General features: G+C 34.6%; 53 protein-coding genes (1 of these 53 running past the window's edge). 44 read left to right on the forward strand and 9 right to left on the reverse strand.

Features of this window, described 5'->3' with window-relative positions:
* The first annotated feature begins 253 nt into the window (after positions 1–253).
* From BCR24_RS04805 to BCR24_RS04885, 17 genes are all read left to right on the forward strand, one after another.
* A complete protein-coding gene (locus BCR24_RS04805; RefSeq protein ID WP_069639436.1) occupies positions 254–1,120 on the forward strand; it encodes a DegV family protein in 867 nt (288 codons plus the stop codon).
* A 133-nt stretch (positions 1,121–1,253) separates the two neighbouring features.
* Positions 1,254–1,697, forward strand: a complete 444-nt coding sequence (locus tag BCR24_RS04810; RefSeq protein WP_069639437.1) for a DUF3290 domain-containing protein — start codon at positions 1,254–1,256, stop codon at positions 1,695–1,697.
* 23 nt (positions 1,698–1,720) lie between these two features.
* Complete coding sequence (locus BCR24_RS04815; protein ID WP_069639438.1) at positions 1,721–2,365, forward strand: DUF421 domain-containing protein; 645 nt, start codon at positions 1,721–1,723, stop codon at positions 2,363–2,365.
* A 164-nt stretch (positions 2,366–2,529) separates the two neighbouring features.
* Complete coding sequence (locus BCR24_RS04820; protein WP_069639439.1) at positions 2,530–3,939, forward strand: ABC transporter permease; 1,410 nt, start codon at positions 2,530–2,532, stop codon at positions 3,937–3,939.
* 11 nt (positions 3,940–3,950) lie between these two features.
* Entirely contained in the window at positions 3,951–4,592 is a 642-nt protein-coding gene (locus BCR24_RS04825; RefSeq protein WP_069639440.1) for an ABC transporter ATP-binding protein, read from the forward strand.
* Positions 4,593–4,625: 33 nt separating this feature from the next.
* Positions 4,626–5,294, forward strand: a complete 669-nt coding sequence (locus BCR24_RS04830) for a response regulator transcription factor (RefSeq protein WP_069639441.1) — start codon at positions 4,626–4,628, stop codon at positions 5,292–5,294.
* Positions 5,281–6,627: a sensor histidine kinase gene (locus BCR24_RS04835; RefSeq protein WP_069639442.1), complete on the forward strand. Its 1,347-nt coding sequence runs from the start codon at positions 5,281–5,283 to the stop codon at positions 6,625–6,627. Before BCR24_RS04830 ends, BCR24_RS04835 begins: the two co-directional genes overlap by 14 nt.
* Before the next feature lie 498 nt (positions 6,628–7,125).
* Positions 7,126–8,244, forward strand: a complete 1,119-nt coding sequence (locus tag BCR24_RS04840) for a tyrosine-type recombinase/integrase (protein ID WP_069639443.1) — start codon at positions 7,126–7,128, stop codon at positions 8,242–8,244.
* Between the two features lie 293 nt (positions 8,245–8,537).
* On the forward strand, positions 8,538–9,248 hold the full coding sequence (locus BCR24_RS04845) for a winged helix-turn-helix domain-containing protein (RefSeq protein WP_083244319.1): 711 nt from the start codon (positions 8,538–8,540) through the stop codon (positions 9,246–9,248).
* Between the two features lie 330 nt (positions 9,249–9,578).
* On the forward strand, positions 9,579–12,749 hold the full coding sequence (locus BCR24_RS04850; protein WP_069639444.1) for a pectate lyase-like adhesive domain-containing protein: 3,171 nt from the start codon (positions 9,579–9,581) through the stop codon (positions 12,747–12,749).
* 19 nt (positions 12,750–12,768) lie between these two features.
* Entirely contained in the window at positions 12,769–13,116 is a 348-nt protein-coding gene (locus tag BCR24_RS04855) for an EF2685/EF0750 family sortase-dependent surface protein (RefSeq protein ID WP_069639445.1), read from the forward strand.
* Between the two features lie 6 nt (positions 13,117–13,122).
* Positions 13,123–13,920 carry a WxL domain-containing protein gene (locus tag BCR24_RS04860; protein ID WP_069639446.1) on the forward strand — a complete coding sequence of 266 codons (798 nt, stop codon included), beginning with the start codon at positions 13,123–13,125 and terminating at the stop codon, positions 13,918–13,920.
* A 30-nt stretch (positions 13,921–13,950) separates the two neighbouring features.
* Entirely contained in the window at positions 13,951–14,718 is a 768-nt protein-coding gene (locus tag BCR24_RS04865; RefSeq protein WP_069639447.1) for a WxL domain-containing protein, read from the forward strand.
* A gap of 89 nt (positions 14,719–14,807) precedes the next feature.
* Positions 14,808–15,893 (forward strand): WxLIP family cell surface protein, encoded by a 1,086-nt coding sequence (locus BCR24_RS04870; protein ID WP_069639448.1) that lies wholly within the window; start codon positions 14,808–14,810, stop codon positions 15,891–15,893.
* A gap of 22 nt (positions 15,894–15,915) precedes the next feature.
* Complete coding sequence (locus BCR24_RS04875; protein WP_069639449.1) at positions 15,916–16,581, forward strand: hypothetical protein; 666 nt, start codon at positions 15,916–15,918, stop codon at positions 16,579–16,581.
* A gap of 13 nt (positions 16,582–16,594) precedes the next feature.
* A complete protein-coding gene (gene lepB, locus BCR24_RS04880; RefSeq protein WP_069639450.1) occupies positions 16,595–17,281 on the forward strand; it encodes a signal peptidase I in 687 nt (228 codons plus the stop codon).
* A gap of 288 nt (positions 17,282–17,569) precedes the next feature.
* On the forward strand, positions 17,570–20,188 hold the full coding sequence (locus BCR24_RS04885; protein ID WP_069639451.1) for a YfhO family protein: 2,619 nt from the start codon (positions 17,570–17,572) through the stop codon (positions 20,186–20,188).
* 168 nt (positions 20,189–20,356) lie between these two features.
* Here BCR24_RS04885 and BCR24_RS04890 read toward each other — a convergent pair whose 3' ends face one another.
* Positions 20,357–21,988, reverse strand: coding sequence for an ABC-F family ATP-binding cassette domain-containing protein (locus BCR24_RS04890; RefSeq protein ID WP_069639452.1), 1,632 nt, complete (start codon positions 21,986–21,988; stop codon positions 20,357–20,359).
* A 416-nt stretch (positions 21,989–22,404) separates the two neighbouring features.
* On the opposite strand from BCR24_RS04890, the gene BCR24_RS04895 reads away from it, so the two are divergent.
* The 6 genes from BCR24_RS04895 (at position 22,405) to BCR24_RS04920 (ending at position 29,617) form a co-directional block, all read left to right on the forward strand.
* Positions 22,405–25,302 (forward strand): sigma-54-dependent transcriptional regulator, encoded by a 2,898-nt coding sequence (locus tag BCR24_RS04895; protein WP_069639453.1) that lies wholly within the window; start codon positions 22,405–22,407, stop codon positions 25,300–25,302.
* Positions 25,303–25,542: 240 nt separating this feature from the next.
* Positions 25,543–26,037 (forward strand): PTS sugar transporter subunit IIB, encoded by a 495-nt coding sequence (locus BCR24_RS04900; protein ID WP_069639454.1) that lies wholly within the window; start codon positions 25,543–25,545, stop codon positions 26,035–26,037.
* Between the two features lie 284 nt (positions 26,038–26,321).
* Positions 26,322–27,320 (forward strand): mannose/fructose/sorbose PTS transporter subunit IIA, encoded by a 999-nt coding sequence (locus BCR24_RS04905; protein WP_069639455.1) that lies wholly within the window; start codon positions 26,322–26,324, stop codon positions 27,318–27,320.
* A gap of 33 nt (positions 27,321–27,353) precedes the next feature.
* Positions 27,354–28,160, forward strand: a complete 807-nt coding sequence (locus tag BCR24_RS04910; RefSeq protein WP_010762081.1) for a PTS mannose/fructose/sorbose transporter subunit IIC — start codon at positions 27,354–27,356, stop codon at positions 28,158–28,160.
* 22 nt (positions 28,161–28,182) lie between these two features.
* Positions 28,183–29,094 (forward strand): PTS system mannose/fructose/sorbose family transporter subunit IID, encoded by a 912-nt coding sequence (locus BCR24_RS04915; RefSeq protein WP_069639456.1) that lies wholly within the window; start codon positions 28,183–28,185, stop codon positions 29,092–29,094.
* Positions 29,095–29,233: 139 nt separating this feature from the next.
* Complete coding sequence (locus tag BCR24_RS04920) at positions 29,234–29,617, forward strand: DUF956 family protein (protein WP_069639457.1); 384 nt, start codon at positions 29,234–29,236, stop codon at positions 29,615–29,617.
* 31 nt (positions 29,618–29,648) lie between these two features.
* On the opposite strand, the gene BCR24_RS04925 is transcribed toward BCR24_RS04920, so the two are convergent.
* The gene (locus BCR24_RS04925) at positions 29,649–30,452 is read right to left on the reverse strand and encodes a hypothetical protein (protein ID WP_069639458.1); all 804 of its coding nucleotides are present in this window, start codon (positions 30,450–30,452) and stop codon (positions 29,649–29,651) included.
* Between the two features lie 2 nt (positions 30,453–30,454).
* Positions 30,455–30,784: a PadR family transcriptional regulator gene (locus BCR24_RS04930; protein WP_083244320.1), complete on the reverse strand. Its 330-nt coding sequence runs from the start codon at positions 30,782–30,784 to the stop codon at positions 30,455–30,457.
* Between the two features lie 438 nt (positions 30,785–31,222).
* On the opposite strand from BCR24_RS04930, the gene BCR24_RS04935 reads away from it, so the two are divergent.
* The 4 genes from BCR24_RS04935 (at position 31,223) to BCR24_RS04950 (ending at position 34,296) form a co-directional block, all read left to right on the forward strand.
* Complete coding sequence (locus BCR24_RS04935) at positions 31,223–31,750, forward strand: HdeD family acid-resistance protein (protein WP_069639459.1); 528 nt, start codon at positions 31,223–31,225, stop codon at positions 31,748–31,750.
* A gap of 18 nt (positions 31,751–31,768) precedes the next feature.
* Positions 31,769–32,170, forward strand: a complete 402-nt coding sequence (locus BCR24_RS04940; RefSeq protein WP_069639460.1) for a hypothetical protein — start codon at positions 31,769–31,771, stop codon at positions 32,168–32,170.
* 118 nt (positions 32,171–32,288) lie between these two features.
* Positions 32,289–33,077: an HNH endonuclease gene (locus BCR24_RS04945; protein WP_069639461.1), complete on the forward strand. Its 789-nt coding sequence runs from the start codon at positions 32,289–32,291 to the stop codon at positions 33,075–33,077.
* Between the two features lie 127 nt (positions 33,078–33,204).
* Entirely contained in the window at positions 33,205–34,296 is a 1,092-nt protein-coding gene (locus BCR24_RS04950; RefSeq protein ID WP_069639462.1) for a DUF5105 domain-containing protein, read from the forward strand.
* An 86-nt stretch (positions 34,297–34,382) separates the two neighbouring features.
* Here the strand turns inward: BCR24_RS04950 and BCR24_RS04955 are convergent, their stop codons facing one another.
* Entirely contained in the window at positions 34,383–34,580 is a 198-nt protein-coding gene (locus tag BCR24_RS04955) for a hypothetical protein (protein WP_083244322.1), read from the reverse strand.
* Positions 34,581–34,745: 165 nt separating this feature from the next.
* Between BCR24_RS04955 and BCR24_RS04960 the strand changes: the two genes are divergently transcribed.
* The 5 genes from BCR24_RS04960 (at position 34,746) to dhaS (ending at position 40,512) form a co-directional block, all read left to right on the forward strand.
* Positions 34,746–35,324, forward strand: coding sequence for a TMEM175 family protein (locus BCR24_RS04960; RefSeq protein WP_069639464.1), 579 nt, complete (start codon positions 34,746–34,748; stop codon positions 35,322–35,324).
* A 464-nt stretch (positions 35,325–35,788) separates the two neighbouring features.
* Positions 35,789–37,936 (forward strand): coiled-coil domain-containing protein, encoded by a 2,148-nt coding sequence (locus BCR24_RS04965; protein WP_069639465.1) that lies wholly within the window; start codon positions 35,789–35,791, stop codon positions 37,934–37,936.
* Between the two features lie 254 nt (positions 37,937–38,190).
* A complete protein-coding gene (locus BCR24_RS04970) occupies positions 38,191–39,057 on the forward strand; it encodes an ABC transporter ATP-binding protein (protein ID WP_069639466.1) in 867 nt (288 codons plus the stop codon).
* An 11-nt stretch (positions 39,058–39,068) separates the two neighbouring features.
* Positions 39,069–39,830: an ABC transporter permease gene (locus BCR24_RS04975; protein ID WP_069639467.1), complete on the forward strand. Its 762-nt coding sequence runs from the start codon at positions 39,069–39,071 to the stop codon at positions 39,828–39,830.
* Positions 39,831–39,963: 133 nt separating this feature from the next.
* Positions 39,964–40,512 (forward strand): dihydroxyacetone kinase transcriptional activator DhaS, encoded by a 549-nt coding sequence (gene dhaS / locus BCR24_RS04980; protein ID WP_069639468.1) that lies wholly within the window; start codon positions 39,964–39,966, stop codon positions 40,510–40,512.
* A gap of 43 nt (positions 40,513–40,555) precedes the next feature.
* On the opposite strand, the gene BCR24_RS04985 is transcribed toward dhaS, so the two are convergent.
* Positions 40,556–41,548 (reverse strand): dihydroxyacetone kinase subunit DhaK, encoded by a 993-nt coding sequence (locus tag BCR24_RS04985; RefSeq protein WP_069639469.1) that lies wholly within the window; start codon positions 41,546–41,548, stop codon positions 40,556–40,558.
* A 314-nt stretch (positions 41,549–41,862) separates the two neighbouring features.
* On the opposite strand from BCR24_RS04985, the gene dhaK reads away from it, so the two are divergent.
* The 5 genes from dhaK (at position 41,863) to mprF (ending at position 47,768) form a co-directional block, all read left to right on the forward strand.
* Entirely contained in the window at positions 41,863–42,846 is a 984-nt protein-coding gene (gene dhaK / locus BCR24_RS04990; RefSeq protein WP_069639470.1) for a dihydroxyacetone kinase subunit DhaK, read from the forward strand.
* A 75-nt stretch (positions 42,847–42,921) separates the two neighbouring features.
* Positions 42,922–43,509, forward strand: coding sequence for a dihydroxyacetone kinase subunit DhaL (dhaL, locus tag BCR24_RS04995; protein ID WP_069639471.1), 588 nt, complete (start codon positions 42,922–42,924; stop codon positions 43,507–43,509).
* Positions 43,502–43,870: a dihydroxyacetone kinase phosphoryl donor subunit DhaM gene (dhaM, locus tag BCR24_RS05000; protein WP_069639472.1), complete on the forward strand. Its 369-nt coding sequence runs from the start codon at positions 43,502–43,504 to the stop codon at positions 43,868–43,870. Before dhaL ends, dhaM begins: the two co-directional genes overlap by 8 nt.
* Positions 43,871–43,894: 24 nt before the next feature.
* Positions 43,895–45,022, forward strand: a complete 1,128-nt coding sequence (locus BCR24_RS05005) for a glycerol dehydrogenase (protein WP_069639473.1) — start codon at positions 43,895–43,897, stop codon at positions 45,020–45,022.
* Between the two features lie 157 nt (positions 45,023–45,179).
* Positions 45,180–47,768 (forward strand): bifunctional lysylphosphatidylglycerol flippase/synthetase MprF, encoded by a 2,589-nt coding sequence (gene mprF / locus BCR24_RS05010; protein WP_069639474.1) that lies wholly within the window; start codon positions 45,180–45,182, stop codon positions 47,766–47,768.
* A gap of 154 nt (positions 47,769–47,922) precedes the next feature.
* Here the strand turns inward: mprF and BCR24_RS05015 are convergent, their stop codons facing one another.
* Entirely contained in the window at positions 47,923–48,780 is an 858-nt protein-coding gene (locus BCR24_RS05015) for an Rgg family transcriptional regulator (RefSeq protein WP_069639475.1), read from the reverse strand.
* 253 nt (positions 48,781–49,033) lie between these two features.
* Here BCR24_RS05015 and BCR24_RS05020 point away from each other — a divergent pair, with 253 nt between their 5' ends.
* From BCR24_RS05020 to rihC, 7 genes are all read left to right on the forward strand, one after another.
* Positions 49,034–49,267: a hypothetical protein gene (locus tag BCR24_RS05020; protein WP_069639476.1), complete on the forward strand. Its 234-nt coding sequence runs from the start codon at positions 49,034–49,036 to the stop codon at positions 49,265–49,267.
* A gap of 24 nt (positions 49,268–49,291) precedes the next feature.
* On the forward strand, positions 49,292–49,471 hold the full coding sequence (locus tag BCR24_RS05025; RefSeq protein ID WP_069639477.1) for a hypothetical protein: 180 nt from the start codon (positions 49,292–49,294) through the stop codon (positions 49,469–49,471).
* 67 nt (positions 49,472–49,538) lie between these two features.
* Positions 49,539–50,894, forward strand: coding sequence for a radical SAM/SPASM domain-containing protein (locus BCR24_RS05030; RefSeq protein WP_069639478.1), 1,356 nt, complete (start codon positions 49,539–49,541; stop codon positions 50,892–50,894).
* Between the two features lie 26 nt (positions 50,895–50,920).
* The gene (locus BCR24_RS05035) at positions 50,921–52,690 is read left to right on the forward strand and encodes an ABC transporter ATP-binding protein (protein WP_069639479.1); all 1,770 of its coding nucleotides are present in this window, start codon (positions 50,921–50,923) and stop codon (positions 52,688–52,690) included.
* A 21-nt stretch (positions 52,691–52,711) separates the two neighbouring features.
* The gene (locus tag BCR24_RS05040; RefSeq protein WP_069639480.1) at positions 52,712–53,086 is read left to right on the forward strand and encodes a DUF3796 domain-containing protein; all 375 of its coding nucleotides are present in this window, start codon (positions 52,712–52,714) and stop codon (positions 53,084–53,086) included.
* 185 nt (positions 53,087–53,271) lie between these two features.
* On the forward strand, positions 53,272–53,604 hold the full coding sequence (locus BCR24_RS05045) for a hypothetical protein (protein ID WP_069639481.1): 333 nt from the start codon (positions 53,272–53,274) through the stop codon (positions 53,602–53,604).
* 133 nt (positions 53,605–53,737) lie between these two features.
* A complete protein-coding gene (rihC, locus tag BCR24_RS05050; RefSeq protein ID WP_069639482.1) occupies positions 53,738–54,661 on the forward strand; it encodes a ribonucleoside hydrolase RihC in 924 nt (307 codons plus the stop codon).
* Positions 54,662–54,740: 79 nt separating this feature from the next.
* Here rihC and BCR24_RS05055 read toward each other — a convergent pair whose 3' ends face one another.
* The 3 genes from BCR24_RS05055 to BCR24_RS05065 form a co-directional block, all read right to left on the reverse strand.
* Positions 54,741–55,868 carry a hypothetical protein gene (locus tag BCR24_RS05055; protein ID WP_069639483.1) on the reverse strand — a complete coding sequence of 376 codons (1,128 nt, stop codon included), beginning with the start codon at positions 55,866–55,868 and terminating at the stop codon, positions 54,741–54,743.
* Positions 55,869–56,378, reverse strand: coding sequence for an RNA polymerase sigma factor (locus BCR24_RS05060; protein ID WP_069639484.1), 510 nt, complete (start codon positions 56,376–56,378; stop codon positions 55,869–55,871). It lies immediately after the preceding gene.
* A gap of 149 nt (positions 56,379–56,527) precedes the next feature.
* On the reverse strand, positions 56,528–57,671 hold the 3' portion of the coding sequence (locus BCR24_RS05065; RefSeq protein WP_069639485.1) for a YfhO family protein. The gene runs 1,493 nt beyond the window's last position; only the last 1,144 of its 2,637 coding nucleotides appear in the window; its start codon lies off the right edge, out of view; the stop codon is at positions 56,528–56,530.

A 57,671-nucleotide genomic window follows, 5' to 3' on the forward strand; every position in this document is an offset into this window, starting at 1 on the left:
GACGACTTAATTCTAAAGGATATCAGGGTGTCTTTTCTATTATTTTGCATTAAAAAGATGCCGGTGATTTCTCACCAACATCAGAAAGTATAGAGCCATTTTAAAACGAGAGAGAGACAAGGTAAGAATTGTCTCTCTCTTTTTTCATTTTCCTCCAAATAGAAGCCTTTTTTGATTGCTTACGCATTTAATAACACATGAGTATCCATTGATTATGTGTTAAAATAGAGAAGGAATTAGGGAGGATTTAAAAATGACATTCAAATTAATGACAGATTCATGCTGTGATTTACCATATACATATTTAGGCGCCAATGATGTTGAGTTTATCAGTATGACGATTCAGTTGAATGGTAAGGAATTAGTGGATGATTTGGGAGAAACATTCGACTATGACTGGTTTTTACAAGAAATAAAAACTGGTGGCATGCCAACAACTTCTCAAGTAAATGTAGGTCGTTATATCGAATTTTTTAGACCGTTTGTAGAAAAGCAGGTTCCCATATTGTATTTGGCTTTTTCTTCTGGATTAAGCGGATCATACCAAAGTGCCATACAAGCTGTTGATATCTTGAAAGAAGAATACCCGGATGCTGTAATTTATGTTGTTGATACGAAAGCTGCTAGCCTTGGAGAAGGCTTGTTAGTCAGCGAAGTAATCGAGTTAAAAGCAAATGGTCATTCTTTAGACGAAATCCTACTATGGTTATCTGACAATACAATGACCGTTCATTCTTGGGTCACAGTGGACGATTTAAAGCATTTAGAACGTGGAGGAAGGATTTCTAAAGCAGCAGCGGCAATCGGTGGTCTGATGAACGTTAAGCCGATCATTGTGGTAGATGACCAAGGGAAGCTACAAAATATCGGAAAAGTCCGTGGACGTAGCAAAGCATTGAAGAAACTAGCAGATGAAACAGTCAAAGGGATGGTTGAACCGTTGCAACAAAACGTATTTATTGCTTATGCTGGTGATTTAGAAAGTGCAGAGAAAGTCAAAGCTTTGATTGAGGAGAAAATCCAGGTTAAAGAGATTCGTTTGCATCCACTAGGCCCTACGATCACTAGTCATACTGGGAATGGTTGTATTGCAGTTTTTTCAAGAGGTAAAAAGAGATAAAAATAAAACACCCAGTACATTCTTTGTGACGGGGTGTTTTTTTTATAAGTAAGGATGCTTTTATTTTGAACCAATAAAGCATATTATATTACTATATATTTTAAAGACTAAATTTCTATGGGAGGTATTTTTATTGAATTTCTATGGTATAGACTACTTGGAATCACAATCAAATCTCAATGATTATATCAAATATTTTTTTATTTTTAGTGCATTGATTGTAATGATTATTGCGTTTAGTTTGTATATGCGTCATCGTATTCAAACGAAATATCGAGATTTGAGTATAATCACTTTTTTGCTACTATTGTTTTTACTAGGTGTTCAGTATTCTGACTATACACAAAATCAAAGCAAAAATTCACAATCGTCTCAAATGGTCAATTTTGTGAAGCAGATATCAAAAGAAAAAGGGGTAGACAAAAAAGAGATTCTTGTAAGCTCAACTCAGTTAGTGGATGGAACACTTGTAAAAATCGAAGATAAATACTACAAGACAATATTAAGTACGGATCAAAATTCTTATGTCCTGGAAGAAGCGCACTTGATGAATTCAGATATTATAATTACGAAATAAGTTAAAGTAGAAAGGAAGATATTATGCAACTCTATAGTCCAATTATTATCAAACTTGGCTTGGGAATTATTTGTTTAATCATTCAGATTAATTTAATGGGAAAAGGCAACCTAGCACCTTCCTCAGCAATGGATCAGGTTCAAAATTATGTCCTAGGTGGAATTATAGGCGGGGTAATTTATAACGACTCAATAAGTGTACTACAGTTCGTTTTAGTATTGATTATTTGGACGTTGCTTGTATTGACTGTTAAGTTTGCAAAAGAACATAATCGATATGTAAAATATATTGTAGATGGTAGACCAATCACTTTGATCAAAGATGGAAAAGTTGATGTGAATGAGTGTCTCAGGTGTGGGATTTCAGCAAATGAATTGATGTTTAAGTTAAGAGCGAATGCTATTTACGAAGTTGAGAATGTCAAAAGAGCTGTCTTAGAGCAAAATGGCCAGTTAACAATGATAGAATTCGGAGATGAAAGCATTCGGTATCCAATTATTGTAGATGGTCAAGCAAACTATGATGTGCTGGAATTAATTAATAAAGATATTGAATGGTTGGCTGAACAGGTTCAAAATGAGGAATATAAAGGAATTAATGAAATATACTTAGGTGAGTACCTTTCAGGTAAGTTGAAATTATATGGATACGAACAAAATAAAGCATAGTTGAATGCACTAAAATGAAATGAGAAGTCGATTATCGATTCTTTTATTTCATTTTATTTTTTTAAAATAAAGTTGTGAAAATTTACATTAAATTTACATACAAAATATATACACTTCATTCTGATAAAGTAAACTAAAAATCAATTCAGCAAGGAGGTAAGTTTTTGAGTATTTTTAAAAGAATTTTTCAAAGTATTATCAATTTAAAAAAGAGAACTATTATTCTAGGTATATTATTTATTATTGTTTCAGTCTTTTTAGTTTCTGGATCTTCTATTCAACACTCATTAAAAAAAATATTGAATGAAACAAAAAATCAAGTGAATCCAATTATATCAGTTGAGCTTGATTTGGACGCATTAATGAAAGAAATGTATGGTGGGGAATCAAGTAGTGATAAGCAAAATATCGATGAGCAATTCGTAAAAAAAATTAGTGAGTCGTCATATGTTAAAGACTTTTCAGTCTATAGTAATACTGCAGTAAGCACACAATTTTCAAGTACCGAATCAACGACTGTCCCAGATCAAGTGCCAGAAGGGTACGTAACACCAACTAATGAACTATCGATTTTAGATAGTACTAACCCAGATTTAGCAAAAACTAGGATAAAAGTAGTTGAGGGTAAATTACCCGATGAGTCTGATTTAGAAAATCCTATAATGATATCGGAAAAGTATGCCAAAGAACATAAACTTAAAGTTGGCGACTCATTGAATTTAGATTTGAGTTCCGGCTTCCAAGAAGACAAAACAAAAAAAGAAATGGACACAAAAATTTCAGGAATTTATACATTAACGGAAGAAAATGATTCGGTTTATCTAAGTAAAGAAAAAGAAACGTTTTATTCTACAAGAAAAGTATTGGATGATGTTAAAAAGATTCAATTTAAAGATGAGGGAATCAGTTCGCCGATCATGAATTACGAAAAGGTGAAAGTTGAACTAAAAAATCCTATGGATACGGATAAATTTATTTCAGAAATTAAATCGGGTGATGGTGATTTTTCATCGATTAAATTTAATAGCACCTACGAGCAATATAAAACAATAAGTAACATGATAGATAAAATCATGAATATTTTCTCTATTTTACAACTGGTGATCTTTATAGTAGCTGCAGTAATTGTTTCATTGATCATGTTACTGTCGTTACGTGAAAGAAAGTATGAAATAGGACTACTTTTAGCTCTAGGTGAAACAAAGTTTAACATACTACTACAAATGTTTTTAGAAGTCACAACAGTTTTAGTCATTAGCTTTATGATTGGATTCGGTATATCGAATTTTGTCGTGAATCCAATTGCAGCTGAAACGATCAACCAAGAAATGCAACAAACAATTTCAGATAGTAAACAAGAGCCAATGGTTCAGCGGGGACCAAATTATGTCGAAGATACAAGTGTAAAATTAGATACAGAAATTCAAATTCAAGAGCAAGATAAAGTACAAAATATTAAGATAGCAGGCTTTATTTTCATGGGGTTACTAGTAATCGTTCTATTTTCAACAACGATTCCAACAATGAGAATTCTCAAGAAAAGTCCAAAATCGATTTTATCAAGTACAGAATAAGGAGGCACAATATGCTTGAGGTCAAAAATTTATCTTATCGTTATAATGATCAAACGATATTGAAAAATATCAATTATTCATTTGAAAAAGGGAAAATATATTCAATTGTTGGAGTATCTGGTGTTGGAAAATCAACGTTTCTTTCTTTAATATCAGGATTGGAATTTCTTCAAGAAGGACAGGTTTTTTACAATCAGAATGAAGTAAGTAATTACGTAAAATATAGAAAGTCGATCAGTTATATTTTTCAATCCTTTAACTTAGTCTCATATTTATCAGCAATTGATAATATCAAGTTGGGTTTAGCGATCCATCAAATAAAAGATAGAAGTGTTCATCCTTTTATCCAATCAATTCTAAATCAGTTAGATATTAAAGGAGAGAATCAAACCAAGAAAAGTGCTCAATTATCAGGTGGTCAGCAACAAAGAGTATCAATTGCTAGAGCTGTTGCTTTAGATTCGGACTTGATTATTGCCGATGAACCAACAGGAAATTTAGATAGAGGCAATGCTAAAGAAGTGATGAATCTATTTAAACAATTAAAAGAAAAGGAAAAATGTATTATTGTTGTGACACATGATCCCATAATAGAACAACAATCTGATGTAGTTCTGACGATCAAGGAAGGGCAATTATTTAAATTAAATTAAATAATTGCCCTTCCTTTAATAGAGGTGAATATTATGAAAAAATCAATTCTTCTAATAGAGGATACAGATGAAATCAGGAATGGGTTATGTTTGAGTTTAAAAAAAGAAAACTATGATGTGTCCGCTTTTCCAGATGCAGAAACGGCTTTGGTTTCTTTTGAATCAAAAAAGTATGATTTAATTTTACTCGATTTGATGTTACCTAAAATGAGTGGGGAAGAATTTTTAGACAGATTAGAGCATCATCAAATCCCTATAATTGTCATCAGTGCATTGAATGATGAATTTACGCAAATCAATCTTTATAATCGAAAAATTTATGATTATGTTGTAAAGCCATTTTCTGTAAATATATTACTATTAAAAATTGAGGCTATATTGAGACGTATCGAATCAAATGGCCCAAAATCGGCTAAAAAAATACGTTATAAAAATATTATGATTGAAATAGGTAACTATATTGTAGAGAAAAATGGAGAAAGAATCACATTGACTGCAAAGGAATTTGAGATTCTGCAAGCTATGCTACTAAACCAAGGAAAAGTATTTTCTAGAGATGAGTTTTTAACGGCAATTTGGGGATATGATTACTATGTTGATTCCAGAACGATTGATGTTCATATTAAAAATCTTCGCAATAAATTGGGAAAAGATCTGATAGATACTCTCAAAGGAGTTGGCTACCGAATTGAAAAAGAATAAACCAATCCAGTGGCCAACGAAAGTAGTTATCGTTTTGTTTTCAGTAATCATGTCTTTTATCGTATTTTTTATAGTAATTGGTATCATCACATTGAATCTAGGGAAAGAAATAGAAAAAGAGCAACAAGATATATTCGATAGAACAACTGTAAAAATACGTGAAATCATTGAAAATAATAAGGATTATAGCTATCTAAGGCCTTTCGTCGTTAATGGCTATCGGGTAATCATCACAAACTCAAATGGGAAAATTATTTATCCGCAAAATGATTCAGAACCATTTAACTACGATTTTAATATGTTGTTAGTGCCTATGAGAGGGATTGTTACGCAGTTCAAGGTAAATGATCTAAACGTTTATATAAGTTATCCAATTCAATTAACGCCTCCAGATATCAGCGATATAATATTGGAGTCTGTTCCATATGTCTTATTTTTAGCAGCTTTTAGCATAGCTGTCGTTATAACTATCTATGTTTCTTTATTTAAACGTGAAAGAAAAAAATTGGATGTTTTATTTGATCTAACCAAGAAGAATGTATCAAATGATGAAATAGTTGATCTCAATTTAAATTTGAGATTAGAAGAATATGCAGAAATCGAATTACAAGTAAAAGAGCTTTATTCAGAACTAAAGTTTGCCCAAAATAAGTTAGAAAAAGAAGTTCAACTTGTAAAAAAACTAGAATCGAACAACTCTGCTCTTTTAAAAGGGATGACGCATGAAATGAAAACCCCTCTTATGGCGACTAAATTATTGGTTAATCAATTAGAAAATCTGAATCAAGCAGAAAATACTCGAGATATTTTGATGGAGATCAATAACCAAATCAATAGTTTAGATCAATTAATTAGAGAAATATTATTCATCAGTCAAAAAAGTAACCTTAATCAACAGTCAGAACAGTCGTCAATAGAAATCATCAATGAGGTCATCCATCACTATGATGTACTGCTAAAGGATAAAAAACTAACGATCTGCCGTACGTTTAATCATGATTTTTTTATAAAACTAGACAGAAAAATTATTGAAAAAGTTTTTTCTAATTTAATCAGTAATGCGATTAATTACACGTTAGAAAATAGTACCATATTTATAGAAGTCACTGAAAATAGCCTAACGATTAAAAATGAAATACCAAATCATTATACCATTGACTTGCAATTAATAGGTGAACCCTTCGCAACGTTTAGTTCAACAAGTGGAACTGGGTTAGGTATTTATCTGGTTGAAACAATGCTGGCTACTTCGCCTTATACTTTGACAATCGAAATTCAAGAAGAAGCATTGTTTGTTACAAAAATAAGTATAGCAGAACAGCCTTTTAATTAAAAAACGAAAGGTGACTATTCTAGAGTAAAAAGTAGCTATACAGAATGTTACTTTTTACTCAGTATAAAGAAATAAAAAAAGAAACATATAGCGAATATTGGTATTGAATTAATCAAAAATATCTTGAATAGTCAATTTTAAATAGACAGAATATTCAATCTATTTAGTGTGCACAAAAATAAGTATGCTCTTATACATATGTAATTAACGAAATATAGTTAAAAATTAGGCCCTACTTTCATTTCTTATTTCTACGACAAATAGGAAACAAGAAAGATGATTAATTTGTGAAAAATAACTTAAATTTATCTATTAAATTAAATTTGTATTTATGTTAACTGAGAAATCTCTTAAAGTCAATAATCGTTTTTATCGAATATTTCAAAAAAGATTAAAAAAAATGAGAAAAAACAATTTTTTTGAAATTCTTTTTGAAAAAAACTTGCATTCCACTTTGATAAGCCGTCAAAAAAATCGTCAAGAAAGGATCAATTTACTATGGTAAGAAAAGGTGAAAATATTTATAAAAGAAAAGATGGTCGTTGGGAGGGAAGGTATATTAAACAACGAACGCCAGAAAAAAAAATAATTTACGGTTCTATCTATGGCAAACAGTATTCAGAGGTAAAAGAAAAACTAACATTTATCAAAGCTAGATATCTTACCTCAAATTGTTCTGTTGCTAGTTATAATGAAACATTTGAAGAATTCATTGGAAATTGGATGATGACAACGATGAGATATACTGTTAAACCTACAACGTACTCAAATTATACTAGACTGATCAAACGTCATATTATACCGAAATTAGGTGATAAAAAAGTTCAAAAACTCACACAAGACACAATTCAAGAGTTTGTCTATCATCTTGCTAAGCAAAATTTTGCTTCTGGTACTATCAAAAATATATTCAATATTTTAAAAAAGACCTTAAACTCAGCTGTAAAACAAAGCTATTTACTCCAAAATCCATGTGACAACATCATTCTTCCCAAAACTACAACCAAAAAAATAAATGCACTTACATTAGAAGATCAGAGGAAAATTGAAATGTTGGCTTTAGCAGAAAAGAAATGCTCCCCTGTTTTTTTAGCATTGTATTCAGGTATGAGAATTGGAGAAATTAGTGGACTAAAATGGGAAGATATTGATTTTGATAAAAATTTGATTCAAGTAAGAAGAACGATCACTCGAATAACCAATGAAAGTACAACACTAACAAAAACCAAAGTAATAGCGGGTTCTCCAAAATCGGATCATTCAGCCCGAATAATTCCTATGGCGGAAAACCTCAGAAACTACTTACTAGAAAAACGAAAATATACTTCAGGCTCATATGTGATTTGTTGTAATGGTGGATTAACAGAGCCACGAACAATAAATTATCGATTTAAAAAAATAGTTAATAAACTAGAACTTCCAGACATTCGTTTCCATTCTTTGAGACATACCTTTGCAACGCGTTGCTTGGAACAGGGTGTGGACATAGCAAGCTTAAGCCAAATATTAGGACATCATTCAATTAAGTTGACTCTGGATACATATGCTGATTCATTGCTAGAAAATAGGATAAACGCTATCGCAACAATAGATCATTTATTTTTAAAAGCTCAATAGCAAGTGTTGTCTAAATAATTCCGTCAAAGAAATGGTCAAAAAAAGAGGTAATTACTGTATAGAACAATAATCCGACTTTATTTCTTATTTGTCGTAGAAATAAGAAACGAAAGGATTAAGAAAGCTGCGAATAAAAAGAGAGAATCAGATAGTTCGCACATCGTTCATCATTTTTTATTATAGAGGGTTTGAACCATTAATAACAGTATTTTAACTGTTTACTTATGCACAAATTAAAAAATGTGTTGTAGAAGATAATTTGTTGATTGATATCAGAAAGGAAGAGTTAAAAAATGTACAAAATCGGCTATGTATCTTTGCCCAAAGAAGAGGAAGGTCAACTAATAAAAAGTTTTAAAGACCATGAACTTTCATTAATATCTTTTGAAAAAGAGGACATTATGAATCATTTAAATGAATTAGATGCTATTTTAATAAAAAAAAATGATATCTTGAGCAGTACAACAATATTTAGAATGTTGATAGAGATACGCAAGAAAACGACTAAGTTTTTATGGATTCTTTCTGAAGTAAAAGAAAATAGTGAACGTACACTATTTCTTGAACTGGGAGCTAATATGATATTTGATAGTTCTAACAATTTGGATGAAGTTGCGTTGATTCTTTCAAACAGCTTATGCACTGTGAAAGATGAAATGAGAGAACAAAATCTTCTAAGTAAAAGTTTCTCAAAAAAGAAAAAAAATGGGGCATCCTTTAAATTAATTCCCCAGAATCTTAGTGTACTTTTGGGCAATGGAGAAGAGATTTATTTGACAAAACAGGAATTTAAAACACTAGAAATACTTTACAGACATAGTAAGACGACAGTTACATATGAAGATATCCTAAGCGAAGTATGGAAAACAACAAGTAATGAAAATTACAGAAAATATCGTATAAGTAACTTGATATTCCATTTGCGCCAAAAGTTAGATGAACATAACGACTCACATACCTATATTAAAACAATTCGGTCAAAAGGCTACATGCTAGATATATGATAATGCTAAAAAAGCTGTCTGTCATGGCGGTTGAAATTGTTGAGTGAATGATTATCTCCACAAGAAAAATGACGGTGACGGAAGATTGGCCATAATGCTTTTCATTTTTTTGAGCTAAGAATAATATTTAGCAAATGAGAGAAAATTAACATTTTCAATCATACGTTTTGCTGTTTTAAACATTGAAGTAATGTTTAAAAGGGCATATCTAATTTTCTCATAATTTAAGGTATCAAAAAATAATATTCTTAGTAAGGAAAATGAAAATACATTGTACGTTTCAAAGACAGACGTACAAATAAATTTGAAGGGAGAGGAGTTGAAGAAAAAATGAAAATCGGAAAAAAGTCTTTTTTCTTAGGAATTGTCTTCTTAGGAATGATTGTTCTATTCGGATTTTTAGGTAAACAGTCATTAATCAAAGCAGAAGATGCACAAACTACAGAGGGAAACATAGCGACTGGAGAAGTTGATTTAACGCAATTTACGGGTAATGAAATAAGAGAAGTACAAAGTTGGGAGCAGCTGATTCGCGCTATAGATGATACTAGTGTCAAAGCGATAAGTATTACTAAGTCGTTTGAAACGCCTGATGATCCTAGTATCAGCGGTACATTAAATTCTATCAGTGCTGGTGCAACATCGAATGCCAATGCTACTGCTAATTTTAGGTACCTGACTAGAACAGGAATCGCTAGAAAATTAGTTATAGAGGGGAATAATAATACCATCGATTTCAGGTCATTGATGATTGGTTTTTATAACAATACAGTGACTGGAACAAATGGTTGGGATATTACTTGGCAAAATTTAAACGCTTATCATGGTAACTATTATGGATTTACTAGTTATGTAGATTTAAGTGCAGATAATCAGAGACTATCTAAGCTAACATTCCATAACCTCAAGGATACAGGTTCAGAATTACTCCATTCCCCATACGCACAAGTATATATGTCAGGTACTGTTGAGAATAATATGACACAATACTATACTTCCCCATTTCGAACAAATTGGCAAATTAACGCATTGGGTCAAGCAAATTTAGAAATATCCAATTTGACTTTAATGGAAAATGCCAATTTTAAAAGCAACACGATCAATTCTGGAAATATATGGTTGATGAATGGTGGATCATTAGTCTTGGATAAGAATTCAACAATGACGGTTACAACGGGACCGTCAAATGACTGGGGAGAAGCGTACGGACAAAATTTATATGTCGCAAATGGTAATGTTACGTTGAATGAAGGAGCGACTTTAAATCTAAATTCTCCAAAAGGAAAAACAGATTGGGGTTCATTGGATCTTTATTCAGCTAACTCCAAATTAACGATCGGTAAAAAAGCCGTTCTAAATATTAAATCAGATGGACGTTCTTCTGGTGGGACTGGTGATGCTAGAAGTATTATTTCCATGGGCGGCGGATCTTCTTTGATTGTTGATGAAGAAGGTGCTTTGAATATAGAAGCAACAAATATGGGCAACTCTGAAACGGATATTATCTATGCTAGCGGTGATGCGACGTTCAAAGTAAATAAAAAAGGAACTTTTAACATTTTAAGTGACAGTACCAATCCAGCTCAGAGTCTAATTCGCTTTGCGACTCAAGGATCAACCTTTCAGTTTGCGGATGCTCTAAGAGTTAACTTACAACGAACATCTGTACTGAACTCAGGTGATTCAGGCTTGGTTCGTATCGGAGGGACCCTTGGAAAACTAGATGTCGATATTCAAAAAGTTAATATATGGAATCTAGGAATCCTGGACGGGTTACCTAATAGAAGTTGGACGCCAATGTATGGCATGTTGATCAATTATAGTGACATTAACCCAACCATCACAAAGGCCTCTTCTCTAACAACAGCAAATGAAACGAGTTTTAAAAATCCAACGACTGGATTTACAACTAAAAACGTTCAACGTGTTTTGTATGAGTACATTCCTGATGTTAGTGTAAGTATTTTGAGCAAAGCGACAGATGATATCACTTCAACAGATTCAACAACAATCACTGGAACTACTAATCCAGGAGCATATGTCAGGTTATCAGATAAACCAATTGTTGATAGTGTGGGAGTATTGATCGATCCAGCTAAGAATAGTGTGAAAAGTCCAGTAACAAGTTCAGGACAAGACCCCTTATATACAGATAATTTTACTGTTCAGGCAGATGCTTCTGGGAATTATTCCTATACTTTGCCAGAGGGAAAACATTTTTCAGCAGGAACAACCATTACAGCTTACTCCTTTTTAGATGGTAAAACAGATACTGCAACTCAAGTTGTTTTAGACGTTACACCGCCAAAGGGAGAGCCTAAAGAGTATCATCTTGGAAAAGGTGATGCCAGACCAGATCCAAGTGTATTCGTTCAAAATCCCACAGATAGTAATCCAGTGCCACAAAATTTCACCTATAAATATACTGCAGAAACACTTGGTGAAATTGATACGCTTGTGGGTACTGTCGGTGAACATGAGGTTAAAGTCATTATAATGGATGATGCGAAAAACGAAACAGTTGTCACGTCTAAGCTAATCGTGCATGAAACAACAAATGGTATTGATGCACAAGATATCACGGTTGAGACAAACACAATCAAGGACATGACAGAAGCACAGCTAAAAGCACAAATTTTATCACAGAGCAACGTGTCTGCCCATAAAATAGTAGACGGTGTCTATACGGAGTTAACAGACAATGTTCAAGTCACTGACTTAGCTGGCTTGTCTCCAAGCAAGACGAGCGGGACATATCCAGTCGTTCTTACGGTCAAAGCAGCCGATTCTGGATTAGCAACAGATATCACAAAAGTGATTCAGGTTACAGTCAAACTGTCAGAACAAAACGTCAAAGTCCAGTTTGTTGATGAATCAGGTGTAAGCTTACACGAAAATGTTACTTTAAAAGGAAGTGTAGGTTCCACGATAGATTTAACGAAAGAAAAACAGGTGACAGATGCAATTACCTCGGTTCTTGCAGATCGTTATTTGGTTGAAACTTCTGGACGTCCAACGAATGAAACTGCGATACCAATTGGGACGGAAGAATCTACAATCACGTATACATTCCAAGGCACATTATCGATTTATTCTGGTCCAACTGAAATTAATTTTGGTAGCCATGAAGTCAGTTGGAAAGGAACAAAAGATAATAACCCATCTTACGATCAACCTTTAGTAATTTGGGACAATAGAAAGAATCTAGATAACTGGAAACTATCTGTAAAACTTGAAGGCGAACTAAGTATGCCAGATAGTCCGACACATGTATTAAGTGGTGTTTTAAGTTATCAAACAGCTTCTGATAAGAAGGTACTATCGACTGATGCACAGGATGTACTTCAAGCAAAACATGATGCTTCTGGACAATATGATATTTCAACAAGAACTTGGGGGCCAGATAAACAAGGCCTTCGACTAGATGTCCCTTCTGGAGCAGTGAAGTTGACTGGAGAATACGAAACTACATTGATTTGGCGAGTAGAAGAAGCATATTAAGCGATGGAGGAAGAAATAAATGAAGAAAATTGCGAAAAAACGTTTCTTATTTGTCTCTATTTTCTGCTTAAGTTTATGCTTAGCTACTTTTTCAACTGTTTATGCTGAAGAAATAGGACAGATACAAACGAAGGCTGGAGTAGGGTTTTATGAATCTAGTAGCTCCGATAGTGGGACCGATACAACAAATACAACAGCAACATCGGCTACATCGGAAGCTGTCACAAAACCAAAAGGCAGATACCCATCAACAGGTGAACTAGTTAAAACTAGTTTAAGCATTAGCGGTTTGATTCTAGTTATCTTGGTTTTAATTCTCTTTTTACGAAAGAAAAAAGAAAAAAACACAGCAAGAAGGGAGCGTTAAAATAAAATGAAAAAAAAGCGCATTTTTATCCTTATTGTTGTAGCTATAGCGGTAACAAGTGTTAAACCATTAAGTGTATCTGCTGAAACAACTAGTCACTCAGGTAGTGGAACAGTGAAGTTCACGGGTGAGTACCCGAAAGAAATTGTTGATCCAGAACATCCTGATAAAGCTGCTGATCCAGGCTCAACGCCAACAACTGATGGACCGCTGAGGTTTGATTTTGTTCCTCATTTAAACTTTTGGAACAATGAAATCTCAGACAAAGACCAAACCTATTTTGCAAATGCACAACTATTTCTTGACGGAACAGGAGCAAGAGGGAATTTTGTTCAAATATCCGATTATCGTGAAAATAAAAGTGGATGGAGCTTACAAGTACGGCAAGAAACACAGTTGAAAAATGAGACAACCAAAAATAAAGAATTAAATGGTGCGGTCATTTCATTTGATCAATCGTGGACAAATTCGATCAATGATAGTATCTTTGCACCGATTGTGTCAAAAGAAGTTATTCGCATTAATAATATTGGCGAAACTTACGACTTAGCACAAGCAAAAGCTGGTACAGGTGAAGGGACGTGGTCTATTATCTTTGGCGCAACCATTGATAATCAACAAGGACGCAAAGACACACTCAGTCCGAGAATTAATCAAAATGGACAGCCAATCCTTGATCCTGATTTTAAGAATCAGCCAGTCTATCAAAACGAGGCAGTATCTTTAACCGTACCTGGGAAAACAAAAAAAGACCCAGTACAATATGAAACGGTGTTAACTTGGGTATTATCCGAGTTGCCATAAATTTAAAACAAATCCTAGGAGGAAACAAGAATGAAATTGACACACAAATTATGCGGAGCAGCATTATTAACAGTAATCGGAGTAGGACTAGCTTTACCATCAGTAGCAAAAGCCGATGGAGGAGATGCAAAAGTAAGCTCTTCAACAGGTAAGATTAAATTCAAACAAGATGGTACTGGAACTGATATTCCAACACCACCTGAAACAGATGGACCTGAAATCACACAACCACCGGTAAATCCAGATAACGGGCCTTTGAAAGTAATAACAATCGCACCTTTAGATTTCGGTACAAACGAAGTGACAACACCAACAGCTAACGGTTGGGAATACTATGCGAGCACATTTAAAACAACTGAGAAAGATAATGCAGATAATACTATAGAAATGCCTAACTTTGTTACTTTTAAAGATGAACGTGCAGATGATCTTCCAAATAAATATAAATTAACTGCAAAAGCAACGACGTTCAAAAATACAGCTGGAAAGGAATTAAAAGCAGCGACCCTTACCTACGATAATATTCGCTTAACAACGACAGGTGATGCAGGCCAAATTAATCCTACAGCTGCAGCAAAAACGCAAGTATTAGCAACAGATGGAACGACTCCTACTGAATTTGTAAATCAAGATGCTGATGATAAAGGCTTTGGTCGTTTTGATTTAGTCTTTGGTAAAATGGCAGACGGAAATGCAGATAAATCTGTAAAACTCTCTATCCCAGCTGCAAATAACAAATTATCAACAGCTAGTGAATATACATCAACAATTACATGGACAATTGCTGACGCGCGCTAAAAAAAATTAGCTCAAAAGTAAGTTTGAACAGGGTCATCAAAGAGTAAGATGGTGATCCTGTTCACTTTGAAAGAAGGAACGTGAAGAGAATGAAGAGAAAATATTTAACGTATATTACTATTATTTTATACATAGCGATTACTCTGATATGTAGGCCAAATGCTGCTTTTGCAAATGAAAGTAACAAACAAGATGCTAGCAGTGGTTTTAGCTACAAAGTAATCTACCCAGAAAATCAACATAAAGAAGTAAGTTACTTCGACTTAAGAATGACACCGGGTCAAAAACAAACGGTTGTAATCCAATTAAGCAATAGCTCTGATAAAGAGATTACCGTAGATGTAGGTCTAAACAGTACAAAAACAAACAGCAATGGTGTATTAGAAAATGGACCATCTAACTTAGAAAAAGATTCCTCTTTAAAATATGATTTTGCAGATATTGTGAAAGGAAAAGAATCAGTAGTGATTCCACCAAAACAAACAATTGATTATCCCATTGATATCACAATGCCTGAAGTTACATATGACGGTGTTATTTCAGGTGGTATTTATATGATTGAACGAGATCAGGAATCTGAAAAGCAAGAAGGCATGATTAAAAATAAATATGCCTATTTAGTTGGCATGTTACTGACTGAAACGGATAATGAAGTCAAACCAGACTTGAAATTAAACAAAGTTTATGCAGATTTAAAAAATTATCGTAATGCGATCATGATTGATTTTTCTAATATACAGTCTGCCTACTTAGATGATATGACGGTAGACGTTCAAGTAATGGGCGCAAAGTCAGATGAAGTTTTGTATGATACAAAACAAACAAAAATGCGTATGGCACCTAATTCTAAAATAAAATTTCCTGTATCGATGAATGGTGAGAAAATGGTACCAGGGGATTATCGAGCACATATTTTGGTTACAGCGAAAACTGGTGAAAAGTGGGAATGGGAACAGAAGTTTACGATCACTAATGAAGAAGCAGATAAGTTTAATCAGGAAGATGTCAGCTTATTGCAAGAAAACCGAATAAATTGGCAACTAATCATACTGATTATTTTTGGTGTATTGATGTTGATTGTGATCATCTATTTCATTGTTCGGACACTTAATAAAAAGAAAAATAAGAAGAAAATCAAAAACAAAAAAAAAGCACCTAAGAGTAAGAAACGTTAAGTGTTCATAGGAGGATAGAAAGATGTTATTACTAGACTGGGTATTTATTGCAACACTATCAAGTGCTATCCTCTTTGCATTGTTTTCTTTATTTTGGTTATTTCGTCTGTTTCAAACTCGACAACACTTAGGAGAGTTATCGCATGTGAAAACAAAAAATGCACGAAAACGAAAAAAAATTAGACGGAAGATAAAAAAAACAACTGTAAAGCGAAAAAAACAACGTCGTAATGTTATTGCTTGTCTTGTTCTGGCTCTTTGTTTATGTGCTACGGCCTTCTATTCTCGATATTATCAAGCAACTAATTTAGGTGAACGAGATTCAGATGGAATCGTTCAGGGCTATTATTTACTTAATGAAACGATCAATCAAATTAATAGGCTAAGTGAAAATAATAATTCTGAGAAAGCTGAAAATAATTTGCGTGAATTAGCAGCAAAATTGTCTAGCTTTGGAATGCGAGGAGCCGATGGAAGATTAACAACGGAAGGGCAGCGATTGTTGTCGAGATACTATAATCAAGTGAAAGAACTTGGCTTAAATTTAAACAATCAAAGCAGCGAAATGATCGAAAATCCACAGACACGTGAAGAATATATTCAAGTAATTCAAAAGACACAAGTAACACAAAAGAAAATTATAGACTACTTTAAAGTCAATGAGCAGGCATTACAGCAAAAAAAGTAAGTGGATGATGAAGATGTCAAACAAAGAAACATTGAAGAAAAAGCCACAAAAAAAGAATGTCACCCAATCAAAGGTTGATTGGGAAAAGCCAGCTAAAGAAAAAAAGGTAAAACTCAAAAAGAAGCGTATTTCTACTAAAAAAAACGCGCCAAAATCAATGAAAGAATTTTGGAAGGAAATCCTTTTAACAATGGTTGTTGTATCGTTTCTTTTCACGATCTGCTCATTCACGATTTTTACCTTACCGAAAGTAGAAGGCTATGGCATGACGCCTGTCTTGAATAACGGTGATCGTGTTTTTGTGAATCGTTTAGGCACGATCCGGCGATTCAAACTTATCTATTTTAGAATACCAAATAGTAAAGAGACATCTATTCGACGAGTGATAGGTCTTCCCAATGAACATATTCAGTATAAAAATGATCAACTATACATCAATCAACAAGAAATTTTTGAACGTTTTTTACAGAATCAGTTGGATCACGCCAAACAAAATGAAGAGTTAGTAACAGATGATTTTCAATTACAACAATTACCAAATGTAAAGTATGACTATATCCCGAAAGGAAAATACTTAATCTTAGGAGATAACCGCCCCTACTCTACTGATTCTCGTTACTATGGTTTAGTAGATGAAAAAGATATCATTGGGACGGTTGAGATGAGAATTTTACCGTTACATAAGCTAGTCAGTTTCTAATTAAGTATGCATATAGGTAAGAAATAATTTTTCTAAAAGTCGTTCATAAGTAAAAACTAAGTGATACTCAATCAAGAGACAACGAGTAAAGTGCTTATAAAATAAATAGTTAAAGAATTCAATGGAGTGTAAAAAATCGGTATAAGTTATTAATTTTGTGATAATCGGACTCGTCTTTTATTTCTATGTAATCAGATTGAATGGGTAAAATTTTACTGTTACTATTCGCTGAGTTGCTCAGGTAAGTTGACTAAAAATATATTAGTTAAAGGAGGTGGGCAAAGTATCATGAAACAGTTAAGAGCTAAAGCTTCACTGGGCATAAGTTTTAATAAATATGCACTTGCCAGTTTTATTATGCCCATTTTAATTTTAGGAAGTGTCTACTTTTCAATTGGGATTTATCCAGGCAGCAAATTGAGTATCCTAGCAAGTGATGCTTTTGGTCAATATTCAAATTTTTTTGCAAGTTTTAATACAATGATGAAGAGTGATAAAAGTATTGTATACTCGTGGTCAGGTTCTCTGGGGTTAAATTATCTATCTTTTATCAGTTACTATCTAGGTGGAATTTTTACACCGCTTGTTTATTTTTTTGATAATCAAAATATGCCGGACTTTATTTATTTTTTAACTTTATTGAAAATTGGATGTATCGGCGTATCTTTTTGTTTTTTTTCTTCTCGAACTTTTTGCATTCCTAAATGGGGAGATATGATGCTTAGTATAAGCTATGCATTAATGGGATTTACTATTGCTAATTCTGAAGTCATTATGTGGCTAGATGGTATTCTTTATTTGCCACTGATAGCTTTAGGAATCAATCGATTAATGGACTACCATCGTCCAGCACTATTATTTTTCGGTTATTTTTTCTTATTTATGTCCAATTATTATATTGGTTTCATGGTAGGTATCTATTCATTTATGTACTTTGTAGTACGGTTGTTGACAGATAAAAAGCGATATGCAAAGAAATTTTTCAGTTATTTGCTTACAGCCATACTTGCTGGTGGTGCGTCGATGGTATTACTTTTACCGGCAATGATTGATTTGAAAATGAACGGAGAGGCATTAACGGATATCGGCAAGCTAAAAACTGCTGCAACAGGACCATGGGACTTAGTGATAAAAAACATGATTGGTGTTTATGACTCCACTCGCTATGGCTCAATTCCGTTCATTTATGTAGGACTATTGCCAATCATATTTTGTGTATTCTTTTTCTCAACAAAAAAAATACCACGTTTAAGTAAAATTTGTTATGGAAGTCTTTTACTAGTATTGGTCCTTAGTTTTTATATAGAAGGATTAAACTTATTTTGGCATGGGTTTCATGCACCAAATATGTTTTTATTTCGTTTTAGCTTTTTATTTTCTTTTACAATTTTATTATTGGCAGGATTTGGTTGGTCCAACTATAAAAAAGAAGACTTTGAGCGGATTGTTAATATTTTTATAGGGTTACTTATATTTTTCTTGATTGTCCGTATTGTCACAGCAAAAAATGATGGATATGATTACTTGAGTTATACTTCTTTTATCTTGACGGTGTTATTTTTAGCTACTTATTTATCATTGTTCTTTTGGCATCATAAAATGAAAAGTAAAAAGATTCTTTTAATTGGTGTTTTCATAAGCATATTTCTAGTGGAGCTGAGTATCAATACGGCTTATTTAGTTAAGGGAATTGATGATGATTGGGGATATACAAACCGTTCTTTATATAATGAAGATTATTCAACTATTCAAAGCTTAGTCAAACAAGCGGAAAAAGAAAGTAATAATTTCTACCGATTAGAAAACGTGACAGCAATGTCTAATAATGAAAGTTTTCGCTACGGATATAGCGGTATTGGTATGTTTTCGTCAATTAGAAATCGCCACTCATCCTATTACATGAATACAATAGGATTTCGTTCAGCGGGTACAAACTTGCAGATTTATTATCAAAATAACACGTTAATTACAGATGCGTTGATGGGTATAAAATACAATATCGCAAACAAGCCAATATCAAAGGCGGGTTTTGAAAAAATTGGAGAAGAGGGCAAGAACTATTTATATGAAAACCAAAATGCATTACCTATGGGAGTATTAACAGACGAAAGAGTATACCAAAAAGACGTTTCCTCGAATCCAGAACAACTATTATCAGTTCTTTCAGGATTGGATGGAAAATTCTATAGGACGATTTCTCCAAAAATCGTTAAGATAGAGAATGCAGAGTTAACGACAGAAACAAAATATGGAAAAGAGATACTTGTTTTAAACGCAAAAGAAAAAGGGAAACCTATTAAGATTGAATGGAAAATTGAAATAGATGAGGCATCACAAGTCTATTTAGATATATTACCTGCAAGCTATGAGAATCTTAGTCAAACGAGAGTAGAAATAAATGCAGATAAACAACAATCAAACACATCAATGGTCAAAACGGGACAGTATTATTCTTTAGGAAACTATCAAAATAAACAAGAGATTACTGCAAAAGTAGCCTTTGAATATGTGGATATTTTAGAATTATTTGAACCGAAAGTGTTAAGCTTAAACACAGAAAAATTTGCTGAAGCTGCTAAAAAAGCACAGGAGAACGGTGTAGAATTTAGGGTGTCTGGACGAAAAGCTTCTGCTGAAGTGGTTACTGAAGATGAACAAGTTCTTTTTACAACAATTGCGGCTGATAAAGGCTGGAAGGCTAAAATTGATGGCAAAGAAGTAGCTATCCGTACAATCAATGATGGCGTTTTGAGCATCATGGTTCCTTCAGGAAAACATCAAATAGAATTTGTGTACTTACCACAGGGATTCAAGTTGGGAATGATGCTTTCAATTTGTTGTGTAGTAATTTTTGCTGGATATCAATATTTGTTATTTAGGAATAGCCAAGAGCGAAAGTTCAAATAAAGTCTATTTAGGTAGTTAAGATACTTGCAACTAAAATTATCTGGAATATAGATTCAAAAAAAGGTCATGGAATATGTAATGACCTCAAAAAGTCTAACTTTTTGAGGTCGGTTCATTAATCCAGACCTTTTTTATTTAAAATAAATGCTTATATTTGTTAATTCAGAATTAATACTCGCCAGAAAACAATTCATCCAATTGTTTTTGAACGTCTTTATTTTCTAAGAATTCATCATAAGTTGTATCCGCACGATCAACTACACCTTTATCAGAAACAGCGATGATGCGGTTTGCTAATGTTTGAATAAATTGATGGTCATGTGAGGCAAATAAAATCGCGCCAGTGAAAGCCATCAGTCCATCATTTAAAGCTGTAATCGATTCTAAATCCAAGTGATTTGTCGGATCATCTAAAACAAGTACATTTGATTTAGACAACATTAATTTAGAGAGCATCACACGTACTTTTTCGCCCCCAGATAGGACGTTGACTGATTTCAGTACGTCTTCACCAGAGAATAACATTCTTCCTAAGAATCCACGCAAGAAGGTATTGTCATCTTCTTCTTTGCTTGCAAATTGACGTAACCAATCTAAAATCGTTAAATTGGTATCGAAGTCTTTACTGTTATCTTTTGGTAAATAAGCTTGAGTCGTAGTAACACCCCAGCGTACGCTACCTGTATCAGGCGTGATTTCGCCCATGATCACTTTGAATAAGGTGGTTGTAACGATATCATTGTCAGCAATGAAGGCCACTTTATCAACGTTATTTAAAGAGAATGAGATATTATCTAAAATTTTCTTGCCATCGATCGTTACCGAAACGTTTTCCACATGAAGCAAATCATTTCCGATTTCTCTTTCAGGTGTAAAGCCAACGAATGGGTAACGGCGTGAAGACGGTTGAATATCATCTAATGTAATTTTATCCAACATTTTTTTACGAGAAGTTGCTTGTTTTGATTTTGATGCATTGGCACTGAAACGAGCGATAAAGTCTTGCAGCTCTTTGATTTGCTCTTCTTTTTTCGCGTTAGCATTTGATTGTAATTTTGCCGCTAATTGGCTTGATTCCAACCAAAAATCATAGTTACCAACATATAATTTGATCTTTCCAAAATCAAGATCGGCCATGTGTGTACATACTTTGTTTAAAAAGTGACGGTCATGGGAAACGACAATAACAGTATTTTCAAAGTTGATCAAAAATTCTTCTAACCAATTGATCGAACGAGTATCCAAACCATTGGTCGGCTCATCTAATAGTAAAACATCAGGTTTACCGAATAGAGATTGTGCAAGCAAGACTTTGACCTTTTGGCCGGCTGTTAATTCGCTCATTTTTTGGTCATGTAGACTTTCAGGAATATTTAATCCTTGTAGTAAAACAGCTGCCTCTGGTTCAGCTTCCCAACCGTTTAACTCCGCAAATTCACCTTCAAGTTCAGCTGCTTTGATTCCATCTTCATCCGTGAAATCTTCTTTCATATAGACAGCATCTTTTTCTTTCATTACTTCGTACAAACGTTTGTGACCCATGATAACCGTTTCTAGAACAGTGTTGTCTTCAAAGTCAAAGTGGTTTTGTTTCAAGATAGCCAAACGTTCATCAGGACCTAAAGCAACATTTCCAGTTGTTGGCTGAATATCACCAGATAAAATCTTTAAGAATGTTGATTTACCAGCACCATTTGCACCAATCAAGCCATAACAGTTACCAGGTGTGAATTTAATATTTACATCATCAAAAAGTTTGCGGTCTGAAAATAGCAAACTTACATCATTTACAGTAATCAATTGTTTTCCTCACTTCATATAGAATAGTTAAACCTCTCTGCATTATAGCGAGGAAACCCACATTTTTCAAGGAATTTCAGACTTTTTCAGAAATACCTTATAGTTTTCCCAAAAAGAAGCAGCTTAAAAATAATAGTGTTTCATGTGAAACATTTTAATAAAAAGGTTATCAGTGTACTTTTAAAACGATACACTGTATGATACACGTAAAATTAGTGTATCGTTTAATCGATTTAGCATTTGTTATTATGTGGCTCCACAGGCTAGTCTTTCAGAAAAAAGATAAATTAGGAATGAGGCAGAAAACACCTTAGTCATAATTTGCTATTTTCCAATCAAGACTGAACAAGCCTACGACACTTTTATTATCTATTTTCACGAGCTGATTCACATTTAAACGGAAAGGAGAAGTGGTGATGAAGCGTATCGAACGAATCTATCTTTATGTAAAAGAACAGACTGAAAGTTTAACGCCTAACGATGTTTCTTTAGGTGGTGGAGTGACAACAGGTGATGTTTCAGAAGCTCTAGATATCCAAAGAACCAATGCCAGCAAGGATTTAAATCAACTTGTTCGAGAAGGATTATTAGAAAAAACGGATGGACGCCCGGTCAAATATGTTGATAAAGGCATCTTTAAATATCAACCATTATCCAAACCAGTTAAAAGTTACCGGGAACATAGTTTAGTTGAAGCGTCTGCTACGGTCACTGATCCTGTACATAAACCAAATAAGAAATTTGCTGGAGAAGATATATTTAAAGGAATGATTGGTTCTACTGGGAGTATGAGAACGCCTGTTGAGCAAGCTAAGGCTGCGATTTTGTATCCACCAAAAGGGTTGAACTGTTTGATTACAGGACCAACCGGATCAGGTAAAACTTATTTTGCTCATGCGATGTTCCAATTTGCTTTGATGAATCAGGTAATCGATGCGAATAAAAAGCTGATTGTGTTTAATTGTGCCGATTATGCTCATAATCCTGAATTATTGATGTCTCATCTATTTGGTTATGCTGAAGGCGCCTTTACAGGTGCCACAAAAGCCAAAGAAGGGATCATTCATCAAGCTGATGGCAGTATTCTATTTCTTGATGAAGTGCATCGCTTACCGCCAGAAGGACAAGAAATGGTCTTTTACTTTATGGACCATGGTACCTATTCAAGATTAGGAGAAACGGTTAAGAATCGACGAGCAGATGTGCGAATCATCTGTGCTACAACTGAAAACCCAACCTCTTCTTTATTAAATACCTTTGTCCGTAGAATTCCGATTATCATTCAGTTGCCTAATTTTATTGATCGACCAGCAAAAGAAAAAATTGATTTGCTGAGAGTGATGATTTCAATGGAAGCTTCACGCATTCATAGAAAGATATCACTATCAGAAGATGTGGTGAAGGCGTTGATTGGTAGTGTTTCTTATGGAAATGTTGGCCAGTTGAAGTCAAATGTTCAGTTAGTAACGGCTAGAGGCTTTTTAAATCATATTGACCAAGATGAATTGACGATTACAATCGATGAGTTGACGGATAGTATCAAAGAAGGCATGATGCAATTGGCAAGTAATCGCGATGCATTAGCTGAATTATCCAAATATTTGGAGCCGCAAATGATCGTGTCTCCAAACGAGCCTTTAGTAACGATCCAGTCAGATGCTTATGAATTGCCGTATAATTTATATGAGATCATCGGAGATAAAGCTGCTTTATTAAAAGCAGATGGATTAGAGCAAGAAGTAATCAATAATTTCATCACGACAGATATCAATGTTCATCTAAAATCCTTTTATAAAGACCATGGATTTACTTTTGATACAGAAAATAAATTAGCTGAGATCGTAGATCAGCGAATCATTGATGTTACCAAAGAAATTTACAATTTTGCCAAACAAAAATTAAATTATAATTTCCAATCGAATTTTATTTATGCGATGAGTTTACATATCAGCTCGTTTTTAAAACGAATTCAAAATGGTGAGGAACGGCAGCATCAATTAAACGAAAATATTCGAAACATGGTGTTGGATTATCCTGTAGAGTTTGAAACAGCGCAAGAAATCAAACGAATCATTGAAATCAATTATCAAATGAAGATTCCAGAATTTGAAACGTATTATCTAGCGGTCTTATTGATTTCCCTTAGAGAAAATAAAGATGCTGGACGTATTGGAATCGTGGTCGCAGCGCACGGAAAAAGTACAGCTACAAGTATGGTACAAGTCGTATCACAGCTATTGAATGTTGATAATTTAAGAGCAGTCGACATGCCTTTAGAAATGCAGCCAAAAGAAGCTTTGCGTCAAATTGTCAATGTGGTGAAGGAGGTCAATGAAGATAGTGGTGTGATTCTTTTAGTCGACATGGGTTCTTTGGCTACATTTTCAGATGAAATAACCCGGCAGACAGGTATTGATGTACGAACAGTTGATATGGTCACAACCCCAATCGTATTAGAAACTGCGAGAAAAACAACATTGATCGATACACAGTTAGATTCATTATACGATTCTCTAAAGAACTTTCAAGGTTATGCAGGCATCCAGCAGGAAAGAGAAATCGATTCCTTAGCTCCGTGGAAAAAGCGCGTGATTGTCGCAATCTGTGCTTCTGGAGAAGGTACGGCAAAACGGATGAAAGAAATGATCGAAGCTTCTGTTCCACCTCAATTAAACTTAGAACTAGAAGTATTACCTCTTTCTATTATTGATATGAAAGAGCAATTAATCACCATTCAAGAAGAATATCGTGTGATTGCAGCAACAGGGATCACTGATCCTAAAATTGTAGTCCCCTTCATTCCAATGGAAACCTTCTTCTCTGGGGAAGCTGAATCTGTGATCAGTAAGCTATTATTGGATAGCGATATTGATATAGAAGCACAAGAAATGGATGAATTGGCGGCTAAAAAAATCTGTATTGATTATATGGAAGAAAGTTTCACGTTTATCAATCCTAAAAAAGTGATCGATCCTTTATGGGAATTTGCAGATATCATCCGAACAAAGCTGGATTTAAAGCTAGACTATTCCTTTTATGTGAATTTGGTCATGCATTTAGCAGGTATGCTTGAAAGAGTACTGCAACACGATACCTTGACCCTTACTGAAGAAGAGTTGAAACAGATTACGTCAGAACCTAGCTATGAGGTTGTAATGAAAGCTGCATTCTATTTAAAACAAACATTTAAGATAGATATGCCGTTGGAAGAAGTTTACTATGTCATTCAATTAATCAAAAATACACAGCTGAACCAAGCACAGAATACAGAGAATACACTAGATGCGATACACAAAGAAGATACACTATTTTAGTGTATCTTCTTTGTGTATTTTCTTAAATAATCCCTTAGTTTTTCATCTATTCTAACAATACACTAGTTTTGGCATGGAAATTGCTTTAAATAAGATGTAGGTGAATTCTATATGTCCTGCAACCATTTTTAGCTGATTTTGTTGGTCGTTATTTTGGCAATAAATGACCGGGCGTAGTATTTTGTTAATAAAGTATTAAGAATTGACTGAGCAGACTAATGAGTTGAAGGAGAACCAGACATGATGGATATTCGCTTAGTTCGAATCGATGATCGACTGATACATGGACAAGTTGCAACGGTTTGGACCAAAAGTACTAATGTAAACCGAATTTTAGTCATTAGTGACGCAGTTGCACATGATACACTGCGAAAAGCGTTACTTGTACAAGCAGCGCCGCCTGGTGTGAAGGTAAATGTCATTACCGTTGAAAAAATGATCGCAGCTTTTGCCGATGAACGTTTTGACAGCTTAAAAGTAATGTTGCTATTTACTAACCCAGAAGATGTCAAACGTGTAGTAGAGGGCAATGTCGTTTTTGATTCAGTCAATATTGGTGGTATGAGTTTTACCAGTGGCAAACGAATGATCACAAATGCCGTGGCTGTTAACAAAGAAGACATTGCAGCATTCAAGTACTTACATGATCAGGGGATTCAGTTGGAGATCCGAAAAGTAGTTGCGGATAACCAAGTAGATTTGATGGAATTGCTGAAAAAAGAACAGTTAGTGTAATTCTTTTTTTGGATTTCTATATAAATGACGTGCTGCACTGACTCAATGCTAATTGTCGTAGCTTATGCATAGAATTGGGAGGAGTGATCCAATTAGTGAAAGTGGTTGTCAAAGTAGTTTGAGTAATGGGTAATCATTAAGAAGCATCCGCGCTATCGATCATAAGGAATTGAAAACACAAGCAGAGTAACGCATTTTTTCTTTTATATATTTCTAGTAGTGTTTTTATCTGTTGATGATCGACGTGATGTAGTAGTTGAAAAAAATATAGGAGGTATCAAATTATGGTAGGAATTATTATTGCTAGCCATGGGGAGTTTGCTCAAGGCATTTTACAATCCGGTTCCATGATTTTTGGTGAACAGGAAAAAGTACAAGCAGTTGTATTGATGCCTAGCGAAGGCCCAGACGATTTAAAAGCCAAATTAAAAGCAGCAATCGCAACGTTTGATGAAGAAGACGAAGTATTATTTTTAGTCGATCTTTGGGGAGGAACACCGTTTAACCAAGCGAATAGCCTTTTTGAAGAACATAAAGACAAATGGGCAATCGTCAGTGGTTTAAACTTACCAATGTTGATCGAAGCATATTCGTCACGTTTTTCTATGAACTCAGCGCAAGAAATTGCAACGCACATTTTGGAAACTGCTAAAGAAGGCGTAAGAATCAAACCAGAAGAGCTAGAACCCGCTGAAGCACCAAAAGCTGTTGTGGAAGATGCTCAGCCTAAAGGTTCTTTACCTGAAGGAACAGTTGTCGGTGATGGCAAAATCAAATTTGTTTTAACTCGTGTTGATTCACGTTTATTACATGGTCAAGTCGCGACAGCCTGGACAAAGTCAGTTTTACCAAATCGAATCATCGTAGTTTCAGATGCCGTATCGAAAGATGATCTTCGTAAAAAACTGATCGAACAAGCGGCTCCTCCAGGAGTGAAAGCGAACGTTATCCCAATCAGTAAAATGATTGAAATTTCAAAAGATCCACGCTTTGGGAATACTAAAGCATTACTGCTATTTGAAAATCCAGAAGATGTAGTAAAAGTGGTTGAAGCAGGCGTAGACATCAAAGAAGTAAATGTTGGTTCTATGGCACATTCAGTCGGAAAAGTAGTCGTAAGTAAAGTATTATCGATGGGACAAGAAGATGTTGAAGCGTTTGAAAAACTTGAAAAGATGGGTGTTAAATTTGATGTCCGTAAAGTTCCAAATGATTCTAGCGCGAATATGGATGAAATCCTTAAAAAAGCGAAACATGAGTTAGCACAAGCACACTCAAAATAATCCAAAAATTCAAATGAAAATAGGAGGCTTATCATGTCTATTATAACAATTATTTTAGTAATTTTAGTTGCCTTTCTAGCTGGTATGGAAGGAATTCTTGATGAATTCCAATTTCACCAACCGTTAGTGGCATGTACCTTGATCGGTTTAGTAACGGGTAACTTAGAAGCTGGGATCGTTCTTGGCGGAACATTACAAATGATCGCACTTGGTTGGGCGAACATCGGAGCCGCAGTAGCACCGGATGCGGCCTTAGCATCTGTTGCATCAGCAATTATTTTAGTATTAGGCGGACAAGGTGTTAAAGGTGTTCCATCAGCAATCGCGATTGCTGTACCACTTGCAGTAGCAGGTCTTTTCTTAACAATGATCGTTCGTACACTTGCTGTGCCGATCGTGCATATGATGGATGCAGCAGCTGAAAAAGGCGATATCAGAAAAATTGAAATGTTGCACATTTTAGCAGTATGTATGCAAGGGATTCGTATTGCGATTCCAGCAGCAGCCCTTTTATTCATTCCGGCAGAAACGGTTCAATCAGCATTAGAATCAATGCCGGCCTGGTTGACTGAAGGTATGGCTATCGGTGGCGGTATGGTCGTGGCTGTAGGTTACGCATTGGTAATCAATATGATGGCAACCAAAGAAGTATGGCCATTCTTTATCATTGGTTTTGTCGTAGCGGCAATTTCTCAATTAACATTAATTGCACTTGGTGCTTTAGGTGTTGCGTTAGCATTGATCTATTTGAACCTTTCTAAAATGGGTGGTTCATCAAATGGTAGCGGTGGCGGAAGCAATACTGGTGATCCGCTTGGCGATATCTTAAACGACTATTAAACTGAAGGAGGAGAGAAGAGACATGGCAGAAAAAATTGAATTATCCAAAAAAGATCGTTTAGCCGTTGCATGGCGCTCTACATTCATTCAAGGCTCTTGGAACTATGAACGTATGCAAAATGGTGGGTGGGCATTCTCAATGATCCCAGCGATCAAGAAATTATATAAAACAAAAGAAGATCGTTCTGCGGCATTAAAACGTCACTTAGAGTTCTTTAACACACACCCATACATTGCGTCACCGATCCTAGGTGTAACATTAGCATTGGAAGAAGAACGTGCCAATGGCGCCCCTGTTGATGATGTAGCAATTCAAGGGGTGAAAGTTGGGATGATGGGCCCTTTAGCAGGTGTTGGTGATCCAGTCTTTTGGTTTACGATTCGTCCGATGCTAGGTGCGTTAGGCGCTTCACTTGCAATTGGTGGAAATATTCTTGGACCAATCATTTTCTTCGTCGCATGGAATCTTATTCGTTGGGCTTTCATGTGGTATACGCAAGAATTTGGCTATAAAGCAGGTTCTAAAATCACAGAAGACCTTTCAGGTGGATTATTGCAAGATGTCACCAAAGGAGCTTCGATTCTGGGGATGTTCGTACTGGCAGCCTTAGTACAGCGGTGGGTATCAATCAAATTTATTCCAACCGTTTCTACAGTTAAGCTAGATAAAGGTGCATATGTTGAGTGGGATAAGCTTCCAATCAATGGAGAAGGATTACAAAAGGCCTTTGAAGAAGTCGGTTCAGGTAAAGCACTCTCAGCAATGAAAGTGACAACTTTACAAGATAACCTAGATCAATTGATTCCAGGATTAGCAGCATTATTGCTTACATTCTTTTGTATGTGGTTATTGAAGAAAAAAGTATCACCAATCATTATCATTCTTGGTCTATTTGTAGTCGGTGTCGCTGGTCACGTTATCGGATTACTATAATTAAATCAAGTGTTTAATGAGACATACATTTAGGGCAAAACGGTTGACTAGTTTTGCCCTAAACTCTTTTACACAGCATGATCATCAGAATAAACGTATGCTAAATCGCATAAAGCACTAAAGAAATGGAGCGGATAAAATGGTTCAATCACTGAATACACAAGTAGATTTCATAACGGATGCCACTGCATTTACTGGCCTCACGGACTATGGAAAAATTATGATCGGCGACAAAGGTTTTGAATTTTACAATTCTCGTGATAGCCGTAAATTTATTCAAATTCCATGGGAAGAAGTGGATTATGTGATCGCATCGGTTATGTTTAAAGGCAAATGGATCCCACGATATGCTATCCAAACGAAAAAAAATGGCACCTATACGTTTTCTTCAAAACAGCCTAAAAAAGTGCTTAGAGAAATGCAAGATTATGTCGCACCAGATCATATGGTACAATCTTTAGGTTTTTTTGATGTAATCAAACGGGCGTTTCAATCATTAGGAAAGAAAAAAACTAAGCCATAAAATAAAAAGTTAACTCACTTGTGGAAGTGAGTTAACTTTTTATTTTTTCTCTTAGAATCCCAAGAACATTAGCAAGAATAATGACTACCCAAAGCACGATTTGTAAGCCAGATGAAGCTATAACTGGATTGATCAAATTGATCAACACAGCCCCTTCTAATACAGCGAAAAAGGTTGTGATATAAATTCCGGCAGCATTGTTCATTTTGAAGCGGAATTGTAGCACCAATAGACTGATTGAAAGGATGAACAGAAATGCTGCAAACGCCTGATGTGAAAATAATAAATAGCCAACGAGCCCATTCATCTGTCTATCGATAATAGGTAGTAGAATACTACCCATCCAAAACAGCAAAGCAAGAAAAGCGAATAAATAGCATTTTTTTCTATCACTTGCAAAAGTGGAATATTTAATCGAAAAAAGACCTAAGATAGCGGTGACCATTAACAGAATTACAGGAAAAAGCGTATTGAACCAATTAATAGCAACAACAGGCTGTAATAGTAGGTCAAAGAGATTGTATTGTAAAAGAATCAAGAAGAAAATAAAGAAAAGTTTGCTCCAATATTTCTCGGAGTCACTAGGTAGTTCAGTAAGGATTGCATCACTGATTTCTTTTGGATTTTTCCCAAAAAATACTTGAGCAGATGTGCCTTTTTTTTGTGCGTCTAAGATATCTTGCAAAATTTCTAAGAGGATTTCTTCTGTTTGCTGTTCCTCTTTATTTAAATTAACTCGGATATAAACAAGGATATCTTCATAGTATTTTTTATTTTCTGGAGTTAGTTGTTTTCTTAGTTCATTGTTTTGTTTGATTAAATCGGTTGATTTCATTTTTAGCCCTCATTTTCTTTTTGCATAATAGTTTGCACACCAGTTGAGATCAATGACCACTGTTGTTCAAATTGTTTTAGATAGTCTGCCCCAGTAGCTGTTAGAGAATAATACTTTCGCTTAGGTCCTTCAGAAGAAGGGCGCATTTCTCCGATGATCAGCTGTTTTTTTTGGAGTTTAAGCAAGATAGGATAGATGCTGCCTTCACTGACCATATTTAAACCATATTCAGATAATAAAGTAATCATTTCATAGCCATAGACTGTTTTTTTTTGAATGATTTTTAAAATACATCCTTCGAGTAATCCTTTTAACATCTGAGTAGTATCCAAACGATCTCCTCCTTTTGAATAGAGTCTGGGACATAACTCTACGAGTTACCTCTCAGACTCAAAGAATCCGTATAAACGGTGGGAGCAGAAGCAATCACTACGCTTCGATCACATCAAATTCTAAATGCTAAAGCACTAAGATTTGAAGGCTTCGGAAATAAGCTGAAATTCACAAAAATTTGAAGAGCAATTTTCGTGAATTCCTTCTTATTTCTCGGGATTAAACACTCCTGTCCCAACCTCATTAATACGCTATGTTGTAAAACAATATAGCGTATTATAAACTAAATTTTTTCTTACGTTTAATATAAGAAATTAATTTAATAAAAATTTATGAAAACATATATTTTTGTTATTTTTCAGACCTTTTGTTTTGACCCAACCTTTTTTTAGGAGTACCATAAAACTGTAGAAAGAATTAAGAAGGAGCGAGACACTATGAATGAAACAAGCAAGAAGGGTATTGACTGGGGTTCTTTGATTTTAGGGATTCTATTTGTTTTAACAGCATTACTATCTTTCCAAGACCCAGCAGGAAACTTAATTGCAATTGTGATGGTTTTTGCAGTATTTGCAATTGTGAAAGGGATTTTTGAAATATTAGTACGAAATAGAATGAAGGAATTAACAGGATATAAAGCCTATGCGCCAATTATTTTAGGTATCATCGATATTATTATAGGGATATATTTCCTATTTAACTTAAATATCGGTGTTGCAGCATTACCCTTTATTTTTGCGGTTTGGTTTATCCTAGACTCTGTTTTTGGACTTTTCGCTTTGGACTTAGCGAAATCAGTTAGTACTGGCTACTTCTGGTTTACATTAGTCGTTGATGTTTTGGGGATTATTTTAGGGATCATGTTATTAATGAATCCTTTATCTTCAGCATTAACATTGAGTTTTCTAGTTGGATTTTATTTTATGCTTTTTGGTATCACGCAAATTGTTTACGCATTTAGATAAGACGAGGAGGAACAAATAATGACAAATTATGCAGAAAAAGAAGTAAAATTAGTAGAAAAAATCGGTAAAGAAATGGATAAGTTAGACGTGACTCTTGGAAAAATGGAAGATACAGATAGCAAAATCAAACATTTTTATGAACAAGAAAAAGCATTACATGAAATAAAATCAATTATCCGTAAAGAAAACAAGATCGAAAAAGAAGAGCAAAAAGCTCTTGATAAAGCAGTAGAAAATGCTGAAAACTGGATCGATGATCAAGATTCATTGGTTTATCAAATCAATGCTGAAATTGATAAATTAGACGCAACTTTAGGTAAAATCGATAGTGATGAAAGCAAAGTGAAAAGCTACTTGGAACAAAAGAAAGCCATTCATGAAATCAAAAAAATCATTAAAAAAACAGATGAATTAGGTTGATCGGTAGTATTTAACTGAATAGGAGTAAAAAGTAGGAGATGATCTGGTAAGGATTGTCCCCTACTTTTTTGTAGTATAAAATACGTTATAATAGAAAAAAATATAAGGGAATGACACTATGAACTATCATCGTTTCAAACAACCAAAAGCTTATTGTCCAAAATGTTCTAGAAAAGTAGATTTACTTTGTTCAGAAGAATCGTCAGACATGCCGCAGTTTTATATTTGCTTTAAATGTAAAATGGTTGGGCAATTTAGTGTAGGCGAATTACCAACAAATAAATTTTCTGTCTTCTCTACCGAAAGAAAAAAAGAAATCCAAGAAATGATTGAAGATATTCCTGATAAATATATTTATAAAGCCAAAGGCAGTCAATTACGTTTAGAAGAAAAATCCGATATCTATACAAGGCGTTGGTTAAGTCTTTATGAATATGAAAAAGCATTTGGTGAAGCTTTAGGATATGAAACGATTGATTTTAGAGAAGATACTCATTTGTGTAAATGGTGCAATCAACCGTTAGAAGGTCGCAGAAGATCATTTTGTTCTGATCGCTGCAGCCGTAGTTATGGGAAAGCAACCTTTTTCAAGCGGGGGATCTCAACTTTACCGTATAGAATTGCTAGTAGAGATCAGTTTTACTGTAGAGTAACGGGGGCAGATTTAGCCATTACGAATCGAATGGGTGTCAGAATTCCAGCAAGCAATCAGCAAATGGAAATCCATCATTTAATCTTCGTAGCACAAGGCGGCAGCGATCATGAAAGCAATCTGATAACAGTTTCTAAACAAGTTCATAAAGATTATCATAAAGGTGTTTCTTATGCTGTTCAAGCAATTGAAAAAATCAAAAATCAACAAATGTTGTCTTACCGAGATAAGATGTACTCAATCGAAACCAAATAAGACGAGATTCACAAAATCAAGTTAAATTCTCAAAAAATTAGACTAATTCTAAGATTTTTGAGATAAAATGACCTTCTTACTATAGTAAAATGAAATAGATGTAAAATAAATGTTAGAGGGAGAATACATGAAAAAGTTAGGATTAGTATTTTTGTCAGCGGTTGCTATCATTTCATTAGCGGCGTGTGGGGGAACTGGGTCTGCTAAAAAAGATGGAGACGACAGTAAGACAGAAAAGAAAGCATCAAAATCTAAAATTGCTTCTATTTCAATCGATGAAGGCGAATATGTCGTGCCAAAAGAAGAGGAAGCAGAAGATGGGGAAGGTTTTCTTGCGTTAAAAGTAACGATCAAAAATGAAACAGATAAAAGTTTAGACATGAGCGCAACGGATATTATGCTTTATGACGAAGACGATAGCAAGATCGAAGCATTGAGTCTTTATCTAGATGAAAGTAAAACACCACTTCTTGCTTATGAAAAAATTTCTGGTAAGAAAAGCAAGACAGGTTATATTGTATTTCCTGTAGAAAAAGAAGCAAAATACAAACTACATTTTGAACCTAGAATTTATGAAATCGAGAAAGAATCAAAACCAATTATTCTTGATGTTGATGCCTCTGAATACAAAGATCATAGTGAAGATGCTAAGAAAGCTGCAACAGCTTTTGTTGATGAAGTCTTTTTAGCAACTGAAAACAAGGACTATAACGAACTTGTTGCCAATGATCGTGATGCAGCAGTCAAAACCTTTGATGAAAACTTCAACAAAGCAATCAAGAAAAAATTCTACGATTATAAAGTAACAGACGAAGAAGGCTTAGCGTTAGCTAAAGTCTTTAGAGAAGACAATGCCAAAGTCGCTACTGTTGAATACGAAGTTGCTTCGTACTTCCCTGATGCAGCTGAAGTAACAGTAAACATGGAAGGCTTATCATTCAATGAAATGAAGGATGATATGGAGGCTGTGAATAAAGAGTACTACGATGCGCATGTAGATCAAGACTACGATGAAAGAAGTAAAGCGGCTCAAAAAGCTGAGCTTGATAAACTTCCTGAAATCTTCAAAAATACAAAGCCGGTCAGCATTGATGATTATAGCGATGGATTTAAAGTAATCATGAAGAAAAAAGACGACAAATGGGAGATTCAGACAAAAGGTACACTGAACTACTTCGATAGTTTTGAACAAGCTTTCCGTGGCGATATTAGTAAATAAATAGAAAAACCGATTTAGTTCCACTGGGAACTAAATCGGTTTTATTTATTTATCATAAACCTAAAAAGCTGAGTTGTTGATGACGTTTAATAGTACCTACGATGATTTGACGGACCTGAAATCATACGAACTAACCAAACTGCAATTGCGACAGGAATCATAATCTTAATCGCAAGCCATAGTAGACCGCCTAAAAGGCCAAGTACAATGCTTAAAATAATACTCCCTACGAAAAATAACCCAATTACTATTAATATATTCATGACCATTGATTGTTGTCTCATTGTTAAAACCTCCATTTTTTTCTCTCGTTGTCTATGAATAAAGTATAGCAAGAATTTTTGCTCAAGAAATCCACCTTTAGGCTGATTTTCTCTCCATCTTTAGGCGGGCAGAATTATTGCATTTACTTAAAAAGGACGTAAAATGAAAATGGGGAGATGAAGGACATGTCAAAATCAAGACTAGAAGCGTTTACGGATGCCGTTATCGCGATCGTGATGACGATTTTAGTGTTAGAATTACATCAACCGACAACAGATACCTTAGCTGGTTTAGTCGGAATAGAAAAAAAGTTGTTTATCTACATTGTCAGCTTCGTGATGCTGGCAATCTATTGGAATAACCATCATCATATGTTTCAGCTTGTAAAAAAAATCGATGGACGCGTTCTTTGGGCAAACAATTTTTTTATTTTTACTTTAACACTAGTTCCATTTGCTACTGCTTGGGCAGGGGATTTTATCGATAGTCTAGTGCCGCAAATAACATACGGACTGATGGTTCTTTTAGCGAATATTTCCTATTTGGTATTAACGAGAGAGCTAATACGAATAAATGGGAGTGACTCAACATTAGGTGAATTGTTCCAACGCTATAATAAATCCTATATAACAATTTTTCTAAATGTCTTAGGGTTACTCTTAGGTTGGCTGATCCATCCTTATTTTGTATTGATTGTAAATATTGGCATTTTGATCATGTGGATCATTCCTGATCGGCGAATTGAAAAACAATATAAAAAGTAATATTGTTAAAATATTTTTAATTAAAAAAGGTGAGATAAAACTATTTTTAAGTTTTGTCTTATTTTTTTATTTTAAAATGTACATATAAATAGAAAATCATTGTGTTATTCTCATTTATTTCGAATATTAAGACATTTTATGAAAACAAATTCGGTTGATTTTAGGGTAAAATTAGAAATGATTGTTTAAAAAAGAACGTAATAAACATAGAATTATAAAAAGGATGTAGAGGGGATTGACACATTAGTAGTTTCTGCGTTACTGATGGTATTCAAATCCGAATAAACTGGTACTGTGGAAATCATTTTGACAATAAATGACCTATTCAATCTGATCTGCTTTTATGTAAAGTGGATGGTTTTGATTGTCAAAGTGAAACATAGACTCCAGCCTCTTTGATTATGAAAAGGGTATTTTTAAATAAAAAGGCAAGTTACAAGTAAAAAAGGGGCCGGTTAGTACATATGGAAAAGTTGAATCTTACAAAAAATACAACAGGAAATAAGAAGGTTTTTTTACGAAAAGAAATAGAAGCCAATCGTTTAGGGGAAGAGCTTTATGCAGATGATGTACTGAGTCAGTATTCTGTTTACCTACTAAGAAAATTTGAAGTATCGACAGATTACGAACAACCAGAGCAATTTGAAGCATTATTAGAGGATTTACCAGAACAGTTTAATCACGAGTTTGAAGATTGTGTTGCAAAAAATCTTTATGTAAGAGTGACGCAAAAGGCTGTCTATGTTACGTTATTACTTGCATTAGCACATCCACTCAGCAAACTGCAAATCAGTGATTTACGTACGTGGATCAGTAGTTTAGAAGTGCCAGAGTTACCTTTAAAGCATCGCTCTGCTTTTTCGGAAGAAGTGCCGATTGAAATGGTCAAAGGATTGCAGGAAACGAATAGTGAAGTCTTACTTTTAACCGAGATGATGAATCAATTTAGTGAGAATTTGAATGATATTTACAAAGAAATCCAGACGGTTAAAGATAAGAGAACACCACCAGTGGTCAAAGTAGTGCAAAGCAAAGTCGCAGCCAAAGAAGCTTTGGAAACAGCCAATGCGAAACAATTAAAAATAGTCGATGAAAAAATTGGACAATTAGCAGAAGAATTTTCGACATTTAGAGCGGCTGTCACTGAAAAGCTGAGATCAATACCAAAATCTAAGACACCACCGAAATTTAAGATTACCTTTGGTCCAGGAGAAGAAGCTGGTCCAACGGTAGAAACACGCTTAGAAGAAGCAATACAAACAATTGAACTGTTAACACAAAGAATAAACAGTTCAGATCAGAAAGTCACAGAACTAAATCAAATCATTGAAAAAAACAAACAAGAAAAAGGTCCTAGGCTAAATTTTTCTATCGCTAAAAAAGCCAGTGATGAGCAGATTAAATTAGTAGATAAAGTAGAAAAAACAGGCGAAAAAGTCACCACTATTGCGCAGCAGCTACAACAAATCAATGATAAATTGAACACGGTGGAGTCAAGCGTTTTAGAGGTCAAGCCAGATGCTGAGGCTTTAGCAAGGATAGAACAAGATCATGGTCAATTACAAGAAACAGCATCCGAAACAATAAAACTAAACCAAGTGATTGATCAGCTAACAAAGAAACTACAGACAGTAGAGACAGAATTGACAACAGTAAAAACAGAAAAGAAAAAAGTTCCTACAGTAAAACTGACAAAAAGTGATTCAGCGAAAAAATTAGCTGAACAACACCAAAAAGATCAGGAGCAATTAAAATCAAATGCGACAGAAATTAAAAAATTAACTCAAACAGTTGGGAAAGTCGATGTCCAATTGATCAAAGCGCATCAAAAAATTGCTGAATTAGAACAAAAAATGCGCCGAACAGCACAAGCGGTAGAGGTACCAGTAGCTAAAAAAGAACCCATTGTAGCCGTTCAAGAGGCTTCTGTACCAAGTTCAGACAAGACAATGATTGGACCACCAGCACCGCCAGTAAAACCTGTGGCGACATCGCCAAAACCTATTGCACAAACAAATAGAAGTTTTCCATCAAAAGAGACTTTCTTACAAGCGAATAGACCAGTGAAACCTGTTGAAGATGTGGTAGAAGAGCGACCGACGGTTACCTTGGCGATTGAAGAAATGCTTGATCGTGTGTCAGAAAAGCATCCCCAAGCAACAGAAACGAAAAGTCCATGGACATTGGAAGAAGGCTATCACAATAGCAATCCTTCTCAAGAGGCGCAAGGGTCGTCTTTACGTCGCTTGAAAAAATTAGAGTGGGATATCCATTCATTTTTCCAACAGGGACGAGGAATGGGACATAAAGGCATGCTACCAAAAGCTGATTTTTATGCGAATATCCGAAAAATCGAAGTTTTACCTTATTTATGGGCGTCTGTATATGAACGAGAAAAGAAAGATATCCTATTAGGAAATGAGTTAAGCAGCCAACAGCTGATTGAGGATTTGAATGAATTTCTAGAAGAGATCGAGGTCTTATCTAAGAAACGAAAAGTTATGGGCAAGTGGATCTATTGTCCAAAAGATGTTGAGCAAAAAATGGAAGGCTACAAACTTTTTAGTGAATATCTGGAAACGTACTTGGCGCGTCAAAATGGAGGACAATAAGTGATAAACCATGAACTGAGGATGACTCCTTTTTAGTCGTTCTCAGTTTTTCTTAATAAATTAAAGAAAGTCGGATTGTTTTTATGTAAATATAAGTATAAATTCATTTTTATGATAATAGTAAAACGTTTTCACCTATAATTAGTTTCCATAAGGAATAAAAAACATGATAAACTATTATTGTTAGTCTTTTATTATATTTAAGGTGATTATATTAGTAAAAAAGACAACATAAAAAAATAAAGGAGTTTACTATGGAAATTAAAGTAAGGGATTTAGTTATGCGCTATGGTCGTGCAGAAGTTTTGAACATTCGTTCATTGGACTTTGAAAAAGGCACATCCTATGGTTTAGTTGGTCACAATGGTGCGGGTAAAACAACATTATTCAAGTGTATGACCAACATCATCGCCAATTACCAAGGAGATATTTCAATCGACGGTATTACTGTGAAACAACATAATGAAGTGTTGTTAAATGTGGGAATCGTATTAGATGGGATGTCAGTCTATTCAAATCGTTCAGGTTGGTTCAATATCCAATATTTTTCTGGATTACGAGGTAATTTTGACGAAGAGAAAGCCAGAGATTTAGCCAGAGAATTAGATTTGTTCGCTGTGTTGGATCAAAAAGTAAAAAGCTATTCTTACGGTATGCAGAAAAAATTGATTTTATTGATTGCCTTGATGCATACGCCGGAAGTCTTGATTTTAGATGAACCGTTTCGTGGTTTAGATATCGATACCGTTAAATGGTTTAAACAATACTTGAAACACTTGACGGAACAAGGGTTAACTTTGGTGATTTCCAGTCATGTCCAAAATGATTTAGAAGCATTATGCGATATCGTCTATGTGATCGATCGTGGTCGAATTTCAGAAACCATTGATCTTAATGCTGAAAAAGAAAAACAAATTCGTCGTATCGATACAACAAATAATGACCGTTTGAAAGAAATATTAGATGAAGTGAATTATTACTATCAAGTGGATGAAGAAGGCGGCGTGAAGTTGGATATCTCTGATGAGCGCTGGATTCTTGTGAAGCAATACTTGACGGCAGAATCGATTGAAATTTCCGAATTATCTAAAGTGAAAATTTTAGATGAGAAATTGAATTAGGAGGGGCGATAATGACTGGAAAACTGATTTTTAAAATGGAGTTATTTAAATTTTTACGAGATAAAAGCTTTTTGATTACTGCTGGAGTTATTGGCGTTTTAAATATTGTTTTAACACTCTTTTCATTGAGTATGGCATCGAGCTTCTCAGATACATATTATGAGTCAAGTTCAGCGGCGTCAATGGTAGGGACAATGGCATTTGTTAGTGTGATCGTAGTGTTTGGTAATATTATTTTTGCTTATGTTTACCCATTTCATATGATTTCGATGGATTATAAGAATAATGTGATGGCGATGATGGTAGCATCAGGTGTTAATCGCCGAAAATTATTCTTTGCTAAAGTGGGTGCCATTTTTATTTGTACGCTTGTATTGATGTTGATGATCACACTGATTCCTGCGATTTTATTTTTGATTAAGCTAACTCAACTGGATGGCTGGGATAGTTTTGTAGATGGGTTTAATTCTGTCTTTTACTATACAGACTTGAGCTTTGGGAAATTTATTTTTTCAGGTTTACTTGGCTATTTAAATATGTTGATGGTGATTGCCACTTCTTGTATCATCATGAAAGGCAAAAATCTTTCATTTCTACTATTTATCGGATTTAATATTCTAAGTAGTTTAGTGACTGGGATTTTAAATACGATTGCGTACTCATTTGATTTTAGTGCAACAGGAAGCTATATTTTCCAATTATTCCTGACAATTATTTCCATTGTTGTATTTGGCTATATTTCTTTAAGAACGTTAGAAAGACAAAATTTGTAAATATTATTTAAAGCTAAAGCTAGGCATGAAACTCTAGTTTTAGCTTTTTTTATTTGAGGATAGGATGATTGATTTTCTAAATGCAAATTAACTGGTACAATAAAAGGACTAAAGAAACTAAAGGTGCAGATAGATGACAGGATCATTGATCACAAAAAAGAAAATTGCGAAGGTCTTTAAACAACTTGTTGCGGATATCGGTTTTGAAAAAGTGACGATCGCAAAAATCATGAAGGAAAGTAATATGCGTCGCCAGACGTTTTATGATCATTTTCAAGATAAATATGATTTGGCGGACTGGATTTTCCGACAAGAGGCAATCGAGAAAATCGAAGATAATTTAGCTTACGAAGGTTGGCAGTTTATTGTAGAGAATTTATTTGTTTACTTTGAGGAAAATCAGGTTTTTTATCGCAGGATTCTGACTTTTGAAGGACAAAACTCCTTTCAAGAGTATTATACGCAACATTTAAAAGCCTTGATTCGCCAAGTTTTAGTCGTCAAAAAGGAAACAGATGAAGGGCTAGAGGAAGTAGATCGTTTATTTTTGGAAGAATTTTATGCGAATGCATTTGTGTCATTAACGACTAAATGGATTATTGAAGGTTGTAAGATTGATTCACATCGTTTTGCGAAACAAATGAAAACTGCTTTTTTAATAGGCTTTGAAGAAAGACAATGAATAACAGCATGTAAGTGGAATTATGCCGTTGCTCATTGTCTGTTTATCTCCAACCAAAGGCGTCAGTCGGAATACGTAAATAATCTAGCCATTTATCGTCTTTGATTGCTAATAAAGTTAAAGAAAGACCATTTGTATTATATGCAGTTAAGAAATTGCCCATTCGTTTATAGACTACCTGAATGTCTTCAATGTCCATTAATTGTTGAACATCATTCATAAAAACACCAAGTTCTAGTAAGGGAGTGCTGCCTAGTCCGTTCACTAATACAGCTACTTGGGTCAGGTCTTTTTTTGCGTATTGTTGTTTTAATTTATTGACCAACTCAATAGCGATTCGTTCAGATGATTGCATCGTTTCGATACGGTAACCAGGCTCTCCGTGAATCCCGATACCAAAATACATTTCATCTTCTGCTAACTCATATTGTTGAGGAATGACTCCAATAGGAGAGGCGGGTGAAAAAGCAACACCTAATGTTTTGATCAGCGGTATCAGCTTTTCCCCTAAGGATTGGAGTTCATCTAGAGATTTTCCTTGCGATGCAGCAGCGCCCAAAATCTTATGAACCAAAACAGTTCCAGCTACACCGCGACGTCTTTTTTTTAATGTACCACTTTCGATGGAACAATCATCATCTACTATTACATGAGCGATTGTTAGCCCTTTTGCTTTAGCTAGACGTTCAGCTTCTAGAAAACGTGCTAAATCCTTTTCAAAATTTTTGATGATCAGTAAAGTACCTTGCCCATTGTAGGTTTCTTCGATAGCTTGAAGAATTTCAGAGCTGGCAGGCGGCTCGAAAATAGTCCCCATTACCGCACAATCCAACATATTCTCACCGATGTAGCCAACGTGAGCAGGCTCATGTCCACAACCACCTCCGCTAATCAAAACGACTTTATTTTTAGAGATTGTTTTTTTAGTAACGATGCCAGTTTGTTTGTGCCAAGTTAATGTGTCGTTATATGTATAGGTAAGCCCAGCTAATACTTGCTGACGAATCTGTCCGCTGGAATTAATTAACTGTTTCATTGAGCCTCTACCCCTTTTCAATAATATCTGTTTTCATTATACGCTGTATTCTATTTGAAAACTACAATCTTTAGGTAGAATAAAATGAAAGCGGACACATTTTGTGGTTTGTCCGTTGCAACATTTTGCATATGCGAGTATTGTAAACGTATACAATAAGTAGAAGCGCAGCAGGCTCGTCTAACTCCGACAGAAAAACAGGAAAATATGAAGGTAGTGATTGTTGGCCACAATATATGATCATCTTTTTCTCGAGAGGCTAATTAAGACGAAATTGGTGTCACTAAAGCATAGGCATAATAGGAGGGAATACCATGAAAAAAATTATTAACCAAGCACAAAATGTCGTGCCAGAAATGGTCCAAGGCTTTATCCGAGCGCATCATGAAATGATCGAGCAAATTCCAGAAACATTTGTATTGAAGCAAAAAGAAATTGGTAAGCAAGTTGCGTTGATCAGCGGTGGTGGCAGTGGACATGAACCAGCTCATGCCGGATTTGTCGGATCAGGTATGCTGCAAGCCGCAGTTTGCGGTCAAGTTTTCACATCCCCAACACCAGACCAGATTCTTGAGGGAATCAAAGCGATTGATCAGGGTGAAGGTGTTGTAATGATCGTCAAAAACTATTCGGGCGATATCATGAATTTTGATATGGCTAAAGATTTAGCAGAAATGGAAGATATCAAAGTAGGCACAGTTGTCGTGGATGATGATATCGCAGTTGAAGATAGTACGTATACTCAAGGAAAACGTGGGGTAGCTGGAACTATTTTGGTTCATAAAATTCTAGGTGCGGCAGCACGCAAAGGCGCATCTGTAGATGAGTTAGTCGACTTAGGAGAACGTGTTATCAAGAATATTAAAACGATTGGTGTTGCTTTAACTGGTGCAACAGTACCTGAAGTTGGAAAACCTGGTTTTGTTTTAGGCGATGATGAGATTGAATTTGGGGTTGGAATTCACGGTGAGCCTGGTTATAAACGAGAAAAAATCAAACCTTCTAAGGCGATGGCGGAAGAATTGATTTCAAAATTAGCTGCAGCTTTCCAATGGAAAAAAGGGGAAAAGTTCGCCATTTTAGTGAACGGCTTAGGCGGAACACCATTGATGGAACAATACATTTTTTATAATGATGCGATGCGCTTATTAGACAATGAACGAATCAAAATTTCTTTTTCAAAGGTTGGGAATTATATGACCTCATTGGAAATGGCAGGGATTTCTATCACGTTATTAAAAATAGAAGCTGATTGGGTAGAAGCTCTGAATGAAGAGGTTGATACAGTAGCATGGTAATGATTTAGCGTTATTTTGTTAAAGCTTATTAGACGGTTCGCTGTATTATTAGTTTGAAAAATAGGAGGAATGACCATGTTTACAGTAGATAACTCAAAAAAAGCACTACAATTATTTAAAGAGAAAATCGATCAAAATAAAGATTATTTAAGTGAACTAGATACACCGATCGGAGATGGCGATCATGGAAATAATATGGCTCGTGGGATGGAAGCGGTAAGTGAGAGCTTGCAGAATAAAGAAACTGCAAGTGTTCAAGATGTTTTTAAATTGACTGCGATGGCGTTGATCAGTAAAGTTGGCGGTGCTTCTGGTCCGCTATACGGAACTGCAATGATGGAAATGGCAAAAGCTGCGGCAACAACATCCGATGTGTTGCCGATTTTAGAAGCTGGTTTAGCTGGTATTGAAAAAAGAGGAAATAGTCAGCCCGGTGAAAAGACGATGCTAGACGAATGGGCACCAGCACTTGCAGCAATCAAGGAGAACAAATTAACCGAAGCAACATTGGAATCCGCTGTAGAAGCAACAAAGGATATTGTGGCGACAAAAGGTCGCGCTTCATATGTAGGGGAGCGATCCATCGGCCATATCGATCCAGGAGCGATGTCCAGTATGTATTTCTTTCAATCTTTAATGGAAGCAGGTGTGATTGATGAATAATGGTGTAGTAATTGTGTCACATGTCAAAGAAATCGGCGAAGGAGTCGATCGTTTGATCAAAGAAGTGGCAAAAGATGTGCCAATCACTGTCGCAGCAGGATTAGATCAAGGTGAGGTTGGAACATCATTTGAAAAAATCATGGATGCATTTGAAAAGAATCCTGCGCCAACTCTATTTGCATTTTACGATTTAGGCAGCGCAAAAATGAATTTAGAAATGGCTATCGATATGACAGAAAAAGAAGTGTTATTATTTGATACAGCATTAGTAGAAAGCGCATATACAGCGGCAGCATTGTTACAAGTAAACACACCGATCGAAGCGATAAAGGAGCAGCTAGCCCCTTTAAAAATAAAATAAGTTAAAGGATAGGAGTTTATACACATGAGAAAAGCGTTTATTAGTCCAGCAAAATACGTTCAAGGTGAAGATGAGTTATTGAATTTAGGTTACTTTGTCACAACTTTTGGGAAAAAAGCTTTACTGATCGCTCATGCAGATGATGTAAATCGTGTAAAAGATAAACTGGATAAAACGGCAGAAACATTTGCTATTTCCTTTGTTGAAAGTAATTTTCATGGAGAAGCTTCAAGGGTAGAAGTTGCTCGTTTGCAAAAAGTAGCTGAGGAGAATGCCTGTGATTGTATAATCGGTCTTGGTGGTGGTAAAGCCATTGATACGGCGAAATGTGTAGCACAAGGGCATAACTTGATCATTGTTCCAACAATCGTAGCAACGGACGCGCCAACGAGTCACTCAGCTGTTCTTTATACCGAAGAAGGTCAATTCGATGACTATGCTTATTTTGTTCAAAGTCCAAGTGTCGTTTTGATAGATACAGTAGTGATTGCGAATGCACCAACACGTTTTCTAGTTTCTGGTATGGGAGATGCCTTATCCACTTATTTTGAAGCAAGAGCAACACATAATTCTTATTCTAATGTAAATGCAGGATTGCCTTGTGGTGCACGTGAAGGGGTCTGTCCCCCAGCTAAAGGAACCAATACAGCCTTGGCATTAGCGAAATTATGTTATGAAACGATTTTAGAGGATGGTTTGAAGGCAAAGGAAGCTTCAGATAATAATGTGGTAACACCTGCCTTAGAAAATATTATTGAAGCAAATATCTTACTTTCAGGTTTAGGGTTTGAAAGCGCAGGACTTGCAGCAATCCATGCGATTCATGATGGCTTGACTGTTTTACATGATGCACATGGCGCAACACATGGCGAAAAAGTAGCGTTCAGCACGATTTGTCAGTTGATTTTAGAAAATGCACCAAAAGCGGAATTATATGAAGTATTGGATTTTGCTTTGTCGATCGGGTTACCAGTTTGCTTAGCCGATTTAGGGGTGAAGGAAATCTCAGATGCTGAGCTAACAGAAGTTGCTGAAAAATCATGTATTCCAGAAGAATCGATTCATTCAATGCCATTTCCGATTACTGTGGATCAAGTGAAAGCAGCAATTATTGTGGCCGATAAGATTGGGCAAGAGTATAAGAACAAATAGGATCACCCGTTTGAAACAGTTGTTAAGCTTGGATAGTGAAGCTTAACAACTGTTTTTGTGTATAAATCAAGGATTTCAAGAGTGAAACTGGAAAAACAATCGGTTATAAGATAACATATAAAAGAAAACTCTTAAATTATATAAAGGTGGTGAGCAGATGAAAAATCGATTGAATCAATTATTTCATTGGATGAAAGAACACAGCTTATTATTAAAGCTGATATTTCTTGGCTCAGTCTTGATTTTCGTAGCCAATCAAGTGACACATATCGTGCAGGGAATGACTTGGCAGGATGTTTTTCAGACAATGGGGCAGCAAAGTCGTTTTCGAATTATCGGAATGATTTTAGCGGGCTTACTTGGGGTTTTACCAATGCTTTTATATGATTTAGTAGTGGTGAAAGTCCTAGAAGAACAAGGGAAGCCAAAAATGAATCGTTGGGAATGGTTTGTCTCTGCCTGGGTCACAAATACGATCAATAATCTTGCCGGTTTTGGCGGTGTCGTTGGTGCGACGTTGCGGGCCAATTTTTATGGCAAGGAAGCGCCACGTAAAAAAGTTGTTTCGACCGTTTCTAAAGTAGCGTTGTTTATGATTTCTGGTCTATCTATCTTAGCCTTTGTAGCATTTATCGATATTTTTTTTATTCGACCAGATAGTCTGTTTAGGGAGTATTGGGTTTGGCTACTTGCTGGAAGTTTGATCGCACCAGCATTGTTGCTATTTGCGCAGTTAAAGAAGTATACGTTGTTTAAAGATTTTTTTCCGAAAGGGATTTTTCTTTTGTTTGGGGCTTCCTTTGGGCAATGGTTAGGTGCGATGTTTGTCTTTTTAAGTGTGGGTGCGTTGATGCAAGTGGATGTCTCGTTACTTTCTGTTTACCCAATGTTTGTGATTGCCACGTTGATTGGCATGTTGACCATGGTTCCAGGGGGGATGGGTACGTTTGATGTGTTGATGATTTTAGGTCTTTCACAATTAGGGGTGGGGCAATCAACTGCAGTTGTTTGGTTGATTTATTATCGTTTATTCTATTATGTCCTCCCGTTTATTACTGGAATTATTTTATTTATCCATCAAACAGGCATTAAGATCAATCGTTTTTTTGACAATTTACCACAGATTTTTTCACAGAAAGTAGCCCATTTTATTTTAGTAGCGGCTCTGTATTTTGCGGGAATCATGATGGTTTTATTGTCTACGATCACGAACTTATCCAACGTTAGTCGATTGTTTAAATTTTTATTGCCATTTTCCTTTGACTTTTTAGACCAAACGTTTAATATGTTGATCGGTTTTTTACTTTTAGGTTTAGCGAGAGGGATTTCAATGAAAGTGAAAAAAGCGTACTGGCCAACGATTGGATTATTGATTTTTGGTATTATCAATACAATTTCTCGGACAGCCTCGTGGCAGTTGATTCTGGTTTATCTCGTGATTCTTTCAGCCGTTTTTTTAGCAAGGAAAGAGTTTTATCGAGAAAAATTTGTTTATTCTTGGGGGGCTCTTGCCGTTGATGGGGTTTTGTTTAGCTTTTTGTTTATCATTTATGCGGTTGCGGGCTATTATAGTTCTCATCCGGATAAAGCAGGACCATTGCCACATATGTTCTTATTATTTCCATCGGATGATGTGTGGTTTTCAGGACTACTAGGGTTAGGGATTTCAATGATCGGCTTGATCACGCTATATCAATACTTAGCTGAGACTTCAAAGCGGTTAGGGAATTCTTATCAAGGCGAGCGTTTAACAGCGTTGATCACTAAATATGGAGGGACACAAGGCAGTCATCCGTTACATTTAAAAAATTATTCCTATTATTATTATCAAGAAAACGGTGAAGATGAAGTCTTATTTGCTTATCAAGTCAAGGCTAACAAATGTTTTGTACTGGCAGATCCGATCGGCAATCAGGAAAAATGGGCACAAGCGACACTAGCGTTTATGGATGCAGCTGATTTGCTTGGCTATCAAGCCGCTTTTTATCGAGTAAGCGAAAAATATACAATGCTTTTACATGATTTAGGCTTTGAATTTATGAAAGTTGGAGAGGAAGGAATCGTTGATTTTGCAAGTATCGAGTCAACACCACTTTCTTTGGCAACAAATAGTATGGAATTACAGCATTTAACTAATTTAGGGTATACATTTACAATGTATCGTGAACCTGTTTCAGATGAGGTGTTTCAAGAACTAGCTCGTGTGTCAGATGACTGGTTAGGGTCACAGCGGGAACGTAATTTTGTCGGCGGTCGTTTTGACAGAGCATATTTAGATTTAAGTGATCTTGGTGTATTGCGAAATGAGGGCCATGAAGTGATCGGCTTTATCACGGCAAAGCCAATCGTTCAGCATCGTAAAATGTCTTATGATTTGTTGCGTTATGTTGAAGCGGCGCCAAAGCCTGTGACCGATTATTTATTGACGCATTTTATTGCAGAGTATCAAAAACGCGGCTATGATTCTGTGGATCTAGGTGCAGCTCCGTTATCAAATGTTGGGGAAACAAAATACTCGTTTTTAAATGAGCGATTGATTAACATTTTTTATAAGTATGGGGATCAAATGTACGGCTTCAAAGACACCAGAAAAGAGAAAGAGCAATATGTGACAACGTGGGAATCTAGATATTTTGCTTACTCCAAACAAAGCAATGTGTTATTTGCCATTATCCAGTTGGCTTTGTTGATTGAACGAAGCAAAGTGAAGGCCGTCTCTTTGATGGAAGAAGTAATGATTGTATAATGAAAATAAGCTCTTTAGCTAATCCCCAAAAACTACACAATACAGAAATCAAATATTGGTGTAGTTTTAAGTCAGAATGTTCATGCATATATATTGGCCCGCTATTCCGAATTAAGAATGATACAATAAGTCATATATGAGAGAAAATGATTTATCAATTTCTATTTGGTTGAATTAATTCATTAATTGTATAAGTGTATAAAGAAGTAAACATATTGAAACTGTCCGTACATCCTAATGTTTCCATTATAGCTAGAGAAGTAGAAACTTGTTTATTTTCTACTTCTCTATTTTTGATCACTTCAAATAGCCCTTTCATGAATAATAATATGTTTCTTTCATACAAAGCATCTTGAGGTAAGGACATATCAAATAGATCATCAAATAGACGATAGCAGTTGTTTAAGTCTTTTCTTTGTAACAATGTAATGATTACATTTACTTGCATTCTAAAACATTCACTACCAAATGCTTTCTGGGATTTATATTTTTCCAAGTTGAGCATGACTCTTCTCATTAAGGTTAAAATTGTGTCTGTGTCAAAGCAATATATGGAATTATTAAATAATACAATTTCATAATGTGTCCATGTCGCTACAGAAAGCAGATACGCTTTTAATTTTGACGAAGTAACAGTATCACTAGATTCATCCAATCTATTTTTTAAAAGCAAACAAAGATATCCTAGATGCGTGTGTGTTTTACTGCTTTTGCTTAAACAATATTTGGATATTTCAATTAATTTTTCACTATCTTTTTGTTCGAAGGTTTTCTTCATTTCTAACAATAAGGCATCTTGCTCGGGTAAAGAATAACCATTTTTAATAAATACAAATTCATCATAGCTTACACATAAATTGTTTAGCATTATATCAAAACTATTGATTGAAGTATGAGTCTTTCCGTGAACAAAATTGTAATAAGCTTGTCTTGATATGTAATCAGTAGTTACCTCACTAACTTTCAAATTCTTTTGAGTTCTTAAAAAGTCTATTGTTTCTCCTATATCCAATCCATACAACTCCTTATGTAAATAATAATTGACTTTAGTAACGATATTTTAACACATTGTTATACAACAGACAATTTAGCGTATTGTCTACTATATAAGAATATGAGGAGGAAAGGCATATGCACATATGGTTAATACTATTATTTTTTTAATTTAGTGTTTATTTTTGTTGAAAATCTTATTCCTACGATAGGGTTCTCAGCAAAGATAAATATGTATGGTCAAAAATATATTATATGGAGGAATAGGTATTATGGGAAGTAACGATGTACGAATTGAAGAACTACAATTAAGTAATAGTCAATATTCTGGTGAACCCGAAGCAAGGGGGCCTCTCGGTATTAAATGTGGTGGATTAATATGTGGAGGTGGAGCTATTGGTGGCGCCTGTGCAGGCGGCGTTGCAGGCGGTGCGTGTGGAGGTGGCTGCGTTGGAGGTGGCTGTCTCGGTGGTTCTGCTGGCGCATTTTGTGGTGGTTTATGCTAATTAAAAGAGAGGACTAAATAGATTATGAACGAAATTAAAATAAATGAAGTTGAATTGACGAGTATTTCTACCGAGGATAGCAAATCTGATTACCCGCAAGCAAGAGGTGGGTTTGTATGCGGTGGTATGTGTACAAACGGAATGCTTTGTGGTGGAGTCTGTGGAAATGGTGTTGGTGGTAATTGCGGAGGATATTGTAAGTAATAAAGACACATGAATACCATACATATTTATCTTAAGATATAGACTAATTATGTTCGGAGGTACAGTTATGAAAGTACATTTTATTGAAAATACAAAACATTGTGGCGAAAAAATTGCATTTCTTCCAGATACTCAAAGATTTTTTAAAGTTAATTTAACTGGGGAACATTTAATTAAAGATATTGAAAATAGTGTCACGAAAGATGAGATATTTAGCAAATATCCAATTACAGAAAAGCAATACTTCCAATATTACAATATTTTCTCTGAAGAAAAAGAAGAGGCTCAAAATCCTCTTCATCTCGATATAAATGAATTTGAAACATTGAATAGGCTAGTACTCCATATGACTAATGACTGCAATTTAAGATGTACATATTGTTATGCAAATGGTGGTAACTATCATTCTGACAGAACATTTTTGAAAAGGGATATTTTAGATGATACATTAGAATTGTTTTATTCAAGCTTTCAAAATATTCAGTATATTCAATTTTTTGGAGGAGAGCCACTTTTAAATATATCAATGATTGAATATACTTGTAAAAAAGTAGAAGAATATTGTAAATTTAGAGAAATTAAAACACAGTTTGGGGTAGTTACTAATGGGACGATAATGACTAAAAAGTTTATTGATTTAGTAAAAAAATATAATATTGCTGTAACAGTTAGTTATGATGGTGAACCAAAAGTAAATGATATTATGAGATTTGATAAACATGGTCGAGGTACTTCTAAACGTATTCTAAAAAATATAAGTAAATTAAACCAATATACCAACCAACCTAGCACAATAGAAGTAACGTATAATCAAAATCATGTTGAAAACGACGTTAGCATTCAGGATGTAGTTGATCATATAAGTGAGGAAGTACCAAATGCCTATATTCATTTAGTTCCTGCTGGGGCAACTGATGAAGAAGATTATGGAGTCAAAGACTTAAGTATATTTCCAGAAAATCTTAACAATCTAGTAGAAAAACATCTAGTTAACAATCCGAAGGAAAGAGATTTACCTGCATCTTATTCATTAGTAGATAGAATAGTAAAAGGTTTGATTAACGGGCCCCAAAATATTCCACTTATCTGTGATGCTGGATTAGGAACTATTTCTGTTTCTGTGAATGGAGACGTATATCCTTGCTTTATGTTTACAGATCAAGAAAAAATGAAGTATGGAAATATCTATAGCCCTAACCTTTTTAAATCAGAAGCATTTAACAGTTTACAGAGTAAAATTCACTCTTTTAGTATAAAAAATAATAATAAAAAATGTAAAGATTGTTTTATAAAGAATTTATGTAATGGGTGTCTAGGGTTAAATAGTTTTCATTCCGGAGATCCATTTAGATTATCTGAGATGACCTGTGATATGTTCAAAAAAATGACAGAAGAAGCGATTATAGTATTGGCAAATCAGTAGACAGATGTCTTTAGGGAGGTAGGTTCATGTTTGAAGGATTGCGTTACTATATTATGATTTGTTGGAAATATAATAGTAAATATATCCTCCTTTTAATTATTCAACAATTCGTCAAATTCATTAATATGTTAACAATTTTATTCTTACCAAAGTATATTATTGATAACATTTTTACCTATCAGAAAATTACTGAAGCAATAAAATTAGTCATAATTTTTATATTAACTAGTATTATGACTAGATTTTTAGAGAACATTTGTATAAAAAAATTAGCTGTCGAAAAAATTAGAACATTTAAAGAATTTCAATTATATTTAGGGTCATGTATGATGAAAGCACCCTTGGAATTAGTAGAATCAAAAAAATTTTTGGATTTGAAAAATAAATCTGAACAATTTATATACGCTGGTGGCAATGGGTTTGGTACAATAGTAGAAACCTCATTTTCTTTAGTTGGTAAATTATTTTCTTTAGCTACTTTTGGAGCAGTTATTGCTACGTTAGATATATATTTATTGATTTCAATTCTTTTTCTTTTGATTGTAAATATGTATTTTAATAATAAAATTCAAAAAAATAATATTCAAATTAATATCGAAAAGTCTGTCCAGGAAAGAAGAAGTGCGTATTTTTCTGGAATTTTTCAAAATTTTCATTTTGGAAAAGAAATTCGTATTTACAATCTTTCTAGTTGGTTACTAGATAAGTATAATCTTCAACTTACAAGTATGTTAGATTTTTATAAAAAGTTAGGAAGAAATTCTTTTTACTTTAGTAACATTACGTTAATTAGTTCAGCTTTACAACAAATTCTGACTTATATATTTATAATTAAAAGAACAATTGCAAATATGTTGACAATTGGTGATTTCTCACTGTATCTTACTGCAATTAATTCTTTTACAACACAATTTCAATCAGTTATATCTGATATCATAGGAATGAATCAATATACGGAATACTATAAATACTATTTAGAGTATATCAATGTAGAAAATATTTATGATACAAAAATTCAAAAAGATCAGTTAAATTATGAAGCATTTGAAATTAGATTTGAAAATGTTAGTTTTGTTTATAAAGGTCAAAAAAATTATGCATTGAAGAATATTAAGTTATCAATTAATAAGGGAGACAAATTTTCTATAGTTGGAAAAAACGGTGCCGGTAAATCAACTTTTGTTAAACTATTATTAGGCATTTATAAACCTACTAGTGGAAAAATTTTGGTGAATGGAAGAGATATACAATCAATAAATTATGAAGATTATATTAAGTACTTTTCGACTATTTTTCAAGATTTTAAACTTTTTTCTCTAACTTTAAGTGAAAATATTGCATTTGAATCTGAACATAAGCTTAATAGAATCAAAAAAGAAAAAATTGATCAACTATTAAAATTATTTGGTATGAAGAATAAATTTGAATCAAAAAAAGGTCAGAACACGATGATCTTTAAGGACTTTTGTGCTGATGGATACACTCCTTCTGGAGGGGAAGCTCAGCGAATTTCAATTATCAGAGCATTATACAATGAAGCCCCTATAATGGTTTTAGATGAACCTTCATCTGCGCTTGATCCGGAGGCTGAATTTGAAATCAACAATTTAATAAACGAACATTTGAACGGAAAAACATGTATATACATTACGCATAGATTATCTAGTACAAAAAATAGCAATAAAATACTTGTTTTTGACAAAGGAAAAATTGTGGAACAAGGAACTCATGATAAATTATTGAATAATAAAGGTTTGTATTGTAAACTTTACCATATGCAATCTTCATACTATTAATTAAGAAGGGGAGTGACTGATTTGATCAATATAAATTCACATGTAAAAACTTGGATGGGCTTCTCTGGATTTTTCGGTTTTTTTGGTATGTTGGGCTATATATATAATTCTTCAGAGCTGTTACTTTTATTCATATTCTTTTCTGGATTTGGATTATATTGGGAAGGGAAAATCAATTCTCTAACATTGACTAGTTTAAAATACGATTATAAAAAAGTAAATGATCAATCTAATTTAATAAGTATAATAAGTATAGCTATATCAATTTGGGCTTCATTTTACTTTACACCATCTTATCAAGCTAGATATTCTATTTTGCTATTAGGAATTGTATTAACAATATCACTGTCATTTATTTTTGAAAGATATTTTGTTTATAAAAATTTAACTTCGTGAACTTCTTATTATATAGTCTAAACTGTAGCAAATCGTCTATTTCGATTTGCTTTTTGTGTATTATTAAGACAAAACTGGATAGAAACGATATATGATTTTATTTCAATTTTAAGTCTCAAGTTCCTCTAGTAAAAAAATGTAGATAGCGTATAATAATTAGAAAAGGTATACAGGAGGTTTTTGAGATGACGATTGAACGGGTGAGTGTCAGCACTAAAGCTGAATTAGCTGTAGAATTAGCTAAACAGACAGATGAAATTATCGTTGTAGGGGATTTTAGTCAAAATATCGCAGAAATCAAAAAAGGACAGCTAAATGATACTGAAATGATGGGATTTGCCATTGGTAGTGGTGGAGTAGGTACTTTAGTAGAGTATGGAGCGAACAAATTGCTGGATGTTTTTGATTCGGCTACAAAAGAAGACAAAAAAATCCGTAAACAAATTGAACGGTTATACACGATTAAGCGTTTAACAACAGATTCATTTTTGCTACATTTGAAACAATTAGACTATTAAAAATAGAAGAAGCCAAAGAATCAGTTTTTTGCTGTTTACAGTCTTTTTATATAAAAAGGGTAGCTCTAGTTTAATAAGCTGGTTTGGGAGAAATTTCAGCATAGCTAGAGTTTAAAAGGAAGGATAAAGTAACATGAAAAATACAAGAAGAATCATCATTGACACCGATCCAGGAATTGATGATGCTGCTGCAATTGCTGCTGCGCTATTTGATGAGAGGTTGGATATTCGATTATTTACTACCGTTGCTGGAAATGTTAGCGTGGATAAGGTAACAAAAAATCTGCTGAAACTATTGGCATTTTGGGATAAGACGATTCCTGTAGCGATTGGTTCAGATCGGCCATTACTTCGTGAAGCAATCAATGCCAGTGATGTTCACGGAAATTCAGGAATGGATGGGTATGATTTTCCAGAATCTAAGTATGAATTATTGACAAAAAATCATGCAGTGATCGAGATGTATAAAGTATTGATGGACTCTAAAGTAAAAACAACGATCGTTGGGATTGGTCCATTGACAAATATTGCACTGCTGCTTAGGTTATATCCAGAGTGTGCGGAAAAAATTGAAGAATTGGTGATTATGGGAGGAGCACTAGGTCGAGGCAACCAAGGCGTGTTATCAGAATTCAATATTGCTGCTGATCCTGAAGCGGCAAAGATTGTTTTTGAAAGTAAAATTTCGTTAACCATGGTTGGATTAGATGTTGGGGAGAAGGCACTAATTCTGCCCAAAGAGCGAGAACAGATTCAGAAAATGAATAAAACTGGGGATATGATCGATCACCTGTTTAGAAAATATCGTGGCGGCAGCTTAGATACTGGTTTGAAGATGTATGATGGCTGCGCGATTGCGTATTTGTTAGCGCCTGAAATGTTTGACGTTAAACAAGCTTATGTTGCGGTTGAAACACAAGGCATGTTGACAGCGGGGGCTACTTTGGTAGATTTAGATGGCTATTTGGGAAAAGAGGACAACTGTCGAGTCTGTGTCGATCTTGACGAGCAGCGATTTAGACAATGGTTTTTAGAAGCAATTGAGAAGTGTGATTGATGGTATATTAAAGTATAGAATAAAACCGCGATTGGTTTTATTCTATATTTTTTAATTTAGAGGATTCGCTTTTTTCGATTTATTTAGTTTCAGAATGAGGGTAGGGTACTTTTTTATTTTGAATGTCAAAATGACCAATTTCTTCAATCGGTTCACCAGTGAAGTCATCAATTTCGTTTACTTGAACCGTATACACAGAGGACGTATCTAGTGCACTTATACTTAAAGTTAACGCCATTTCACCCGTTTCGTAATTAAATAATTGTGTAAGAATTTGATTTTCCGTTCTTACACCATCTTTGTAAAGCAGAGCTGCTGGATAAACGTCATTTTTAAGAGGCGTAATAAATTTGACTGTTGTTTGCAAGGCATCACTGCTAGCGGTTGGATTTGTGATATTACTTAAGTTGCTAAACTGAGTCTCAGCCGTTTGAGTCAAGGGTTTATAAGCAATATCAAAACGCCAATCGCCTTCGTATGTTAAAGCATTATCAACGCCGAAGGGACTATTGGTTTTAGAAGCTTCGGTAAAGGCTTGATCCAGCTCCTCAGCATCCTGCCACATAAGTTTATAAATGTGAAGCGTTAATTTAGCGTTGCTAGGTATGTCTTCTTGATTAAGCGTTGCAGTAACAGAACCGTAAAAAGTATCTCCTTCTACATGAAAAGTAGAGTTATACATTCCACCCCCACGGATATCGTCAGTCTGGCCATCAACAAAGAGGCCAATGTCAAGATCTTGAAAATTTGTAGCGAATTTGGGAAATTTTCGATCAGGGGACTGTTGCTTTTCCAGTAACTCCTTTAATTTTTCATCGTCTAATTTAAATTGATAGTCAAAAGCAAATCTTTTCTTAGTTGAAACGAATTTTGTTACGGTGATTTCTCGATTATTATAGGTACTGGTTAAATTAAGTTCTGTTTGGATACCGTGTTCTTCCACAGTTACAACACCGGAATCAGTACTAATGCCTAAAGCATTTTTGATTGCTGTATTCGTTTGTGGATTGATCAGGGCAATTAGAATAAGAGACGCAGCTATTGCCAAAGTGATAATGAGTTGTTTTTTGAATTTAATGTTGAATTTCTTTTTTTCCTGCTTTATAGGATTATTTAAAATATTCTCGCGATTTTGAACTAATTTATCTATTACTTCTTTTGGAATTTCCGTTTCTTGTCGGATGATATCATTCTTCTTTTTATCCATTCACTTCTCCTCCAATAATATTTTTAATTTTATTCTGCCACGTGCAAGCCTTGTTTTAACAGTATTTTTAGATAGATTCAGTTGTTCAGCAATCTCGTTAATGTTAAAACCTGCGTAATAATGTAAAATGATCGGGATTCTATACCTATCTGGTAACTGATTAAATTCTTCTTCTAAGTGAGATCTTTCATAGTTGCTCTCTTTAGTATTCATATAACTTTCCTCAAATTTAACTGTTTCAACTCTTTTTTTTAAAATGTCCTTAGCAATATTGATCATAATTCTAAAAATCCAAGAATTAAACGCTGCGTCATTTTTGATATTCGTAATTTTTTGCCACGCGTGAATTTCAGTTTCTTGCAGACAGTCTGCAACATCTTCATTATTTAAAAGTAATTTATAAGCTGAATTGTATAGCACGATTTGATAGGCTTCACAAAGTTTTATAAACGATTGTGCATCGCCTGTTTTTGCTTTTTTAACCAAACTTATTTGTTCCTTTTTTTTCATGGACTTCCCCCTCCTATTTATAACTGTTTAGACTCTAATTTTACCAAAAAGGTTTCATCGAAATTTATTTTTCTTTTTTTGTAGAGATTTATGATGAGCATTACAAAAAAGAGCTTGGGACGTCAGTCCCAAGCTCACAAATCATCGATTTAACGTTTTCGACGCTTACGCTTATTCGATTTTACTAACGCCAGTTTTGGCTTGTTTGTGAATCGTACATAGACCACAAAGCCACCAATACAAACAATAAACAAAACCACACCAGGCATAAATCCTTCTGGCAGATAAACAAATTCAATTGTATGTTCACCCTGCGTTACGGGAATACTAACAAAGGCTTTTTTAAATGGTTCAACGGGTACTTTTTTTCCATCGACATAGGCTTTCCATCCTTTGTCATAAGGAATCGTTGTTAAAAGGACTTGATCTTTCTCTGCGTTCACAGTTCCAACAGCTTTCCGTCCTTTAGCTGTTAAATCAGCGCCTTTATCTTGAATTGCCTGAATAGAACGTTCAAAGGCTTTTGTATCTAAACCAACCACCTTAGGTTCCATAAAACTAACAGCTGTTGTACCGTAGAAACTAACCGTAAACGTAACCGTGGTAGGTTTGTCATAGTAACCGATATTGTAATATTGTCCTGTAATATTGATCTGAGATTTTTGACTCGTCCCATTCACAGACATTGTAGCAGTCGAACTTTCCAATTGGCCAAAATCGGTTGGAAACAGGCTTAGGTAAGCTTGTGTATAAGCTGGTACATCAACAGTCCAGGTAATATCTTTGGCAATGTTGTTTTGCACTTCTTTATACGTTACATTCCCTGCATTTTGTTCGATTTTGACATTATTTTTATTAATGATCGTTGGTTGATAAAACTTAAAGTACGTTTGTTTTTGATTAGATAAGGCATTGAACAGTGCCGTTTGACTAGTTAAATTATCATTGGTAGGTTGTTTGACTTTGTAGATATCATTATCAGCTAAAAAGCCTAAAGGCAACGCATTGCTGTTTTCGTATAATGAGAATTTCCCAGCTTTATCTATTGGGAAAAAGCCGAATTTCAAGGGATCACTTTCCGAAATATTGTATTTAATTCCAACGAGTGAATCCATCAGTAACGTGTTATTTGGGTAGCGAATATTCAAACCAGTTCCTCTAGACCGAAATCCTAGATCGTTTAAATAAGCAGAAGAATGTCGATTTCTGATGGAAGAAAACAAGCTGACTCCGCTGTAGCCATAGTTGATACTATCATTAGAAGAAACAGGGTTTAAATTTTCTAAGCGGTAA

The organism is Enterococcus ureilyticus (genome assembly GCF_001730315.1).
GTDB lineage: Bacteria > Bacillota > Bacilli > Lactobacillales > Enterococcaceae > Enterococcus_L > Enterococcus_L ureilyticus.

Coding starts and splice junctions, on each gene's coding strand:
- BCR24_RS04945 (WP_069639461.1), top strand. CDS start 32,289: ATGAACTATCATCGTTTCAAACAACCAAAAGCTTATTGTCCAAAATGT.
- BCR24_RS05045 (WP_069639481.1), top strand. CDS start 53,272: ATGACGATTGAACGGGTGAGTGTCAGCACTAAAGCTGAATTAGCTGTA.
- dhaS (WP_069639468.1), top strand. CDS start 39,964: ATGACAGGATCATTGATCACAAAAAAGAAAATTGCGAAGGTCTTTAAA.
- BCR24_RS04975 (WP_069639467.1), top strand. CDS start 39,069: ATGACTGGAAAACTGATTTTTAAAATGGAGTTATTTAAATTTTTACGA.
- BCR24_RS05035 (WP_069639479.1), top strand. CDS start 50,921: ATGTTTGAAGGATTGCGTTACTATATTATGATTTGTTGGAAATATAAT.
- BCR24_RS04965 (WP_069639465.1), top strand. CDS start 35,789: ATGGAAAAGTTGAATCTTACAAAAAATACAACAGGAAATAAGAAGGTT.
- BCR24_RS04825 (WP_069639440.1), top strand. CDS start 3,951: ATGCTTGAGGTCAAAAATTTATCTTATCGTTATAATGATCAAACGATA.
- BCR24_RS04850 (WP_069639444.1), top strand. CDS start 9,579: ATGAAAATCGGAAAAAAGTCTTTTTTCTTAGGAATTGTCTTCTTAGGA.
- BCR24_RS04940 (WP_069639460.1), top strand. CDS start 31,769: ATGACAAATTATGCAGAAAAAGAAGTAAAATTAGTAGAAAAAATCGGT.
- BCR24_RS04815 (WP_069639438.1), top strand. CDS start 1,721: ATGCAACTCTATAGTCCAATTATTATCAAACTTGGCTTGGGAATTATT.
- BCR24_RS04925 (WP_069639458.1), bottom strand. CDS start 30,452: ATGAAATCAACCGATTTAATCAAACAAAACAATGAACTAAGAAAACAA.
- BCR24_RS04960 (WP_069639464.1), top strand. CDS start 34,746: ATGTCAAAATCAAGACTAGAAGCGTTTACGGATGCCGTTATCGCGATC.
- dhaL (WP_069639471.1), top strand. CDS start 42,922: ATGTTTACAGTAGATAACTCAAAAAAAGCACTACAATTATTTAAAGAG.
- rihC (WP_069639482.1), top strand. CDS start 53,738: ATGAAAAATACAAGAAGAATCATCATTGACACCGATCCAGGAATTGAT.
- BCR24_RS04935 (WP_069639459.1), top strand. CDS start 31,223: ATGAATGAAACAAGCAAGAAGGGTATTGACTGGGGTTCTTTGATTTTA.
- BCR24_RS05020 (WP_069639476.1), top strand. CDS start 49,034: ATGGGAAGTAACGATGTACGAATTGAAGAACTACAATTAAGTAATAGT.
- BCR24_RS04855 (WP_069639445.1), top strand. CDS start 12,769: ATGAAGAAAATTGCGAAAAAACGTTTCTTATTTGTCTCTATTTTCTGC.
- BCR24_RS04895 (WP_069639453.1), top strand. CDS start 22,405: ATGAAGCGTATCGAACGAATCTATCTTTATGTAAAAGAACAGACTGAA.
- BCR24_RS05060 (WP_069639484.1), bottom strand. CDS start 56,378: ATGAAAAAAAAGGAACAAATAAGTTTGGTTAAAAAAGCAAAAACAGGC.
- BCR24_RS05055 (WP_069639483.1), bottom strand. CDS start 55,868: ATGGATAAAAAGAAGAATGATATCATCCGACAAGAAACGGAAATTCCA.
- BCR24_RS05025 (WP_069639477.1), top strand. CDS start 49,292: ATGAACGAAATTAAAATAAATGAAGTTGAATTGACGAGTATTTCTACC.
- BCR24_RS05005 (WP_069639473.1), top strand. CDS start 43,895: ATGAGAAAAGCGTTTATTAGTCCAGCAAAATACGTTCAAGGTGAAGAT.
- dhaK (WP_069639470.1), top strand. CDS start 41,863: ATGAAAAAAATTATTAACCAAGCACAAAATGTCGTGCCAGAAATGGTC.
- BCR24_RS04870 (WP_069639448.1), top strand. CDS start 14,808: ATGAAGAGAAAATATTTAACGTATATTACTATTATTTTATACATAGCG.
- BCR24_RS04845 (WP_083244319.1), top strand. CDS start 8,538: ATGTACAAAATCGGCTATGTATCTTTGCCCAAAGAAGAGGAAGGTCAA.
- BCR24_RS04920 (WP_069639457.1), top strand. CDS start 29,234: ATGGTTCAATCACTGAATACACAAGTAGATTTCATAACGGATGCCACT.
- BCR24_RS04840 (WP_069639443.1), top strand. CDS start 7,126: ATGGTAAGAAAAGGTGAAAATATTTATAAAAGAAAAGATGGTCGTTGG.
- BCR24_RS04875 (WP_069639449.1), top strand. CDS start 15,916: ATGTTATTACTAGACTGGGTATTTATTGCAACACTATCAAGTGCTATC.
- BCR24_RS04860 (WP_069639446.1), top strand. CDS start 13,123: ATGAAAAAAAAGCGCATTTTTATCCTTATTGTTGTAGCTATAGCGGTA.
- BCR24_RS04885 (WP_069639451.1), top strand. CDS start 17,570: ATGAAACAGTTAAGAGCTAAAGCTTCACTGGGCATAAGTTTTAATAAA.
- BCR24_RS05030 (WP_069639478.1), top strand. CDS start 49,539: ATGAAAGTACATTTTATTGAAAATACAAAACATTGTGGCGAAAAAATT.
- BCR24_RS04910 (WP_010762081.1), top strand. CDS start 27,354: ATGTCTATTATAACAATTATTTTAGTAATTTTAGTTGCCTTTCTAGCT.
- BCR24_RS04970 (WP_069639466.1), top strand. CDS start 38,191: ATGGAAATTAAAGTAAGGGATTTAGTTATGCGCTATGGTCGTGCAGAA.
- lepB (WP_069639450.1), top strand. CDS start 16,595: ATGTCAAACAAAGAAACATTGAAGAAAAAGCCACAAAAAAAGAATGTC.
- BCR24_RS04900 (WP_069639454.1), top strand. CDS start 25,543: ATGATGGATATTCGCTTAGTTCGAATCGATGATCGACTGATACATGGA.
- BCR24_RS04830 (WP_069639441.1), top strand. CDS start 4,626: ATGAAAAAATCAATTCTTCTAATAGAGGATACAGATGAAATCAGGAAT.
- BCR24_RS04805 (WP_069639436.1), top strand. CDS start 254: ATGACATTCAAATTAATGACAGATTCATGCTGTGATTTACCATATACA.
- BCR24_RS04950 (WP_069639462.1), top strand. CDS start 33,205: ATGAAAAAGTTAGGATTAGTATTTTTGTCAGCGGTTGCTATCATTTCA.
- dhaM (WP_069639472.1), top strand. CDS start 43,502: ATGAATAATGGTGTAGTAATTGTGTCACATGTCAAAGAAATCGGCGAA.
- BCR24_RS04905 (WP_069639455.1), top strand. CDS start 26,322: ATGGTAGGAATTATTATTGCTAGCCATGGGGAGTTTGCTCAAGGCATT.
- BCR24_RS04865 (WP_069639447.1), top strand. CDS start 13,951: ATGAAATTGACACACAAATTATGCGGAGCAGCATTATTAACAGTAATC.
- BCR24_RS04915 (WP_069639456.1), top strand. CDS start 28,183: ATGGCAGAAAAAATTGAATTATCCAAAAAAGATCGTTTAGCCGTTGCA.
- BCR24_RS04985 (WP_069639469.1), bottom strand. CDS start 41,548: ATGAAACAGTTAATTAATTCCAGCGGACAGATTCGTCAGCAAGTATTA.
- BCR24_RS04955 (WP_083244322.1), bottom strand. CDS start 34,580: ATGAGACAACAATCAATGGTCATGAATATATTAATAGTAATTGGGTTA.
- mprF (WP_069639474.1), top strand. CDS start 45,180: ATGAAAAATCGATTGAATCAATTATTTCATTGGATGAAAGAACACAGC.